Genomic DNA, 44,406 nt, shown 5'->3' on the forward strand with positions numbered 1-44,406 from the left:
GGAGAGTACAAAACTTGTGAGTAGATAGATATTTATATCATCAAAAGCATACTCGTTGAAGTAGGAATGAAACATAGAAGTTTATAACTTTTTATAAGTTTTCAGTAACGGACGCATATATAATGGCAGAGATCATAACCGACGGCTCACAGAAAGAACTGAAGAAACATGGCAGTGATGAATTTCCACTGCTGGTAAGCTATGAGAAACTTTCCGGCTACAAATCCGGCTCCTTTCTCTGGCACTGGCATCCTGAGATAGAAATCACCCTTGTCCTGGATGGACAGATTCTCTATAAAGTAAACCAGTGTACCTACCACATGAAAGCAGGAGATATCCTTCTGGGAAATGCCAATGTACTCCACGCAGGCTTCATGGAAGATATGAAAGACGGCAAATATGTCTCCATCACTTTTCTGCCAAAGATTATCTATGGTTCCTACGGAAGTATCCTGCGCAGGAAATATGTGGAGCCATTTTTACACAATTTCTCCATTCCTGCAGTCTACATTGACTATTCGCAGCCCTGGCATGAAATTTTTTCCGAATATGTGAGAGAAATCATAACTCTGTATGAAGAGAAAAAGGAATTTTACGAACTGGATATCACCGGAACTCTGCAAAAGCTGTGGCGCTGTATGCTGCAGAATCTTCCAGAGAACCTCCCCTATACGGAACACAGCAAACTGGAACGCAACCGTATGCGTGAGATCATGGATTATCTGGAACACAATTACATGAATAAAATCCAGATGAAAGATATCGCAGAGGAAATCCACCTCTGCGAGAGCGAATGCAGCCGGTTATTCAAGAGATACATGAACGTATCCCTGTTTACATTTCTGCAGGAATACCGGGTGGAACGGAGCCTTGAATTTCTCCTCAGCTCCGACGACAGCATCATGGAAGTCGCCCAGAAATCCGGCTTCACAGACTCCAACTATTATGCCAAGGTATTCTCCAGAGTGAAGGGCTGCAGCCCGCAGAAATATAGAAAACAAAACACCAAAAAAGAATAATACAACATACGAAAGGAATTAAATAAATTTCTTCCGGCCGTTCAGCATCAGGCACGTTATGTGAAATTACTTGGGGAATAATCCATCAAAAAAACTGCTATATCAAACATTTCCTGGTATATGTTTCTTTGAATAACAATCCCAATACATCATTCTTGTTTCTATAGCAGTTTTTAGTCAATCCCTGTCTTTATATTCTTTCGGTAACTCTCAAAATATTTTTTATTCTATTACTTTATACACAGCAGTTCCAAATGCAGGAAGTGTACATCTTCCTGTTGCTTCTGTTTTATCATAAAGTGCGATCATTGGTTTCTGAAGTGTATATTCAATCTTTTCAGCCTGATAGTTTAATACAAAAATGTATTTCTCTCCATCCTTCTCACGCATAATCACTTCCGCTGTTTCCGGAGCTTCAATATATTCTTTAAATGGCTCTTTAATCTTCAGATAATCAAACAATGCTTCAGTATTTTCCTTATTGAAAGTTGCCCCCAGATGTAATACCTGTCCTTTGCCAACTGCATGGCAGGTAAGCGCAGGATTTCCTTCATAATAACTGTTTCCATAGATGGCCAGTGTTTTTGTGCCTTCCAGCGGTGTAATAATATCATTAAATACTGGCATTGGAATTTTCTTATCGCTAAACTCTGCAAATACCTCGTCTTCTGCAGGACTTGTAAATGTAAAATCACGTACATCTGTACCGGTAAGTTCTGCCAGCAACCCCGGCTGTGGAAGCATCACACATTTACCATTCATATCTTTATAACCTGAACGGCATCCGATAACCAATGTTCCGCCCTGCTCAACATATTCTTTCAGAAGTTTCACGCGTTCTTCACTGATTAGAACCGGATGTGCATAAAACAGTACCGGATATTTCATCAGATCTGTAAGTTCACTGTCCTCCTGCAGATATACAATGTCATATGGTGTATGTGTCAGCTGAGCAGCTTTAAAGATTCCCTGCTCGCTTGCTCCTGCTACTCTGTTATGCCATGTATCTACAGAAGTATCCCATTCATTATCGTAATCTTTAACGATTGCAAATGCTGCTTTATATTCTGAATTGCATACACCGTCAATTGCTTTTAACTTCTTATAGAAATCCTGAACCTCTCTGTATTTGCGATTCTCGCGATTATCATAATCCAAAATTCCATGCCAGTAGATTTCTGTACCAAATGTACAGGTTCTCCAGCGGAAGAAAGAAATATAATCAGCACCGTGAGCTACACTCTGCATTGCCCAGAGAGTTAACTGTCCCGGACGCGGAGACGGTGCTTCCATTCTGGTTGTCCAGCCATTTCCACCGGACTGCTGTTCCATAATTCCAAAATGAGGGCAAATAGAACGTACCTCTGCGAGATTATGGGACCATTTACGATCATTCAGATCATCACTGTGCAGCGGATTGCGATCCAGACCAAATGCAAAATCCGGATAAGAATCATAGCAATAAACATCAAGAGACTCTTTCTCCATTTTATGATTGTCGAGATTCCAGAATTTACCATTTGTTGTGATATAGTCTCCCGGTTTTACATATTTTTTGATAATCTCTGTCTGCATTTTACAGAAATGACGGGCACTCTCTGAAATAAATCTGATATAATCCAGATGCTGATGAGGATTAATTCCCTGACTTAAAACCGGGCGCAAAACATAAATCTGATCCCATTCCGTATAAGTCTGATTCCAGAAGGTAGTTCCCCATGCTTCATTTAATTTCTCCAGAGTTCCATACTGTTTTCTGAGAAATTCACGAAACACAACAGAATCTGCCTCTGAATAAAACTCATTCACTTCACAGTTGATTTCATTATCAATCTGCCATCCCACGATTGCCGGATGTTTCGCATAATGAGCAGCTTCTCTCTCCACAACCCTTGCACAAAGTCTCTGATAAACCGGTGAGTTATAATTATAATGTCTTCTTCCTCCATGTCTGAGAAGCACACCATCTTTTCGTGCATTTAAGACTTCCGGATATTTCTCTGTCAGCCATGCAGGAGGAGTTGCTGTAGGTGTTCCGAAGATAACTTTCATCTGCTTTTCACTGCACAGATTCAGAAATTCATCAAAGAAATCATAGGTAAAAACACCTTCCTCCGGCTCTACTTTGCTCCATGCAAACTCTGCAATACGGATCACAGAAATTCCGGCCTTCTTCATTCTGTCAAGATCATCTGCCCAGAGTTTCTTATCCCAGTGTTCCGGATAATAACAGGTTCCCATTGTCAGTTCGTTCCATTTGTAGTTCTGTTTTGCATTCATTGTCATGTCCTCCACCAAACATTTATATTTCATTCAGAGTATGATTGCCAGGTACCTGCATTACAGGAATCCTGAAAGTCACCTCTGTTCCTTCTCCCGCTACACTTGTCACATGAAATTCACATGCTTCTCCATATAACAAATTCAGCCTTCGATATACATTACTCAATCCAATACTGCTTTTTTTATTTTTATCACTATAATTCTGAATGACCAGTTTTAACTGCTCTTCATCCATGCCTTTTCCATTATCTGTCAGATTAAACTGAAGATATTTGTTATCACATAGCTGAATATTGATCCACAGGATTCCTTTTTCAATCTGTTCTTCCAGACCATGTACAATACTGTTTTCTATAACCGGCTGAATGATAAAGCTTGGCATATAGAAATTCAGCACTTCATCAGGAATATTATGTCTGATCTCTATTTTGTCTCCAAACCTGTATTTCTGGATAAATAAATAGTTATCTACAACCTCCATTTCCTGTTTTACCATATAATAGTCTTCCCTTTTGATACTTGCCCGGAGAAATTTTCCCAGAGCAACTGCCAGATCCGTTATTTCACTGTTTCCATTTGAAAAACCAAGCCAGCTTATCGTATCCAGGCAGTTATACAGAAAATGAGGGTTGATCTGCATTTTCAGAAATTCAATCTCAGCCTCTCTGTTTGCAATTTCCAGCGTATAATTCTTCTCTATCAGATTCTGTACCTTATCCGCCATCTGGTTATAAACCATACCAATCTGGCTGATCTCATCCTGACTTTCCACCTTGAATCGGGAATCAAAGTTTCCTTCCTGATATGCAGTCATGCTATCTACCAGTTTCTTTGTCGGTTTTACCATAACTCTGGCAGCATATCTCATTATTATCAGAGAAACCAAAAGCACAATTCCAAACGTAATAAGTACACTCACCAGCGCAATTCCTATATTCTTCCACAACTGCCCCACATTGATAGTGGAAACCAGAAGCCACCCATTATTCACATACTGATATGTAAAATAACTATTCTCTCCTGTACTGGGATCCTTGACAATTTTTACATTCTTAAAATCTCTCGTTTCCAGTGGAAAAGAATTTCCACACATATTTTTCTCACTAGATACGATAATGTCCATATCATTATTCAAAAGGTAAAAACGATTTTTATACGTGCTGGGAACAGATTGAAGTTTTTCGCTGAAATATGAATTTTTACACTCAATAATCATATATCCGATAGGTTTAAAATCATCAACACTTAGAATGGCACGATATAACCCAATCATTCCATTTTCTTCATCGTCTGCCCACAGTGCCCCTCCATTTTGGTCATAGATTTTTTCTTTTGTAATATCATCTGCTTTGATTCTTTTGCCAGAGGTTCCTATTACAATTTCCACATTATCCAGAGAAAAAATCCTGGCCGAAACAATTCCCGGGACATTAAAAACACTTCCTCGGATTTCACTGGAAATCGCTGCTTTTTCAGTTTGAAAGGATGTATTTTCCGGATTCACCAGTGTCTGATAATTGATTTCTTTTAAGTTCTTTTGCACACTGTTATTGATCAGAATCGACACAGAAAGCTGATCAATCTGGCTGATTCTTTCTTCCAATCCTGTTTCCGCTGCTACAGTAACATCGTTCATATGTGATCTTGCCTGTGAGTTATAAACACTGGAAAAACGAATTCCGAAAACAACCAGCAGAACAACACATGAGACAAACATTAACAGCATATAGACTTTAAAAATCTTATTCATCAAACTTCCGTTTGCCTTTAAAACACCAGTTTGTTTTGATTTATCGCGCCTTCTCATATCACTTTCCATTTCCTGATTTACTATTCAGTATTTCATAAAGTCCCGGGAAATTTTCACCATTTTCATTTCTATAATTTGACGGCGTACATCCAAATGTTTTCTTAAACATCTGTGAAAAATAATGCTGGTCATTAAACCCTGTTTTTTCACACACATCACTTATCTTTTCACCTGTTTTGATAAGACTGGCTGCACACATCAAGCGAATTCCGTTTAAAATATCTACAAAAGTGTAACCTGTTTCTTTTTTTATCTTACGTGAAATGTAACTCTCTGAAAAATGATATTTCTCAGCAAGGTCTGATAAAGAAATATTCTGTTCATAGTTCTGTGCAATATCTGTCATAATAGATTTAATCGTATTGGATGACTGTACAAAAAGACTGTTTACCTGCGATACCGCATCATGCTTTTCCCCAAATTCATCCTTCTGGCTTAATAACTTCTGTTCAAATCTTTTCTGTTCCAGACGGTGCATAACGTTATGCATTGTTTCCATCAGTTCATTTGGAGAAACCGGTTTAAGCAGATATTCATATACACCATATCGCATTGCCGATCTTGCATATTCAAATTCTGAAAATCCAGATAAAACTACAACAGCCACATCCATAGAGCGTTCTTTCACCATCTGCGCCAGTTCCAGTCCACTGAAACCGGGCATTCTGATATCGAAAATAACCAGATCTATCGATGTGCTCAATAAAAGTTCTTTCGCTTCTACTCCATTTGCAACCGAATACACATCTGTAATTCCTATTGATTTCCAGTCAAGACTCAGCAGTCCCCTGCGAATTACAACCTCATCATCTGCAATCAACAAATTCATAACATTACCACCTTTTTCTGATTCAAAGAATCACTGCCCCATATAAGAAGCAGTGATTTCTTTTTTCTGAATCATATCATCCTTTTACAGCACCTGCAACCATACCTTCCATAATTTGCTTATGTAATAAAATATAAACTACAATGCTAGGAATAATTGTAATAATAACTGCCGCGATCATACCTACATAGTCTGTAGAATACATCGCCTGGAAGTTGGTAAGTCCTACCGGCAGCGTCATTTTTGAACTTTCCGTGAGGAAAATTCTCGGCAACAGAAGATCATTCCACACATTGATAAACTGAACGACTGCAACTGTTACAACTGAAGATTTTGCTATTGGCAGGATAATCTTAAAGAAGCACTGAAATACCGTACATCCGTCAATAATTGCTGCCTCTTCAAGTTCTGTAGGAATACTTCTCATAAATCCGCAGATAATGAAAATGGCCATCGGAAATCCTACAGCAATCTGCGGAATAATAACAGCAAGATGTGTATCCAGAAGCCCCATCCCCTTAAAAATAGAGAACAGAGGAATTACCAGAGCATAAATAGGAATCATCATTCCTAAAAGGAAAATACTATGTGTAAGGTTTGCAAGCTTCCAATGCATTCTGGCAATTGCATAAGATGCCATTGTTGCAAGGATTACAGTAACCAGAACCGCAGAAACAGCAATAATAACTGAGTTTCCAAAGTATCTGAATACACCACCTTTTACAACTGCATTTACATAGTTTGTCATTGACCACTGTTCCGGTAATCCCCATGTATTCGTATACAATTCAGCATTCGTTTTAAATGATGCCAAAAACAGCCATACAAGAGGGTAGATACAAAGAATCGTAAACCCGATCAGCGATATATATTTAATAACGAGCCATATATTTTCTGAGGCACTTCTCTTCATTTCCCAACACCTCCTACACTGTTTCGTCTGTCTTGAATACTCTGTTGGAAATTCCTACAGATAATATACACAGTAACATTAAAACAACACCGATTGCACTGGCATATCCATAATTCAGAATATTAAATGACTGATAATACATATATGTAGACATAACCTCTGTTGCATGGTTTGGTCCACCTGAAGTCATAACAGCAACCAGATCGTAATATTTCAGAGAACCTGTAATAATCAGAACCGCGTCAATTTTCAGGATTGGTTTGATAAGCGGAAATGTGATGTACTTAAACTGCTGCCAGCCTGTAGCACCATCAATCTCAGCAGCCTCATAGAAAGAAGAATCAATATTTCTCATTGCAGCTAGCTGAATTACCATATGATAACCAACATACTGCCACATGATAACAATAATGATACAAAGCATTGCTGTCTCTTTGTTAGCCAGCCACATCTGCTGCAGACCGCCAAGTCCGATTGCCTTTAAGAATCCATTCAAAAGACCATAGTTACCATTGTAAATGAATGTCCATGTAAGACCAACTGCTACACCACAGATTACGCATGGAAGGAAAAATACAGTCTGGAAAAATGATGCACCTTTGATTTTTTTGAAGATTGCATTACCAAAGAACATTGCTAATGGCATATGTGCCACCAAAGATCCGACAACCATCAGAATATTATTTCCAAATGCATGTTTAAATGTTTTATCACTGAAAAGACTCAGATAATTTTTGATTCCTACAAAGTTCATCTTTGACATCAGGTCTGTATCAAATAATGAAAGATACACATTATAAAAGATAGGAGCTAATGCAAAGATTGCATAAATAATAAATGCAGGCAATACAAAAAGTGCTATGGTTTTCTTATTACCCATTACTTTATTCATAGACAACTCTCCCTTTTAACAAGCGGAACCCAATGTAAAATCTCAGGTTCCGCCAGTTTATTTAACAATCTGTTTATTTACTCTTGCTTTCTGCATAAGACTGCAGGGTATCAAATGCTTCCTGCACATCATCACCGTTTGCAATTCCAATTGCTGTATTGTTAAATTCATTTCCAAGATCAGTATCTACACGGTCAAACCATGGCGTCTGTGCCTTTGCATCTCCCAGAAGATTTACGAAATCTGCACACAGCGGTGTTAATTTTGAATCGTCGATATCAATGTTTGTACTTGGGAAACGTCCATAATCATAAAGTAATGAAGAAGTTGATTCTTCGTTTGTCATATATTTTAACAGTGCTACTGCAGCATCTACATTCTTGCAGTTCTTAGTAATCGCATAAGAAGTATCAACAGAGCCAACTTCTACACCTGCATATTCTTCATTTACTGCCGGCATTAAGAAACAACTAATATTTTCTGCTTCTGCAGCATTCTCTTTCTTATCCAGATTGGAGATTTCCCAACATCCGTTGAAGTACATTGCTGTCTGTCCATTTGCAAATTGTAACTGTGCCTCTTCTCTTGATACTCCGGTAAATCCATCTTCAAAATATCCTTTATTAACTTCTTCCTGGAACAGTTTACCAGCTTCAACCATACCTTCATCGTTCCATTTTCCTGTGCCGCCTTTTATAGAGTTGAATAAATCCTCGCCTTTAATTCCATCACTCAGCTGCTGGATATACTGAGATACAAGCCATGCATCATCCGCTGTAGAAGCTAATGCAACAGGTGTAACTCCATTTTCTTTTAATGTGTCGCATACCTGAACATACTCATCATATGTAGTCGGAACTTCAAGACCATATTTATCAAAAATTGCTTTGTTATAATACATGATAGCTGTACTCTGCTGAGTCGGAATCGCATATACTTCACCATCATATGTTAAAGGATCTAAGATACCTCCATTGAAGCTGTTCTTCCACTCCTCGTCTTCATCCAGATATTTCTGAAGGCTGACGATTTTATCACCATTTACAAAGTTTTCAAGATATCCAAGTTCCCATGTAAAGATAATATCTGTTTCAGAGTCAGAAGCCATCATTGTTGTCAGTTTTGTCTTATAGTCAGAGTTGGTTACGTTCTGAATTTCTACCTTTACTCCATACTCGTTGGACTCATTAAATCCATCAATGATCTTACGGTATCCTTCCATATATGCATCTGAATCAGAACCGTTCATCATAATAGTCATTGTTTCTGAACTGCTGTCTGCTTTTGAGTCTGAAGAATCAGAGCTTCCACCATTGCTTCCACAGCCGGTAAGCATACTTGCAGCCATTGCACCGATCAGTAAACACACTGTAAATTTTTTCATCTTATTTCTTTCCTCCCTGTTTGTGATATTTGTATATATCTCTGTGTTTTCTATAAGAACATTTTATCAATTTTTACATTCATTTAAAGAAAGAATTATGTCCTTTTTGTTTGTTATTTTGTCATTCATTTGTTAGTTTTTTGTCTTTTATAGTTTTTGCACAATATAATATCAATATTTAAAGGCAATATAAAACACAGGAATATCTATAAGAAAAATCTCCCTGTGTTTTACATTACCTATATTTTATGCTTCTTCAACAATTTTTATATTCCATGGTGAAACCGTGATGCTTTCTCCATCCTGTACAGATTCTCCTGATAACAACTCTGTACCGTTTTTTCCATAATAAGAAACTTTCTGTTCTTCTGCAGAATAGTTCAGGATATATCTGACACATTTTCCCAGATCGTTGGTTCCTTTTCTTACGATCACCGGCCATCTGTATTCCGGAAGCTCTAACTCAGCGCTCCTAAGTGCTTCTGTGATCACTGCTTTTAAAGTATTGTCATCTGTCATGCAACCAATGTAGATGGCAGTTCCTTTTTCATAATGATTCTTAGTGATTGCTGCATATTCTTTCCAATTATAATGATCATAAGATGCCAGAACTTCTGCTTCCTGTGGCATTAATAATTCCATGAATACTTTAGCTGTTGCAGGCACATCTGTATTTTCTTCAGTCTCAATATTTTCTTTTGTTTCATTTTTCTTATCTGCTTCATCTGCACCACTTTCTCGGATAATACTTCCAGTCAGTCCGACATTCTTCGGGAAGGTAAACTGCTGATAGTTGATTCCGAAGCAGTTACTTAAAATATGCGGCTGAATTTCATGACTTACCTTAATATTCTCATTCGCAAATGCAGTCTTAAATGTTGCCACCAGCGTACCACCATCTGCCACATACTGTTTCAGTCTTTCCAGAAGTTCATCTGGTGCTGCATAGAGTGCCGGGACAAAGATTGCTTTATACTGTTCCAGATTATCAGATTCCGGCCATACGAAGTCACACTCAATATTCATCTGATACAGTGCATCATAAATCCAGCGAACAACATCATTGTATCCAATGCCATTATTTCCTGCCGCAGTTGCTTCGATTCCGAACCACTTGAGAGCCGTTAATGCCTCATTACTTACAAGGATAGCGACATCATTTTTCTTCTTCAGATTCACCAGATGACTTCCGATTTCTGAGAATTCCTTGCCCATAATACATGCTTCGCGATACGGTGCATTCTCCTGCATGTCATGACTGAGAAGTCCCTTCCAGTATGTCTCAAAAGAATTATGAATAGAATGCCAATGCCAGTACATTACGCTGTTAGAACCACTTGCAAGGTGACTATAACCCTGAAGTCTGAGCTGTCCCTTATACGGAGTCCATCCCGGATAACCCTGAGCTTCTGTTTCCAGAACAAGATAGTTATCTCTCTTTAAAGAACGTGTCATATCACCGCCAAATGCAATCTCTGCCCCTGTCAGATCATCCTGTGTCGGATGATAAATATCTGTGCCTGCAATCGTCAGTGCCTTCGCTGCATGGTAATGGTTTACATCAGGCTGTACTCCATAGGAATATCCCCGCCATTCAAAGTCAAAATTATGAGTGATAAACTGATCTTCTCTGCGGTATTCATTTACGATATCTGCCTGCCAGCTTAAGAATTCGTCCACCAGCGTTCTCTGGAACTTCTCAAATTCAGCTCCGAGGCTTCCATTGATCGTTCCTCTCACATCAGGGAAATCTTCCCACGCATTGATGCGGTTGCTCCAGTAATCCAGACCAAATTCATGATTCATAGCATCCAGATCATTATTAAATTTCCTGCGGAGATATTTCACAAATTTCTCCTGCACATTCTTTCCGGCTGTTCCGTAGTATTTGGTTTCATTGTCTACCTGAAAACCAATAACGCATTTTCTGTGTGCGGTACACTCCATTAATTTACGGATCACACGCTCTGCATAGAAACGATACACCGGATGAGTGATGTCCATGATCTGACGGGCTCCGTAAATACCTCTGCCATTTACAGTCTCTGCCATTACATCCGGATGAGACTTCACCATCCATGTAGGAATCGCATAAGTAGGAGTTCCAATGATGACATTGATTCCTGCCTCTTCCATTGCGTCCATTACACGTTCTACATGAGAAAAGTCAAACGTACCCTCCTGCGGCTCACAGGTACTCCATGTAGACTCTGCAATCCTTACTGTATTGATTCCTGCTTTTTTCATCATTGCAACGTCCTGCTGCAGACGGTCATATGGCATATATTCATCATAATATGCCGCTCCGAAAAGAAGTTCCTTCATTATAATCATATCCTCCTGTTAATATCTGTCCAATTAGCTGTTGATTTCTTATGAACCTTATATTAACCAAGCCGTGCGGATTATTCTATCATCTATTTTAGGTGAATATCATTTATTTTTGTTCTTTCCATTTTCCATATTTCTTTCTGTATCTGGCAGGTGTCATTCCTGTCTGCTTACGGAAAATATTCCCGAAATAACTCTGTGAGCAGAAAGAAAGATAATTTGCAATCTCTTTTACTTCATAATCAGAATAACGAAGCATATTTTCCGCAAGGCGTATTTTCTCTTTACGGATATACTGCTGTATAGTAGTCCCCTCAACCTTATGAAAAAGATCCGATAAATAGCTTGTATTTACCCCTATTTTCTGTCCGATCTCTCCTATAACGATATCACTGTGGAGATTCTGATAAATATAATTCTTTGTCCGCTCAACCAGCTCATTTTTGTGCTGGTTCTTATGAATTTCTGCCACACGCTCTGCAAACTCATATTCTGCCTGACGCATCATGGAATCGATTTTTACTGCATTATTCATATCCTCGATCTTCATAATGTAACCATCCACCATGGAAAAAGCCTCTTCCGGAATCATTCCCCCGCTGATGGCTGCACGGGATGCAAGTGCGATAACACAGATGGCAATATTCTTCGCCTGGCGGACTTGATTTTTGGCAAGCTGTCCTACTTCTCCACGATAAGTTTCAGCCAGACTACGGTTAAGCATTTCCACATCTCCATGACGGATACTATCCAATTCACGCACTTCCTGATCATAAGGATTATGCGGAAGCTCCTGCTCCTGATGCTCGAAAATAACACTGGAAATCTGCCCTTTCACCTCTATAATATCTGTTTCCCGGATTCCATTCTTCTGCCAGAGATCATTAATCGTCAGTTCTTTTCCTGTTATCATGTGATAGAGCATCAGAATTCCTGAGCCAAACACTTTAAGCTCACAAAACGACAGACGAAAGCCCGTCTCATCACTGATATGGTGATGCTGCATCAGATAATGTTCTGAATCTTTTGTATACTTTTCAGTGCTGACAGGACCAACCACAATTTTTGCAAAATGCTTTTTTTCATCTAAACGGCTTCCACTTTTCGATTCATTATTTGTCTCGTTTTGAATCTCACCACTTTCTAATGGAATAACAGCATAAAGAATCGTATCCTTCTCATAGAAAAGATCTGGGTAATCTTTTTTTTCACGATTATGAACAGCAGATAGAAATTCCGAATTTGTAAATAAAGGATTGTACTGCGCCGCCATGTCCCCATAACAGGCTTCTATTGCACCTGATTTACTGATACAGGTAATATTGCCATGCAGAATACGCACCATCTGTTCACAAATATATTCAAGATTCATGTTTTTCTCCCTAAAGCGTGCAAATTGCAGAAATGATTTGTCTAACACGCCCTAAACTATAATCGCTTTAGTCTACTAACTTTTTATCTTTTCTGTTGGATATTATAGCATGTATAATCATCTTGAATAAAGACTTATCCTGCTTTTTGTAAAAACATTCGAAAACACTTATCTTCTTGGTGATATATTCAGTAATACACAAAAGAAACCACAAGCAATCAGTGCTCATGGTTTCTTAAATTTATCTGTATTATTTTAATTTTCTTCCATTTCGCGTAAATACCGGAATCTGTGAAAGAGGAGCATCAACTTCTATTACCTGTCCACCTTCATAAATTTCTTCTGTATCAAAATTTGTCCACTGAGAGCCCTCTGGAAGATATATGGTACGTTTTCTCATATCAGCATAAGTAACCGGTGCTACCAGAACATCTGGGCCAAACATATACTGATCTTCTATCTCCCAGCATTTTGAATCTTTTGGAAAATCATAGAACAAAGGTCTCATAACCGGAGTGCCTTTCTCATGCGCTGCCTCCATTAATTCTGTAATATATGGTTTCATACTTTCACGTAATGCCAGATACTTCTTACAGATTTCATATGCCTCTTCACCAAAAGACCATACCTCATTATCAGCTCCGGAAACACAGGCTGCCCCACCTTCCTTTCCCATAGGCTCCTTTAGAGGTTCACGATAGCCATGAAGTCTCATAACCGGACAGAAAGTTCCATATTCAAACCACCTTACCAGAAGTTCCTGAAATTTTGGATCTTTTGGATCACCACCATGGAATCCGCCAATATCTGTAGTCCACCACGGAATTCCGGCAAGACCCATATTTAGTCCTGCTGCTAACTGATTTCTCAGACTTGAAAAACTAGAATGAATGTCTCCGGACCATACCAGTGCTCCATACTTTTGTGAACCAGCCCACGCACATCTCAACAGATTAATAATATTTTCCTGTCCCTCCGCTTTCATTCCGTCAAAAAATGTTTTTGCATATAATGCCGGATAAATATTTCCAACCTGTACATTTGGTCCCATATGATAACGATAATTATCAAAATCATATACACTATATTCTGGTTCTGCTTCATCAAGCCAGAATACTTTTATCCCTTTATCATAATAATTCTTTTTCGCTTTCTGCCATACATATTCTCTTGCGGCTGGATTGGTAGCATCATAATGTACCGTATTTCCCTGGAAATCCATAACAATACGAAAACCTCTATCTGTACGAATCAGATATCCTTTTTCTTTCATCTCCTGGAAATTCTCGCTTCTATAATCTACTGTCGGCCAGATAGATACCATAAGCTCAATTCCCATTTCTTTTAATTCCTGAATCATCGCATCCGGATCTGGCCAATATTTTTCATCAAATTTCCAGTCGCCCTGTAATGGCCAATGAAAATAGTCAATAACAATAACAGAGATAGGAAGGCCTCTTTTCTTGTACTCTCTTGCTACATTAAGAAGTTCATCCTGAGTCTGATAACGAAGTTTGCACTGCCAGAATCCCATAGCATAATCTGGCATCATAGGTACAGTTCCTGTTACCGATGCATATGCCTCTTCAATTTCTGCCGGTGAATCACCTGCTGTAATCCAGTAATCCAGAACTTTTGTAGAATATGCCTCCCAAGTTGTAATATTCTTTCCAAACATTACTCGTCCTACACCAGGATTATTCCATAGAAATCCATATCCCAGAGAAGAAACAGCAAATGGAACACTTGCCTGAGAATTTCTCTGTGCCAATTCCAGATCTGTTCCTTTCAGATTCAGATATGGCTGCTGATATTGACCCATTCCATAAATTTTCTCTTCCGGATTAGATACAAATCTCATAGAAAGATGATAATCTCCACCAAGAATTGGCTTAAACTCTCTTGCTTCAATATCCAAAGCGCTACAATAATCAGCAAACACATCAAGACGATTTCTAAGATATTCATCTAAAAGAATTTCATCTTTTGAATTGTAAATAGTCAATTTTCCATAAGAAGAAATCACGGCTTTTATTTTTCCATTAATAATAGAAGCTCTTTTTTCTTCAATCTGAATCTTCGGAACAATATCCTCTACCGGCATTTCTAATGCCCAGTTTTCCTTTGGCATTTCTGCCAGTTTAGTTGCCCGGATACGGAAGCTGTTCGCTCCCCATGGCTGAATCCAAAGTTCCTCTGCATCATAATGAAATTTCAGGCAATTATTTTCAGTTCTAAACACGTCCATTATTTGTCCTCCTAGATTAATTTATCAACCCTTTACAGATCCGCTTGTCATACCTTCTACAATATGTTTCTGCATAGTCAGGAATATAATACAGCATGGCAGAATCAAGAGTACGCCATAAGCCATAATACTGTTCCATTTAGTTCCATACTGGTTCATGTATGTATAAATTGCTGATGTCATAGGTCTCATTGTATCTTTTGTATTAAATGTCATTGAGTAAACCAAATCATTCCATCCAAATACAAAGCTGAAACATGCTGCCGTAATAACTGTAGGTTTGCTAATCGGAATACATATTCTGAAAAATACTCCAAGAGAGGTACAACCATCAATTTTAGCTGCATCCTCCAGTTCCTTAGGCATACTCAGGAAACCTGGCCTTAACATCAAAACTACAAACGGAATAGAAATAGTAGCTGTAGATAAAATTGGAGCTAAATAAGAATTCAGCAGTCCCAGTTTTGAAAAAATCAAAAACAGTGGTGTCAATACAAGTGATGCAGGAAGCATCTGTGTTACCAGAAAAACAAGTACGAAAAGTTTCATTCCTTTTACTTTATATCTTGCCAGCCCATAAGCTGCAGGTACTGATAATACTAAAGACAGAATCATAGAGCCTAATGCAATGATGACAGAGTTTTTTAATGTAACACTAAGATTTCCAATCAGGTCTTTATATGCCGTAATTGTAAATTTCTTCGGCCAAAGTGTAGGTACACTTGAAAAGATCTCACTGTCAATCTTAAAAGAATTGACTATGATCCAATATAATGGAAACAAAAATATGCATGCAATAATTACAGCCAGAATACTCAGAAGAATATTTTTCTGCTTATCTCTTAAACGTATTTTTCTCATAATGAGCTCCTTTCTTCTGTTTATATAGTTTCGTCTTTTGAAATAGTTTTTAAATATATCAATGCAACAATAAACAGGCAGATAAACAATACATTTGCTGCAGCTGCACCTTCTCCGAAATGGAATGTCTGGAAAGACAGTTTGTAGGAATATGTGGATAATACTTCTGTCGCATCTACCGGTCCGCCTCCAGTCATAACATATACCAAGTCAAATACTTTGAAGGTAAGTACGAATCCCAGAATCAGTACTGACATAATTGTTGGTTTTAAAAGAGGAATCGTGATTTTAAAGAATTTCTGTACTGATGTTGCTCCATCAATTGATGCAGCCTCATAAACATCACCTGGAATATTATTTAATCCAGTTGTAAGGAGCAGCATATTAAACGGAATACCAACCCATGAATTGGCAATGATCAGAACCACCATTGCTGTATTACCTTTTAACAGCCATCCTATCGGACTTTTAATAAGATGAAGGTTCATTAAAATAGTGTTAATAATTCCACTGCTTTCTCCAAACATGAATTTAAACACAAGTGCAGTAACCGTAACCGGAAGCATCCAACTGATAACGATAAACCCTCTTATTGGTTTTGCTAATGTGAATTTTTTTACAAAAAACATTGCCAGCAGGAATCCCAATGAAAACTGGATTACCAGACATCCGATTGTATATACAAATGTATGAAGCACTGATTTACGGAATGTTACATCCGAAAAAATCGCCTTAAAATTATCAAGCCCTACAAAATCTCTTGCCGCACTAGCCAGTGTCGTCGCCGTTACATCCTGTAAACTGATAATCCAGTTATATACAATAGGATATCCTATAAAGATCAGCATATAAATAACTGCAGGAAGAATAAAAAAATAACCTATCCGTCTCTCCCTTTTTTCGCTCTTACTGTTCATCTGGCTCCTCCTTTTTACAATTTTGAGCATAAAAATCCCATCACATCACAATTAATATTGTAAATGCGATGGGATTCTCTGATTTTTTATTAATTTATTTGTTTATTTATCAAGAGCATCAATTTTTGCCTGAGCATCGCTCATAGCTGTATCTACATCTTTCTGACCAGAAAGTACTTCCTGTTCTGCTGAATAGATAGCTTCAGAGATTTCTGGCCATACAGGTGAAGGACCTCTGGATTCTGCAGTAGGAAGAATCTCGGCAAAAGTAGCATTTAATGGATCATCTTTGTACATTTCCTGTACATCTACATCTGCTCTTGGTGAATAACGTCCAATCGCTTCACAGATTTTTGCCGACTCTTCTTTACTGGTAATCCATGTAAGGAATTTCCAGCTTGCTTCTACATTAGCGCCTTTACAGATAGCTACGTTCTCTCCACCAAGTACAGAAGCATAATCTCCATCATCTGCTTTCGGAACTTTAGCCACTCCATATTCCAGATCCGGAGCATCATCAGAAAGTCCTGAGAACTGCCACGGTCCGTTAATCATCATAGCTGCCTGTCCTGATGCAAACTGTTTCTCTGCATCTGCCTGTGTCCAGTTAATACATTCTTTGCTGATATATCCTTTATCCATTAAGTCTTTCAGGTAAGTCATAGATTCTTTGGACTCATCACTTGTAAGATTATCCACGCTTCCACCTGCTGAAAGAAGCCATGGCATATACTGGAAAGTTCCCTCTTCATTTCCAATTGCAGAAATTGCAAGACCTTTACAAGTATCTGTTGTCAGTTTTTCACATGCTGCCTCTAACTCTGACCATGTTGTAGGTACTTCTACTCCTGCCTCTTCCAACATAGATTTATTATAGAAAAGTCCCAGACAGTTATTTCCCCAAGGTAATCCATAAAGTTTATCGTCATAATAACAGGAGTTAATGGATCCTTCCATAAAATCTGCTTCATCCCATGAATTGTACAGATCCGTAATATCCTCAAATACTCCCATGGACGCATAAGAAGCATGATCCGGGTTATCTACCATTCCACAATCTGGAAGTTCTCCGGAAACTACACCTATGGTGTACTGTTTCATCAGTTCTTCTCTTGGAAGATACTGTGCCGTTACATGAACTTCATCCTGAGAATTATTGAATTCCTCAATTGCTTCATTTACGAACTTACCTTCTTTGTCTTCTGACATATAATGCCAGAAAGTAATCTCTGTAGGCTCCGCTGCCGATACCGTTCCTACATTTGTCAGACTGCCTGCCATAAGCGCTGCGATTGCAACTACTGCAATTCTTTTTTTCATTTGTTACCCTCCCTTAAATAATGTTCTGTTCTCTTTGTTTGTAACTGTAGTATAGCAGTCAGAAGCACTAAAAAAAATTCTATTTTTCTAAAAAAAGTGTAATTATTTTACAGTTTTCAATGCAAACTGTTTAGCAGATACCCCTGCATATTCTTTGAATACTTTAGAGAAGTATTTTTGATCCGGGTATCCCACAGCACAGGCAACTTCATATATCTTCATATCGGTACCAGTCAAAAGTTCTTTTGCTTTCTCCATTCTTACCTGTCGCAGATAATTTGAAAAAGTAATTCCGGTTTCTTTTGCAAAAAGATTTCCAAGGTACTCCGGAGTCATATGAAACTTTTCAGCTATGGCATCCAACTGCAGTTTCATTCCATATGACTCTTCTATCACATTAATCATTTCTCTAACAATATCCGAACAGTTTTCTCTGTCCAGTCCCTGTGTTATTTCTTTTTCCTCATTTAATTTGTTCAGCAATTCTTTCACGTCTGAAACAGATGCTGGCTTCAGCAGATAATCCATTACTCCTAATTGGATTCCCTGCTGTGCATACTCAAATTCTGCATAACCACTTAATATTATAAAATCACAGGATGCTCCCATTTCTTTTGCCTGACGTATCATAGATAATCCATCCATTTTCGGCATTTTTATATCTGTAATGACCACCTCAGGCTCCATATCACTGATCATTTTTAATCCTTCAAAACCATTTTCTGCTTCTCCTATGACTTTACATCCCATATCCAGTTTATTAATCAGAGTGGATAAGCCGTTTCTGATACGAAACTCATCTTCTACAATAATTATTTTCTTCATAATTTGCCCTTCTCCTATACTACAATAATCCCCGGATCTTTTCTTGGAATAACAAGAATAAATTCTGTTCCACTTCCAAGTTTACTTTTGACCATAATATCAGCTTCTTCCTGATAGTAAATACGAAGTCTGTGAATTACATTACTAATACCAATACTTTCACTATTAAGTGCTCCATTTTCCCCAATTTCTTTTCGAATCCGTTCTAATGTTAATGTGTCCATCCCGCATCCATTATCTCTGATGTGAATCTCGAGCTTTCCATCCTTTCTGACGCAGGCTTCTATATTAATCATTCCACCTTCTTTTACATTTTCAAATGCGTGAAGAATCGTATTTTCAATTATAGGCTGCAAAAGCATTTTATATACAGGAAACCCCATTGCATCTTCCGTTACATCATAAACACAATCAAAAGAATTCTGAAAACGATCTCTTTGAAGAAATACATATTTTTTAATCCAACTTATTTCTGCCTCCAGACAAACCATACTTTCAATGTTTGACACACTGTATCTTAAAAGACTCCCTAATGTTGCCAGCATATCACTAATTTCTTCTTCATCATTTTCAATGGCACGCCAATTAATAGAATCCAATGTATTAAAAAGAAAATGCGGATTAATCTGTGCTTCTAATGCTTTAATTTCTGCATGTTTTTGACTGATTGCCGCTTCCTGAATCTCTATGTTTTTCTTTTCAAGCGTCTCTACCAGATGGTTAATACGTACTGTCATTTTGTTAAACTGACGTACAATCGTATACAACTCATCTTCTTTATTAACATCTACTTTAAGTTCTTCCGTTTGTTTTCCCTCATAATTTCGCAATCCCTGTGAAATTTTCTGGATATTTCCAATGTACCTTCCAAAAATTCCCCATACGAGTGCACAAACTATTACTACTACGATTACAACAATTATTATTACCGCCCATAAAGTATGATAAATATCTTCCCTGTAAATTGCTCTGTCAATAATATGTACAATTGACCACTGAGTAGACTGAATCGGATATTTCCGTATTTCCAATGTAGAAACATTTTTATAAATCCCCCCCAGATAAGAATCCAGACTTATATTAATAAATTTATCCTTTGTTCCGGCAATAATTTTATTATAATCATCTATAATAACCGTTTCTACCCCTTTTACAGAACTCTCACTTTCACTATTGAACAACAGGCAATTATCATCCAGTGCAATAATCAGAACTCCGCTCTGTTCCTGTGTTCTAAGATCACGTACAGGAAATCCCATAAGAATCGCCTGGTCATCTCTTACTTCTTCAATACCTATATTTACAGTAGCAATAAATGTTAATGCCTGATTTTTATTCACTTCATCATAGATTTCCGTTCTTTTCTTAGATTCTGACCAAATACTGTCATACTGACTTCCATACCATCGAGAATAACTCACATATTTTCCACTGTCAGAAAGAAATACGGCTGCTCTGATCTGGTCATATGTATTAATACCACTACTTAAAATTTTCTTGATTTTCAACTCATCAACGGAATCGCTGATATTATACATTTTAGCAAGATTAATAAATTCTGAATCTGCAACCAGTTCATACATTACATTTTCATAATTCTCCATTCTTTCCTGCACAATGATTTCATGCTGTTGTGCGTTTTCATTCAATATATTATATGCACTGTCCAAAATCCTCTGATAATATACTCCGGTAATTATCAATGCAATCAAAAGCATAGGTATTATTGTCAGTACCAGATAAATTGTTATAATTTTCCTTTGAAAGCTATGAGGATTACCCACAAAACGTTCCAGATAATTTTTCATTATTTGTATCATTCCTTTTAAATATTGTATAACAATCTGTAGATTATAAGTTATCTATGCATCAACATTTATTTATATCAATTTATAAAATTGTCTCTTTCCAAAAGACTAATAAATTATAACATGATTTATACCGAAATAGATATATATAGTTTCATCATAGCACAAAGAAACTTATAGTGTTACTGAGAGCATAGTAAACAGTAACGTTATAGTTTAAATTCCCACAGAAATTTACCTACAACAAAAAAACTGCTAGTAGACTATGTACTAACAGTTTTTTCAGTTACATTACCCACAGGAAAAATCTCATATCCTGAACTATATTCTCTTTCAGTTAAAGCGAATCTCATCCGCTAATTCCTTTGCTTCTTTTACCATAACCTGAATCTGATCAAATTCACCGTTTCTGATCATATCTCCTTTTACCATCCAGCTTCCGCCACAGCACAGAATCTTATCACAGGATAAATAGTCTTTCAAATTTCCGGTATTTATTCCTCCTGTCGGCATAAATTTAAGGTGCTGGTATGGTGCTGCCATTGCCTTTATCATGGCAATTCCGCCAGCCTGTTCTGCCGGAAAAAATTTAACCACTTTCAATCCTCTTTTTACAGCCTGGGCAACCTCTGAGGGGGAAATACATCCAGGAAATACCGGAATGTTTTTTTTCAGACAATAATCCACGATTTCCGGGTCAAACCCTGGACTTACAATAAATTTTGCACCAGATTTCACTGCAAGATCTACCTGTTCTGTAGTCAGTACAGTTCCCGCTCCTACCAGCATATCCGGATATGTTTCTGATATCAGACGAATACTTTCTGCCGCTGCGTCTGTACGGAATGTTACTTCCGCACATGGAAGTCCACCCTCAGACAAAGCCTTTGCTAAAGGAATCGCATCTTTTTTATCTTCCAGAACAACAACCGGCACTACTCCTAATTTCTGAAACTGTTCTTCTATTGTTTTCATAATCTCTGCCCCTTTATCTTTTAATATCAAAATTCATCTGCATCACATGACGGATCAGTGAAACATCATCGGTAATGTTTCCATCTCCATGAAGTGTATGCTTGATTGCACTGCTGGCCACTCCGAAATTTACGGTATCTTCCGGAGTAAATTTCTGCATAAGTGCGTAAATAACTCCACTTACAAACGCATCACCACCGCCAACACGATCCAGAATATTAAATGTCAGTTTTCTGCTCTCATAAGTCTTTCCCTCATACCACAGGTATGCTTTCAGACTGTTTTCACTACAGCTTGGAGAATATCGTACATGTCTGGCAATACATTTCAGATTCGGATATCTTTTAACAAATGCATTGAAGACTACCTCTTGCTGTTCTAAATCTGGCTGAAATGGGATATCATCCTTCACGTCTCCTGCACTGTAATTATTTTCGTCTTTCCATAAGTGATATGGTTCTATTCCCATCAAAACGTCGACATACGGAAGACACGCTGTACAGAATTCTCTTGCCTCTTCCCAGCTCCATAATGTACTTCTGAAATTCCCATCAAAGCTGACGGTGATTCCATTCTTTTTTGCAATTTTCAGACAGTCCATGATCATTTTTCTGCAACGCTCTCCCAAAGCAGGGGTAATCCCACTTAAATGCAGCCAGGTATAGCCATCCAGTAATTTTTCCAGATCGACCTTAGTAAAATCATACTCATCAAAAGCACTGTGTTTTCTGTCATAAATGACCTTACTTGGACGAATCCCATATCCAGTCTCCAGATAATATGTTCCTAATCTATGTGTCGGAGTTTCTTCAGATGTACTGAAAATTACAGGTGTACAGTCAACATCATTACTTTTCATCATTCTTATCGCACTTTTTCCAAGGCTATTATCCGGTACAACCGTAAAGTATGAGCTGTCTATCCCAAGATTTGCCAGAGACAATGCCACATTCGCCTCACTTCCTCCATATCTCGCTTCAAAACAATCTGCCGTCCGGATTTTTTCACAGTCAGGAGGAGTCAGACGCAGCATAATTTCACCCATTGTTATAAATTTTTGTTTTCTATTTTCTTCCTGATACATAATCAATTCCTTTTCTCATATCCCATTTGATCAATATTCCAGATATGCACCCTTCATCGGACTTGCCGCATGCTGGCTGAATAATCTCAAAACCCCTTTTCTATATTTCGGCTCTCTTGGTCTCCAGTTTTTGCGTCTTTCTTTTAGTATCTCATCAATCTCTTCTGCTGTTTTGCGCTCTCCGGCAATTCCAATGATATTCAGTTTTCGCTCCATTACATCAATTTCAATCAGATCGCCTTCTTCTACCAGAGCGATGGGACCGCCATCTACTGCCTCAGGGCTGCAATGTCCGATCACCGGACCTGTTGAAGCTCCTGAGAATCTTCCATCTGTGATCAGAGCGATACTTTTTCCTAATTCTTTATCACTGCTGATTGCCTCAGATGTATAAAACATTTCCGGCATTCCGCTTCCTTTTGGTCCTTCATAACGGATAAAGACAGCATCACCTTTCTGAACTTTATGTTTAAGAACCGCATCCAGACATTCTTCCTCACTGTCAAATGGTCTCGCACGAAGAACCGACTTGAACATTTCTTTCGGACACGCCGTATGTTTGATAACAGCACCTTCAGGCGCAAGATTACCTCTTAATACTGCAATACTTCCATCTGTTCCAATGGCTTTGTCATATGGACGGATAATATCTTCTTTTGAAATTTTAATACCATATCTCTGATTAAATTCCTGCAGCCATTTATCACATTTCTTATAAAATCCGTTCTTTTTCAGATCATCAAGATTTTCACCAAGAGTCTTTCCTGTTACCGTCATTACATCAAGATGCAGATGTTCTTTAATTTCTTCCATGATGGCCGGAACTCCTCCTGCATAATAGAAGCATTCTGCGGGCCATCTTCCAGCTGGACGAACATCTAACAGATATCTTGCATTTCTGTGAAGGCGGTCAAAAGTATCTCCTGTAATTTCCATTCCAAACTCATGTGCGATTGCCGGAATATGGAGAAGACAGTTTGTACTTCCTGAAATTGCTGCGTGAACCAGAATTGCATTTTCAAAACTTTTCATTGTCACAATATCACTTGGACGCATATTCTCTGTCTGCGCCAATTTCACCGCCTGTCTTCCGGCCTCTCTTGCATATGCCAGAAGATCCGGGCTGGCTGCCGGCATTAATGCGCTTCCCGGAAGTGCAAGTCCTAACGCTTCTGCCATAATCTGCATGGTTGATGCAGTTCCGATAAAAGAGCATGCTCCACAGCTTGGACATGCATTACATTTAGCCCAGTCCAGCTTTGCCTCATCAATTTCGCCTCTCTCATATTTCGCGCTGTACATGCCAAGCTGTTCAAGAGTAAGCATCTCTGGTCCGGCATTCATTGTTCCACCAGGAACAACAACGGCTGGAATATTGACTCTTGCCAGCCCAATCAGATTTCCCGGCATTCCTTTATCACAGCTGGAAAGATAGACACCTGCATCAAATGGAGTCGCATTGGCATGAATCTCTATCATATTTGCAATCATTTCTCGGCTTGCCAGACTGTAATTAATTCCATCTGTTCCCTGACTTTCCCCGTCGCAGATATCAGTACAGAAGTAACGCGCTCCAAAGCCTCCGGCTTCTGCAACACCTTTTCTGACTTCTTCTACCAATATATTTAAATGTCCGCTTCCCGGATGACTGTCACCATAAGTGCTTTCAACCATAATCTGCGGTTTCCCAAGATCTTCCTTTTTCCATCCTGTTCCGATTCTTAATGGGTCTAATTCCGGCGCTAATTTACGCATTTCCTGACTTTTTAAATTCATGATTTTTCCTCCTGCTAAGCAATTTAGACGTAAGATTATTCGAGAAATCAACCTGTTTGTACACCAGTACATCATTTTCGAAATAACCAGAGCATTTTTCAAACATGTGCTAAAATATATATGGTAATTTTTTATTATGAAACGATAAACCATACGATCGTTGCTCCAACAATTCCTACTAAACCAACAATCGTTTCCATCACTGTCCATGTTTTCAGATTTGTCTTTTCATCAACTTCAAATAAAGATTTGGAAAGCCAGAAACCGGAGTCATTTACATGGCTGAAGGCTGTTCCTCCTGCTGCAATCGCGATAGTAAGTGTTGCAAGCTGCAACTGTGAAAGACCTGAAACCATAGGCATGGAAGCGATGATACCTGCTGCCATAGTCATAGATACTGTAGCCGATCCAACAGACACTCTGACCGCCGCTGCTACCAGAAATGCCACCACTAGCTGAGCCGGTTTCATAAACGGAATATTATTTCCGGCAAATTTTCCAAACACCGGTCCTGCCAGGATCATTGCCGGGATTCCAATAATAATTCCAAGAATAATAACATAACTAAGTTCTACATTCAGCATCTCTGCCAACAGAACCGGTCCCGGTGTCGGTGGTACAAAAGCATGACCAATCGCAAGGCCCGCCAGTAATGGGATAGAATAACAGAATACTGATTTTCCTGTTTTTCGCGCAATACCAAATGCAACCGGGATCAGAATCAGAAGTCCGGATTCAAAAAATACGGGCATTCCAACGATCAGACCAGTGATTCCAAGTGCCCACGGAGCTTTTTCTCACCAAATACCTTTAACAGTGTGTCCGCAATGACTTCCACACCACCAGATACCTGTAGAATCGCTCCAAACATAAAGCCCAGACCAATCAGAATCGCAATTGTCTGCAGAGTTGTACCAACACCTTCCGCTAATGTATCTGTAATCATGTCGAATGGCATTCCTGCCACCAGACCTATGATCAGCGCAGATGACATGATCGCGATAAAAGGTTGTACTTTACAATACAGCAAATCCCAGAAGCGCACCTGTAATCAGCCTTTCTGGAGAAGCAACAAAGTCACTCATTATAAATTCCTCCTGATGAATATGTGTTGTAACTATTTTTATATTTCCGGCGCCTTGCTTGATCATGGCTACACTATAACAATTGGATTTTCAGCTTTCAATACATATGACGTATGTATATTTTTTTCTGCAAAACGACAAAAACAGGCGGTGATTTTTCCTTGTTCACCGCCTGTTTTTTGTATATTTTTACTATCTTTCATTAAAAAACGTTTTTATAACATTCAATACGTCTGATGTATTTACATTATTATTCTTGTTTGATTGATTAATAGCAGATGTACTTATATATCATCTGGTTCATGATTTTTTCTTACTTTTTTCTTTTTTTCCAGAAATTCCATGATTACCTGCCGGTTATAGGTCAGGTGCATATTCATGGCACATTTTGCCCCTACAGGATCTTTATGTTCAATAGAGTTAACAATTGCCCTGTGTGTTTCCAGAGTTTCCTGCATCAGAGTTCTGTATGTGATATTGGCAAATATCACAACTGATGTATTGATTACAGGGATCAGACGCTCTACTACCATATTTCCACTGAGTTTCGCCAGATAACTATGGAATTCTATATCTTTCTGGATATGATTATACCCTTGCTTGTATAGCCTCTCAACTTCATTACATAATTCACGAAGTTTCGCAATCTGTTCCTTCGTTGCCTTTCTACATGCCCATGTGACAATCTCCGGTTCAATCATCAGACGGACATCAAAAAGATCTAATGCCAGCTGATATCTGTCTTTTATCTGCCCAAATCCCAGAACATCATTCTCCATATAAACTGTACTGATCACATAAGTTCCGTCTCCACGCCGCACTTCCAGAATCCCACGGCTTACCAGCCCCTTCACAGCCTCACGAATTGTACTTCTTCCTACATCAAATATCCCAGCAAGCTCAAATTCATTTGGAATTTTCTCACCAATTGCAATTTGATTATCTAAGATGTACTTCATTAGCTGATCCTCGGTTTGCTGACCAAGAGTCTTTTTTATCTGTACTTTTTTCTGACTCATTGTTTTCTCCTTATGAAAAAGAAGTATTCTGCTCCAGATATTTCTTCAGTGAAGAGACATACAGATTCCCCACCTTACTGAGGATTGAATTCTTTCTGGTAATATAGCCAATCTCCATGTCGCTGTTCTGGTTCTGCTCATCCCCTTCGAAGGGAATTGCCAGATAATCACTGCCATTAAGCTCCTCACAGATAATCCCTGAACACAGGGTATAGCCATTGAGTCCTACCATCAGATTCAGCATAGTCGCCCGGTCTGAAGCCTTAACTGTTCTGGAATATTCATTGGTAGACAGAATCTCCTCTGACAGATAAAAACTGCTCTTATCTCCCTGTTCGAAGGACAGACAAGGGTATTTTGCCAGCTGGCTGTAGCTGATAGATTTCTCATTTGCCAGTGGATGATTTTTCCACAAATATACATATGCCTGACAATCAATCAAATGATGAAACTCCAGATTCGCAGAGTGGAGAAGCTTTAACAGTGCCTTTCTGTTGAAATCACTGAGATAAAGTACTCCCACCTCGCTTTTCATGGTGCTGACGTCACTGATCACATCTGCAGTCTTTGTCTCCCTGATGGCAAATTCATATTCCGACACATCAAACTTCTGCACCATATCCACGAATGCTTTCACTGCAAAAGAATAATGCTGGGTGGAAACGCCAAATTTCTTCTTATAGGAACCACCCTCACTGTATTTCTCAACCACACTTTCATACTGTCCGTATATCTGACGGGCATACATCAGAAATTCTGTCCCGTCATTGGTCAGTGTCACACCACGGCCGCTGCGGTTGAATATAATGATTCCAAGCTCCTTCTCCAGTTCCTTCACTGCATTGGTCAGAGAAGGCTGGGAAATATACAACGCCTCCGCAGCTTTATTCAGTGAACCGGTTTCGGAAATTGTAATGATGTAATTCATCTGTGTTAGTGTCATGTTGTCTCTCCCTTACATATCCTTAGATCTTTTAATCAACTTTTTTCAAAGTATTTTCTCTGGCTGTAATAATTTTACTATATCATCTGAAGTTTCTCAACATTGCAATTTCTGCAAACAAAAATCTCCTGTGCAGACATATCAAATCGATTTCCTATCTGCTTCAGAAGATTTTTTATAAAAAATAATTACAACAGTCTGAATACCTGCTCTGCAGTTGCAGCCATATTTGCCTTTGCAGTGTCCGAATCCATTGCTTCTTCCAGTGTGGAAATTCCGCGCACGATTGGAAAGAAGGCATCTATTCCTACTTCATTGCAGGCAACTGCCTCTTTCGTAACGCTTCCTGCAAATGCAATGGTTTTTGCGCCATATTTCTTACCAAGCTTTGCAACACCGACCGGGGCTTTCCCCATGGCAGTCTGATAATCCAGACAACCTTCACCTGTTACAACCACATCTGCATCCTTCATTTCCTCTTCTATATGGACAGCATCCAGAATAAGCTGTATTCCGGGCGTCAGCTCGCCATCCAGATAATTCAGAAATGCAAATCCAAGTCCGCCTGCCGCACCTGCACCTGCCGCATTCTGGTTATCTTTGTCGGTCACTTTGGCAGTAACCTCTGCATAGTTTTTCATGCCTGCATCCAGAATCGGAAGCATATCGGGGGTAACTCCTTTCTGCGGTCCATAGATATATGTAGCTCCCTGAGAGCCGCAGAGAGGATTGGTCACATCACAGGCAATCCTGAAATTACACTGGGAAAGAAGTTGCTTTTTGTCTGAAATTTCTACAGATACAATCTTTGCAAGTGCCTGTCCGCCTTCTCCGGCATCCTCTCCCTTTTCATCCAGAAATCTGTAGCCAAGTGCTTTCAGCATACCCACTCCACCGTCATTAGTGGCGCTTCCGCCAATACCGATAATGAAGTTGCGGATACCTCTACCGATTGCATGAAGGATCAGTTCTCCCACTCCATAGGTGGTAGCGGTCATAGGCTCCTTCTTATCTGAAAGTGTGATACCTGCTGCTGTTGCCATTTCCATAACTGCGGTATTACTTTCCCTGAGATATCCATAATATGCCTGAACCGGCTCATGATAAGGACCTGTAACTGTCACATCCACACGTTCTCCCTTCAGACCTTCGATCAGCGCATCCGTAGTTCCCTCTCCACCGTCAGCCAGAGGTTTTACGATCACTTCTGCGTCCTTTTTTGCTGCAAGAATACCTGCTTTGACAGCCATTCCTGCTTCCATGGAAGTCATACTTCCCTTAAATGAATCAACTGCAACTACAACCTTCATAGCCAAAACCTCCAACTATTTCTATTATTTAAGACGGGTGATACATATTATGTTCTTTCTCCAGTTCTTTATAAAGCTGCATACAGTTCCAGTTCTGATTATGCTCCGTCAGAACTGCCTTGTAATCCACAGGTGTACCTGCTTTCCGCAAGGTATAGAGCACCTGGTCAAACAGATTCCCCGTGATTCCTGCAAGAATCAGCATTTCCTTCTCCATCTGCTCCTGCGGGATCAGCGCTGATGGAATCTGCACCTGAGAAACCTCTTTCACTCCTGCCAGATATCCGATTGGCTGACTATAGTCCTGGGGTTCTACAGTTTTAATCCGAAGCTTAAAAGGCAGCAACGCCATCTTTAACTTGCGAAGCTTCTGCTGATCCTGAAAATTTATTAATAAAATAGTTGGTTTCATATAAACACTCCTTCTGATACAAATAAATCCCCACCCACTACTTATTGCTCTTTACAATTGAAGCAGGGACTTCCTTGATTTGGTTAAATAATTACAACTATTATACCCTCTTCACCCGCACCTGACAATCATAATAGCCTGCATAGGACTTTTTATGTCACAGGAATATTATAAAATAATTTCCTGCAACGCAGAAAAACAGGCTTCGATATCTGTATCATCGATGCCTGTTTTTCTGCGTTGCAATTTGGAGCGGCATGGCTTTATCAATTACAAACTATTTCGCAGGATGTTCCTTGAGCATTTCGGAAACACTCCCACTCAAATAAGAAAACAGCGGGAAATATTGTAATTCACACATTATTGTGGTAAAGTAGTGTCGTGCTATTTTTCCTGAACCCAGTATCTTATCAAAGCTATAGACCGCAGAATTTTACCAGATTTGCGCATCACTCAATCCGTCTGCCAATATAGTCCTTCGGGTATCAGGAAATAACAATAAAGAGGAGGGAACAAATGAAAAAATTCTATTCGTGGTATAAAAAACATATTACCGCAGCAATCTTTACCGGTCTGATCCTTGGTATCATTACCGGACTGTTTCTGGCAAACCGTTTCGAACCGGTACTTGCCATCACAAGCCTTATCGGAAGCATTTACATGAATGCCCTGAACATGATGATCTTTCCACTGGTCTTCTGTTCCATTATCATGGGTATCTCCAGCATCGGTAATGCCCGCACAACCGGCAAGATCACAGCCGGCGCCATGATCTTTTTCCTGTGCACCACAGCACTTGCCAGCCTGGCAGGACTGATCATCCCGCGGCTGATCCATCTCGGTGAGGGTGTTAAATTCGAGATGGCAACTTCCGACATTCAGGCAACTGAGATGACCAGCATTCTGGACACCATCAAAAACCTGATCCCATCCAATCCGGTTGCAGCTTTCGCAAACGGAAATATGCTTCAGGTACTTGTATTCGCAGTCATCGTAGGCTTCACACTTATCGCCATCGGCGAAAAGGGTACTGCACTTCTGAAAGTCATCGATTCCTGTAACGAAGTCTGTCTGAAAGTCATCAGCACAGTTATGTACTTCACACCTATCGGTGTATTCTGTACTATCGTTCCTGTTGTAGAAGCCAACGGTACAGAAACCATCATTTCACTGGCAACTCAGCTGATCATCCTGTATGTGGCATTTTTCGGATTTGCCCTGGTCATTTACGGCGGCTCCGTGAAATTCATCGGCAAAGAAAGCCCTGTGAAATTCTTCAAAGCAATGCTTCCTGCCGCTCTGAACGCATTCGGAACCTGTTCCAGTTCAGCGACCATTCCGATCAGTAAACAGCGTATGGAAGACGAAATGGGCGTATCCAACAAGATCACAAGTATTGCCATTCCTCTTGGCGCTACTGTAAACATGGATGCCGTATCCATCCTGATGTCATTCATGATCATGTTCTTCGCCAATGCATGCGGAATTAACGTAAGCATTTCCATGATGATCATAATCCTTCTGGCAAACGTACTCCTGTCAGTAGGAACCCCGGGAATCCCTGGCGGTGCCATCGCATCCTTCGCAGCCCTGGCAACCATGGCAGGATTACCGGCAGGAGTTATGGGTGTTTATATCAGTATCAATACACTCTGCGATATGGGCGCAACCTGCGTCAATGTTATCGGTGATATGGCAGGATGTGTGGTTCTTAAGGAGAAGATTAAATTAGAAGATTAAGCAACCCCTAAAGCTGTTGTTTCCAATCGACTTAACGCAAAAAAGCTGCTGTGCATTTCTATAACTGAAACGCACAGCAACTTTTTTATTTACAGCAATTTCTTCATCACGTTACTCTACACCGAATCACTGCTCCGCGGTTTATCGATTAAATTGCTGTCTGTCTCTATTTCTTTAATCCGGTTGTAACCTTGCAGTTAGTTACTTTCAGGCTTCCTTCAGAAGCAAAGAGTGACAGGCTTTCTCCCGGACGTTTATATGCTCTTGCATTTAATGCAACACCGTCTACATAGATTGTAGCAATTGTATCATCTACGATCATTTTGATATTATATTTCTTACCAGGTACCAGCTCCAGCGGTCTCTCCAGTCCGATATTCTGGTTTGCAGGCCATGGCCAGTTTGGTTTTTTCTCAAATACATATCTGTCTTCTGTTACATTAAATACGAACTGGTAAGACTCAGCTTTATCCTCATCTTCATAGAATCTCACACCGAAAGTTCTGGTTCCTTCTGTGAATTCCACATCTGCTTCGAATTTGAAGATATCTCCTGTGTCTTTTGCAACTACTTTTTCTGTACTCTTAGTTGGAGTATCAATTACAAAATCTTCTGTCTTTTCTTCTTTATCAAATGCATTCCATACAGTTTCCGGAATTCTTACACCAAGAGTTCCGTCTTCTCTCTGATAAACCTCATGTGCCATAAATGTTCCTGCCCAGATGAAGTTATTGTCATCATCATCCTGATCCTTGGTAGCAACCCAGCCAAAGAGGATTCTCTGTCCGTTCAGTTCAAAAGTACGTCCTGCATAATAAGCTCTGCCGTCAAATGCATCATCTTTCGGTGCGATCCATGGACCTTCCAGACTCTTGCTCATACGGTATACCATTTTGCTTCTGTCACTGTATTCTGTCACAATGTGATACCACCAGTCACCAATCTTAAATAAGTCTGGCATCTCATGCATAGTATAGAGATCCGGTGCCCAGAAATCTCCTTCAAATTTCCAGTTTTTCAGGTCTTTGGATGTGAATTTAACAGTTCTTCCTGTCTGTCTTGTCTTTGGTCCCTGTAATCTTGCGCCAAGGATCAGCAGGTACTGATCATTTTCCTCATCGCGGATCACCCATGGATCTCTCCAGTCATCCGGGTCATAACCTTCCTGTGGTGTGAAGGTAAGTGCATCCTGAGTTTTGTGCCATGTTACAAGATCATCGCTGTATGCATGCATCAGAACCTGAGATGGTTTTCCAAGTGCCGGATAATCGCGGTTATAGCCTGTATAGAAAATATGATACTGTCCTTCTGCCTCGAAAACACTTCCTGCAAAGATGAACTGATCCTGTTCTTCATCTGTTCCTCTCGGAATTGCCACGCCTTTATCTTCGTAATGTACAAAATCAGAAGTTGTTGCCAGATCCCAGCCAAATGGTTCTCCAAATGGTCCCGGTTTTCTGGTATCTCTCTGATGATATAAATAGAATTTATCTCCATGTCCAAATGGCATGCAATCGCCAAACCATGTTCCCGGGAACTGATAGTATAATTTCTGCATAGTCTTAATCTCCTTTTTTATACTTTATTTCACTTTACAGGCCTGCTTGTACTTTTCCGGCAAGCCTGTTATTTACTCATAAATCAAACTACTGTTATCAGGTAATTCTTGCATATTATCAACCTTTTACTGCACCTGCTGTCATACCTGCCAGCATCTTCTTGCTACTGAAGAAGTAGAAAATAAATACCGGAAGTACTGTTACAGTGATGGCTGCAAATGTACCACCCCAGTCTGTCAGTCCCATGCTTCCTACGAAGTCATTTAAACCAAGTGTAATGGTTTTCATATCTGTAGATCTGGTAAATGTATAAGCATTAATATACTCATTCCAGCAGAATACTGCCTGCATGGTTGCTACTGTGATAATAGAGTTCAGTGACATCGGAACCACCATCTTAAAGAAACATCCTATCGGTGAACATCCATCAATGATCGCTGCTTCCAGCATTTCTTCAGGGAAGAATTTGCTGAATGAATAAAACAGCTGAATGGAATAAGACAGTGAAAAAGCAATCTGTGGCAAAATAATTGCCGGGTATGTATTGATCAGTCCCATCTTATTAAAAATAGTAAACAATGGAATCAGTGCAACCTGCATAGGAAGCATCAATCCAAGAAGGAAATAATTAAGGACAAATTTTCTGCCTTTGAATTTGATTTTGCTTAATGCAAATCCAGCCATCAGTGCAAATAAAAGCAGAGGAATCAGTACACCGATCAAAACAATGATACTGTTTTTAAAATAAGTCAGCATATGGCTTTTTGTAAAAACATTGATAAAGTTTGTCAGCACCCATTTTGACGGGAGTGCATATGCCGGTAACTGTCTGAAATCATCCAGTGACTTAAAGCTTGAAGTAAATACATAGAAGAAAGGATAAACCTGCATCACAACAAGGATTAATGCGATAACCCATTTAATGATGCTCGGAATGGTTGTTTTTTTCTTTTTCATTCGTCATCCCCTCCTCCTGTAAATTTACGGAATAACATTCCAACTACCATACAGATGATTACGATCATGATCGCTACAGAACTTCCGTAACCATATTTCATACTGCTGAACGCCTGTTTATACATATAAGTTGTCATAAGTTCAGAAGCATTTCCCGGTCCTCCATGTGTTAACAGATAAGAGAACTCGAAAGATCTCAGGGAACCATTCAGTACCAGCAGACAGTTTGCAATGATAACCGGTTTAATATAAGGAATTCTTACATAAAGATATTCCTGCCATGTTGATGCTCCATCGATCAGTGCTGCTTCTCCCAGTTCATCCGGAACACCGATCAGTGCTGCATAAAAGATAACCATATACAGTCCCAGGTATTTATATGCTTCTACAAAAGCTGTTACATACAGTGAAATCTGAGGATTGGAAATCCACTCCATCAGTTTCAGAGATGGATCGATGAATGATAATACCTGATTCACAATACCGGTTGGAGTTACTGATAATAACTTTGTAAAAATCTGGCAAATCGCTACAGAAGAGATAACTACCGGAATATAATACAGAGTCTGTAAAGCAACTCTTCCTTTTTTAATACGACTGAGGAGAATCGCAAATAATAAACCTCCAAATACCTGAATTGCCACATTAATTACAGTATAAACAAGAGTATGCCCTATTGTAGCTCTGAAAACTTCATCCTGCGTAACAAGTTCTATATAGTTTTTTAATCCTACAAATACTTTCTCTCCAACACCACCCCAGTCAAAAAAGCTATAATAACCAGCCCATATGATGGAAACAATTACAAATGCTGTATAAATAAGAAATGCTGGAAAGATGAATAAAAGGATGACTGACTTTTTTCCAAATGCTTTCTGCACAGTTCTTCCTCCTCTCTTTCTCTGAAAGAGACTGACAAGGCAGCTGTCAGTCTCTGTTTATTATTATTGAAAAATCACTTACTTTTTACAAAAGAATCACAGGTTTCGATAAATTCATCCGGAGTGGTAATTCCCTGAGCCAGTTTCTGCTGTTCATCTGCAATTTGGGTCAGATTTTCTGAATCAAGCTTATCATCCCATGAGGTCCATGCTGTTTCAGCATTTTCAAATAACGGCTGAAGATCATAGAAAAGCTGTGGAAGTCCTTCTGGAATATCATCGTTAAACGGTGAGAAAATATTTCCTTTGTTGTAACAAGCCTCTGAATAATGTTCACATGCATAATCAAAGAATTCCTGCATAGTGTCGTCATATGTAGCCTTATTATATCCAATACCAAATCCTGCGTGAATTGGAATATTTGTCTCCATATTATCCATTTCTTCTGTGTCAGGCACAGGGAAAAATCCTATCTGACCTGCATCATACATATCCTCAGCAAGATTGATCTGACCTGAACCACTGTAGAAAATTCCACCAGTGCCACCATAGAATAAGTTTGTGGCTGAAGTGTAATCTACACTTGCAAATCCTGGTTCAAAATATCCTTTTGTTCCAAGATCATAAACCAGATTTACACCATATTTGGCAGCTTCATTTTTGGCAAAAGAGTCTGTTCCAGCCTGATATCCAGTGATAAATTCCGGACCTGTTACTCTCCATGGAGAGAATGAAAGATATCTCATAATCTGCCATACATCTGAACCACCGATAATAACCGGAATTTCTCCTATATCCGCAAGTTTCTGACAGTCTTCTTCAAATTCTTTCCATGTTGTCGGAGTTTCTTTAATACCGGCTTTTTCAAAGAGATCCTTCCTATACATAAAGAATTCACAATATAATCCCTGTGGGAAAAGATACAAATTACCATCATCTGCATCTGTAAGGAAATCTCGTACCGCACCATTCATCTTATCCGCATATCCATTTCGATCTAACTCAGCACCTAAATCCACTAATGCATCAATGTCTTTACATGCTTTAGAAAGTGTTCCATTGGGGCATCCGAAGATATCTGGTAATGTATCACTATTGATATACATCTGTAATTTCGTAAAATAATCTTGTTTATCATTAACCATTTCTATTTCATAGTCAATGCCTTTCTCATCACAGAAATTTTTCAACAAATAGTCATAAACCTGATACTGTTCTGTCGATTCTGTTGAGTTTAATAAAGCAGTAATCTTCGTTCTTTTTCCATCATCCGATTTCTTCGCAGAAGCTGTAACTGCTCCCATGCCTGTCAGAAGACTGGCTGTCATAGCTGCCGTCATGGCAAGTGATAACACTTTTTTCATTTTCCTCATTTACTTGTTTCCTCCTTTTAATTTGTGTTTCCTCGTTCTTGATGATTTTATTTTAGTCTTTTTGCCTTTTATAAACAATTGGAAATAAAAGTAAAAATAGGAGATTTGTGCACAAATTTTATACTGTGCACAAATCTCCTGTTCTATCGTCAGGTAGATAAAATCATCCGCCTCGCTACTTGCCTGATTCGATTAAATGACTTACCTGATACAGTTAACCTCGCTGTTTATATATATTTCCTGAATTCATTGGGTGTAATACCGTAACGCTTTTTGAATACTTTTATGTAATATCCAAAGTCTTTGTATCCTACCATTTCTGCGATTTCATATTGTTTATATTTATTATCTGCAATCAGTTTCTCCACCTGTTGGAACCGGACATCTGTCAGATATTCCAGAAAACTCTTTCCGGCATATTTCTTAAGAAGGCGGCTGATATAGGTTCTGCTTACATGGAATTTCTCAGTCAGATCATCCATAGATAAATCTCCTGAATAATTCTTCTCAATGTAAGAAAGAACACTCTGAACCAGTTTCCGGTTCCGTTCATCAGTTCCTTCTGTATTCTGTTTAATCAGCGTTCCAAACAGATTCAGCAGACAATTCAACACCTCTTCTGTGTTCTCGCACTGACAGATTCTTTTTATTCCATCCTGAAGCACAGAAAGATTCCAGTTTTTATTATGAATTTCACTGTCAACTGCACAGATATATGGAAATTTCATACATCCCAAAAGTAAATCCATTGCTGCAAATTTCACCGGAGATACATCTTCCGGTGCGTTTCGAAACATCTGATGAAGTTCATCCTCCGCTTTCTCAAAACTGTCCTGAAACAAAGTCATCATAAAATGTGTTTTTTCACCGGAAGTAATCACAAAGTCTGTCTGTTTTTCATATTGCAGATCTTCGTATCTGAGTATGATATTCGTACCCAGATAAACACATTGCCTGCATGCTGTCTGTGCCTTACGGTACTGTGCATTTGCCTGATATTCGTCCACTTCTACATCGCTCAATCCAAAATTCATATGTGCTTTCAGATACCGTTCTACTTCTACCTGTATCTTACTGCATGCCTGCAATGCTTTTTCCATACATACTGCGTTTTCTTCTTCCTTTTCAAACAAAAGAATAAAATTATATTCTGCAGTTGCTGTATTATAATCGCTCAAAACATGAATTCCAAAATCATTAAAAATTTCCTCAAAAATATTGATGCATGCAAATTCCTCTATCCATTTATCTCCTGTATGGATTTTATTTTCTCCAACAACTTTTCGCCCTACACACACAATATATTTCTCTATTGTCAGATTCAGAGATTCTGCCTGCTCTTTTACAACTCCTTTTCCCTGGATTCTTCCATACAGAAGATTTCCCGCAAATTTGGATCTCAGCTGCGGAACTGACCTGTTGAAATATTTCTTCAGATCCCGGATTTCCTGCTGTTTTTCCTTCCTTGCATGAATTTCCCCTGCAATCCGGGCAGCCATTGCCTTTAACTCATCATAGTCCACCGGTTTGAGAAGATATTCTTCCACACCAATGCTGATTGCTTTCTGAGCGTAGGCAAAACTGTCATATCCTGTCAGTATCACTATAACCGCATTGGGATAAATCTCATGTGCTTTTTCTGCAAAATCCAGTCCATCCATTCCCGGCATCTTCACATCTGTAAGAATCAGATCCGGTTTCGCCTGCTCTAGTTTCTCCAGACCCTCCAATCCGTTCCTTGCAGTTGCGGATATATGGTATCCATAATCGCTCCATGGAAACGAACATAAACCATCCAGAATAATATATTCATCATCTAATATCATTACCTGCAATTCCATTATCTCTCGTCTCCCCTTTTTTTGTTATTTTCATTAACAGGTTCATCACATTTCCTGTAGGTAACTCCGACATTACCGTTCATCGGGATTTCCAGTATTACCTGTGTTCCCTTCCCCGGTTCTGATGTAATGCTCATCCTTGCCTTGTTCTGATATACATAATCCAGTCTCTTTCTCACCGCATACACTCCCAGATGAGTATGTGTCCGCTCTGCTTCATGATCTGGCTCTTCCTCTGTCCCCATCAATTTCTCCAACTGTTCCTGTGACATTCCAACTCCATCATCCTTTACTGTAAATACTGCCATTCCATCTGTAATTTCTCCTGAAACATAAAGGAAACAGTCCCATGTCGCATTTTCCACACCATGAACTACCGCATTTTCCACCAGTGTCTGAATAGTCATCTTCGGAATCTCTAATTCATTTAATCTCTCATCCACTTCAATATAAGATGTAAATTTATCTCCATATCTGGTTTCCTGTATGTAAAGATAATCCTGTACATATTTTATTTCCTCACGAATATAAACCATACTTCTTTTATTGCTGATACTTGCACGCATCAGACTGCTGATAGAAGTAACCATACGACAAATATTATCCTCACCTTTTTTTCGCGCCATCCAGTTGATTGTATCCAGTACATTATAAAGAAAATGCGGATTGATCTGTGCCTGTAAAGCCTGGAATTCAATATCTTTGTTAACTGTTTCCATCTCCACAACCTGTTTTATCAGCTGCTCTATTTTCTCTATCGTCTGGTTGAAAACAGAATTCATGGCTCCAATCTCATCCCTTCTTCCTTCCGGAAGACGGACAGAAAAATCCCCCTCCGCAAACTGCTGCATTGCTTTACTTGTACGCTTGATCGGACCGGCGATTCCCTTTGCCAGAATATCAGCAAGAAAAATACACAACATCAAACTTGCCAGAATAAGCATGATTGTCGTTTTCTGTAATCCTCTGGCTGTTTTCTGTAAGAAACTCATAGGAATCATTCCTACAACTGTAAGTCCTGTGTCAGAACTTCTCTGATATACACAGTCATAACCCTGTCCATCTGCAGTAAACAGAAAATCTCCTGTGTTACCTGATATTTTTTCTATCCAGCTTCTGTCACTGATTGTCGCATCATTCTCTGCGCTCTCTATCAGAACATTTTTGTCACTGTCCAGAAGAAAAATATGTGCAGACAAAGAATCTCTGGCTGTGATCGTCATTTTTTTCAGATAGCTCAGCTTAATAGATGCTCTCAATATTCCCACTGGCTTCATAGTCAGAGAATCTTTGATCTGCTTTGCCATATACATCAGGCCTTCCTCAGAAGCATTATAATAAATACAGCGTCCTTTTGCCTGCTCCGCCAGTTCACAGGATGTCTGAGCGGTATTTTCATTAATCTCATGATTATTTGCCAGCAGATGATTTGCTCCGTTATAACCATACAGCTGGATATCATTCATATAAATACTTGTATATCCCTGCAAAAGCAGCCTTCTGATCTGCCCTGATCTTGAATAATAGGAATACAGCTCTGTGCCATCCGATTTATATGGTTCATCAGACTCCAATTCCTCCTGAACCGTATTGTTATTTGCAATATACTCAAATGAATTCCTCACCATATCAAAATAATGATCCAAATTCACCGACAACTCGTTCACCACTCCCGCAGACTGCTTCCTTGTCTGTTCTGTCACAATTGAAGATGCAGACATATACTGCGAAACACTGGCAGCCAACAGAACAACCAATGCTACCCCTAACGTACAATACAGAATTTTTCTCTGTATCGACAGATTAATATACCACTTCTTTAAATTTTTCATCTCTCTTTTCCCTTTAATGCCCCTTTACTTTTCCCGTTTTTCACTGCTGCGATCTATTCCGGACAGCTAAAAAGCCGACACACTGCTTCCAGTCAATGTATCGGCTTTACTGCTTCATTTTATTATACAGGTATATTCCGTAACTTTTTCTGTTTTACAGATACTGACTGAATTCCACTTTCTCCTTGTTCGGACCTTCAATGGTAAAAAACTTCACACCATTTTCCCAGAATGGCAGGAAATGAATGATATCCTGTGTGGAGTTTAAACCAGCTTCATTAATATACCGGAAAATCTCCTCAATATCTCTTACATCAAGTGCAACATGATCGATCGCTCCATGCTCCATCTTCGCCGCATGATTCTCATAAGTCTCCACTACCAGAGTTCCCAGTTTCAGAAACACAACCTTCTCATTCGCTTCCTCATTTACAGTCTCAAATGCAGTCTCAAAACCAAGTTTATGATAAAACTCCACAGTTTTATCAATGTCATTTGTCGGAATCCCGATATGCTGTACCCCTGTTGAATAATTCTTTAAATCCATGATCTTTACCTCTTTCTGCTCATCTTTGTAGCTTTTACTCATTTATTTTCATAATTTTACTTATCCAAAATATACGCAGAAAATCATTCGATTGTCAAGAGTAACAACTGATTCTTTTCACTTGACCCCTCCGCTCCCACCACCTCATCCATTTTCTCTTACACAGCCAATAGCCAGCGCGAAGCAGCATCTCTCTGCAGGTGAATCTGGAGGGGGCTTAGTAACTCTAAGGTGGGGGAAATCCGCGTTATGAAGAAAAATAGCAACCTGTCTGAGCGGAGTCTGCGACGGAGCGAGTTTTGCATTTTTCTTCATGCTTTTAGCGGATTTCCCCCACCTTAGAGTTACTTAGCCCCCGGAACTGAACCTGCAGAGAGATGCTGCTTCGCGCGTCCCCTCTTGCGCTGTGTACGCCCCACACCAACAAACTTCCCCCAAATACTTACAAAAACCTCTTGACTTTCAAAACAAACAGCGTTAAAATTGCTTTAGCTTTTTAAACAGCTAAACCTATAACGCATAAATTCAACGAAGGGAACCAGTAAAAACAGTCCCCCTGTCCTCAGAGAACTGCAGTCCGGTGAAATGCAGTGACAGACCTGTTTCGAATATCATCCCCGAGAAGGAAAGCCGAACCCTTGAATACAGCCATCACAGATATTGCCGTATTCACAGTAAGCTTCCCCGGCCGCCCCCCGTTACAGGAGCCGCGTATATCGGTACGTTGCAGAATCGTACTTGTTTCAAAGGTGAAACAGGGTGGTTACGGAATATCATATGTCCGTCCCTGCGTGGGGCGGACTTTTTTTATGTTATAGGAAATTACTCCATAATATTCCCATAACATAAAAAAGCCCTGACACACGAGACATACTTTCTTTTCCAGGCTGTCGATCTGAAACCGAAACACTACTTCTGTTTTTCGCAGATAACAGAATTCACCACAGATGAAAAATGTAACTAATTACATATTATAACCATTACATTCCATCTGCCTTGAATCTGCTCCAAATTCCGAAAAACAGCAGCAAATTTTTTGAGAGGAGTAGAGAGCATGAAAATCTACAAAAAAATCATGAACGCACTGGCTGCAGTAGAAAAGATCGTCCTTGTGATCTCCACACTGCTGATCCTGGTGCTGACTGTGGGAAACGTATTTTCCCGTAAAGTCATCCACCGTTCCTGGTCCTTCACAGAAGAACTTGTAGTAGCGGTATTCGTACTCATCACCCTGCTGGCAGCCGCACTTGCCTGCCGCGAAGGAGAACTGGTCAGCCTGACACTGGTCACAGACCGTCTTCCAAAAAAACTGAAGAAACCATCTGTGATCCTGATCACAGTCCTGAGCATCATCTTCAGCGTCATCCTTTTCAAATACGGAATGGACAAGGTAATCACTCAGCTTCAGAATGGAAAAAGAACCTTCGTATTAAACTGGCCTGAATGGATCTTCTGGTCCTTCGTACCCATCGGTGCAGGATGCATGATCCTTCACTTCATTGAATTCTGTCTGGACTTCTGCTGCAAAACCGACAGTGCCAAAAATACCGACAACAGCACAAAAAGTAACATGAACACAATCACAACAGACAAAAAGGAGGCCAAATAAATGATCAGTGCAATCTTATTTATCTCCTTCTTCATATTCCTGATCCTGGGTGTACCCATCGGAATCTGCCTCGGACTTTCCTCCGTATGCGCAATCCTCTACTCCGGTACATCCCTGACGATCGTAGCAACCAACATGTACTCAGGAATCAGCAAATTCCTGCTCCTGGCAATCCCATTCTTCGTACTGTCAGGAAACATCATGGCAAAAGCCGGTATCTCCAAACGACTGATCAAATTCGTTGATACCTGCGTAGGCCACAAAAAAGGCGGTATCGCCATCGTATGTGTTATCGTAGCCTGCTTCTTCGGCGCCATCTCCGGTTCCGGCCCTGCAACTGTTGCAGCTCTTGGCGCCGTACTGATCCCTGCAATGGTAGAACAGGGCGGTTTCTCCGCACCATTCTCCACAGCACTGATGGCAACCTCAAGCTCCATTGCCATTGTCATCCCGCCAAGTATCGCCTTCGTTGTATATGCCTCCATCACAGGCACATCCATCGCAGATATGTTCATGGCAGGTATCGTACCAGGTCTTCTAATGGGCGTGGCACTGATAATCGTAGTAATGCTGGAAGCAAAGAAACACAATATCAAACCATCCAGGGAAAAAGCCTCCGGCAAAGAACGCTGGGACGCTTTCAAAGATGCTTTCTGGGGATTCCTGATGCCGGTCATCATTCTGGGCGGTATCTACGGCGGTATCTTCACACCAACAGAAGCAGCAGCCGTATCCGTTGTATACGGTCTCTTCGTAGGTATGGTCATCTACCGCGAAGTTTCCATCCGCGATATGTTTGACATTCTGGTAGACTCAGCAAAGACAACCGGCGGTATTATGCTCATCGTAGCAAGTGCCTCTCTGTTCTCCTTTGTATGTACCAAATTCGGTATTGCAGATGCAGCCTCCAATTTACTTGGAAGCATCGCACACAATCAGTTTACCTTCCTGCTGATCGTAAATATCATCTTCCTGATCGCAGGATGCTTCATCGATGCAAACTCCGCTATGTACATCTTCATCCCGATCATGCTTCCTGTATGTAAGGCTCTTGGATACGATATAGTAGCATTCGGTGTTATGGCAACTGTAAACCTTGCAATCGGACAGGTAACTCCTCCTGTAGGTGTAAACCTTTTCGTAGCAATCAGCATCAAGATCAAAAAAGGTCTGGAAGTTACTCTGCAGGAGATCTCAAGGGCAGTTGTGCCAATGATCGCAGCCTGCGTTGCAGTTCTTCTGATCGTTACATACATCCCGATCACCTCCACTTTCCTTCCGAAAGCTCTTGCAAAAGAAGGCTCCTACACAGGTGATCAGTCCTCCGCTTCCTCTGACACAGCTTCCAAGGACGCAGGAGACGGCAATAACTCCTTTGACACAATCGCAGATTACAGCGACCTTGACTGGCCGGAAATGACCTGGAACTTCGCATGCTCCACTACTGAGACAAGTACCTGGGCTGATGGCGGACGTAAGTTCGGTGAACTGATGGAAAAAGCTACAGGCGGCAAAGTCAAAGTCAACATTTACGCTGCTGACCAGCTTACAAACGGCAACCAGTCCGAAGGTATTCAGGCTCTGATGAATGGGGACCCGGTTCAGATCTCCATGCACTCCAACCTGATCTACTCTGCATTTGATCCACGTTTCAACGTTGTTTCTCTTCCGTTCGTCTATGATTCTTACGACGATGCAGATGCGAAATTCGATGGCGAAGCAGGTGCAAAGCTGAAAGAAATCCTCAGTGAGTACGGACTCCACTGCATGGGGATTGCAGAGAACGGTTTCCGCGAAATCACAAACAGCAAACATGAGATTAAATCTGTAGACGATATGAAGAACCTGAAGGTTCGTGTAGCAGGCTCCAACCTTCTGATGGAATGCTACAAGAGATGGGGCGCTGATGCCACAAACATGAACTGGTCTGAAACTTACACAGCACTTCAGCAGAACACAGTAGAAGGTCAGGAGAATCCGCTTCCCGCTATCGACGCTGCAAGTGTTCAGGAGGTTCAGCCTTACTGCTCTATGTGGGATGCAATTTATGATTGCCTGTTCTTCTGTATCAACGAAGACATCTACAACAGTCTCACACCACAACAGCAGGAAGTTGTTGACGAGGCAGGACAGAAAGCAGTTGAATATGAGCGTTACATCAACCGCTCCGGAGATGACGAGATCAAAGAACGCTGGGCAAGCCAGAACGGTGTAACAATCACAGAGAAAGAAGACATGGACATCGACTCCTTCAAAAAAGCAGTTGACGGTATCGATGACTGGTTTGTAAACGAACTGAAGAGCCAGGGCTATGACGATGCCCAGGATCTGGTTGACCTTTTCACAAAGGATTCCTTCAATACAGTGGAAGATTACAGTGATCTGGACTGGCCGGAAACAACCTGGAACTTCGCTTGCTCCACTACTGAGACAAGTACCTGGGCTGACGGCGGACGTAAGTTCGGTGAACTGATGGAAAAAGCTACAGGCGGAAAGGTTAAAGTCAATATTTATGCAGCTGACCAGCTTACAAACGGCAACCAGTCCGAAGGTATTCAGGCTCTGATGAATGGGGACCCGGTTCAGATTTCCATGCACTCCAACCTGATCTACTCTGCATTTGATCCACGTTTCAACGTTGTTTCTCTTCC

General features: G+C 39.9%; 33 protein-coding genes and 1 pseudogene. 4 read left to right on the forward strand and 30 right to left on the reverse strand.

The window, feature by feature from the left end; genetic code table 11:
- The first annotated feature begins 122 nt into the window (after positions 1-122).
- Positions 123-1,019, forward strand: a complete 897-nt coding sequence (locus LI074_RS12165) for a helix-turn-helix domain-containing protein (RefSeq protein ID WP_055152983.1) — start codon at positions 123-125, stop codon at positions 1,017-1,019.
- A gap of 222 nt (positions 1,020-1,241) precedes the next feature.
- On the opposite strand, the gene LI074_RS12170 is transcribed toward LI074_RS12165, so the two are convergent.
- The 23 genes and pseudogenes from LI074_RS12170 to LI074_RS12275 form a co-directional block, all read right to left on the reverse strand.
- Positions 1,242-3,299: a beta-galactosidase gene (locus tag LI074_RS12170; RefSeq protein ID WP_227311047.1), complete on the reverse strand. Its 2,058-nt coding sequence runs from the start codon at positions 3,297-3,299 to the stop codon at positions 1,242-1,244.
- 22 nt (positions 3,300-3,321) lie between these two features.
- Entirely contained in the window at positions 3,322-5,052 is a 1,731-nt protein-coding gene (locus LI074_RS12175; RefSeq protein WP_173697289.1) for a sensor histidine kinase, read from the reverse strand.
- Between the two features lie 58 nt (positions 5,053-5,110).
- Entirely contained in the window at positions 5,111-5,941 is an 831-nt protein-coding gene (locus LI074_RS12180) for a response regulator transcription factor (protein ID WP_173697288.1), read from the reverse strand.
- A gap of 76 nt (positions 5,942-6,017) precedes the next feature.
- Complete coding sequence (locus tag LI074_RS12185) at positions 6,018-6,854, reverse strand: carbohydrate ABC transporter permease (protein WP_118411483.1); 837 nt, start codon at positions 6,852-6,854, stop codon at positions 6,018-6,020.
- Positions 6,855-6,867: 13 nt separating this feature from the next.
- Positions 6,868-7,746: a carbohydrate ABC transporter permease gene (locus LI074_RS12190; protein ID WP_117675534.1), complete on the reverse strand. Its 879-nt coding sequence runs from the start codon at positions 7,744-7,746 to the stop codon at positions 6,868-6,870.
- 73 nt (positions 7,747-7,819) lie between these two features.
- Positions 7,820-9,130, reverse strand: a complete 1,311-nt coding sequence (locus LI074_RS12195) for an ABC transporter substrate-binding protein (protein ID WP_118521910.1) — start codon at positions 9,128-9,130, stop codon at positions 7,820-7,822.
- A 246-nt stretch (positions 9,131-9,376) separates the two neighbouring features.
- Complete coding sequence (locus LI074_RS12200; protein ID WP_173697956.1) at positions 9,377-11,455, reverse strand: beta-galactosidase; 2,079 nt, start codon at positions 11,453-11,455, stop codon at positions 9,377-9,379.
- Between the two features lie 112 nt (positions 11,456-11,567).
- Positions 11,568-12,833, reverse strand: coding sequence for a helix-turn-helix domain-containing protein (locus LI074_RS12205; protein WP_161276492.1), 1,266 nt, complete (start codon positions 12,831-12,833; stop codon positions 11,568-11,570).
- 250 nt (positions 12,834-13,083) lie between these two features.
- A complete protein-coding gene (locus tag LI074_RS12210) occupies positions 13,084-15,081 on the reverse strand; it encodes a glycoside hydrolase family 31 protein (protein ID WP_008705225.1) in 1,998 nt (665 codons plus the stop codon).
- 24 nt (positions 15,082-15,105) lie between these two features.
- Positions 15,106-15,942 (reverse strand): carbohydrate ABC transporter permease, encoded by an 837-nt coding sequence (locus LI074_RS12215; RefSeq protein WP_161276493.1) that lies wholly within the window; start codon positions 15,940-15,942, stop codon positions 15,106-15,108.
- 20 nt (positions 15,943-15,962) lie between these two features.
- Positions 15,963-16,859: a carbohydrate ABC transporter permease gene (locus tag LI074_RS12220; protein WP_008705228.1), complete on the reverse strand. Its 897-nt coding sequence runs from the start codon at positions 16,857-16,859 to the stop codon at positions 15,963-15,965.
- Positions 16,860-16,961: 102 nt separating this feature from the next.
- On the reverse strand, positions 16,962-18,179 hold the full coding sequence (locus LI074_RS12225) for an ABC transporter substrate-binding protein (RefSeq protein WP_118609847.1): 1,218 nt from the start codon (positions 18,177-18,179) through the stop codon (positions 16,962-16,964).
- 102 nt (positions 18,180-18,281) lie between these two features.
- Complete coding sequence (locus LI074_RS12230; protein ID WP_173681328.1) at positions 18,282-19,004, reverse strand: response regulator transcription factor; 723 nt, start codon at positions 19,002-19,004, stop codon at positions 18,282-18,284.
- Between the two features lie 14 nt (positions 19,005-19,018).
- Positions 19,019-20,812, reverse strand: coding sequence for a sensor histidine kinase (locus LI074_RS12235; protein ID WP_243148413.1), 1,794 nt, complete (start codon positions 20,810-20,812; stop codon positions 19,019-19,021).
- Positions 20,813-21,145: 333 nt separating this feature from the next.
- Positions 21,146-21,787, reverse strand: a complete 642-nt coding sequence (locus LI074_RS12240) for a bifunctional 4-hydroxy-2-oxoglutarate aldolase/2-dehydro-3-deoxy-phosphogluconate aldolase (RefSeq protein ID WP_173681327.1) — start codon at positions 21,785-21,787, stop codon at positions 21,146-21,148.
- 13 nt (positions 21,788-21,800) lie between these two features.
- The gene (locus tag LI074_RS12245; protein WP_020993210.1) at positions 21,801-22,871 is read right to left on the reverse strand and encodes a sugar kinase; all 1,071 of its coding nucleotides are present in this window, start codon (positions 22,869-22,871) and stop codon (positions 21,801-21,803) included.
- Between the two features lie 30 nt (positions 22,872-22,901).
- The gene (ilvD, locus tag LI074_RS12250; RefSeq protein ID WP_008705235.1) at positions 22,902-24,647 is read right to left on the reverse strand and encodes a dihydroxy-acid dehydratase; all 1,746 of its coding nucleotides are present in this window, start codon (positions 24,645-24,647) and stop codon (positions 22,902-22,904) included.
- A gap of 134 nt (positions 24,648-24,781) precedes the next feature.
- Positions 24,782-25,171 carry a GntT/GntP/DsdX family permease gene (locus LI074_RS18195; RefSeq protein ID WP_420313907.1) on the reverse strand — a complete coding sequence of 130 codons (390 nt, stop codon included), beginning with the start codon at positions 25,169-25,171 and terminating at the stop codon, positions 24,782-24,784.
- A gap of 6 nt (positions 25,172-25,177) precedes the next feature.
- Positions 25,178-25,641 (reverse strand): annotated as a pseudogene (locus tag LI074_RS18200) (GntP family permease); the annotation flags it as partial.
- 375 nt (positions 25,642-26,016) lie between these two features.
- Complete coding sequence (locus LI074_RS12260; protein ID WP_118136205.1) at positions 26,017-26,751, reverse strand: FadR/GntR family transcriptional regulator; 735 nt, start codon at positions 26,749-26,751, stop codon at positions 26,017-26,019.
- Positions 26,752-26,761: 10 nt separating this feature from the next.
- The gene (locus LI074_RS12265) at positions 26,762-27,694 is read right to left on the reverse strand and encodes a LysR family transcriptional regulator (RefSeq protein WP_118136207.1); all 933 of its coding nucleotides are present in this window, start codon (positions 27,692-27,694) and stop codon (positions 26,762-26,764) included.
- Positions 27,695-27,882: 188 nt separating this feature from the next.
- Positions 27,883-29,004, reverse strand: a complete 1,122-nt coding sequence (locus tag LI074_RS12270) for a glycerate kinase family protein (protein WP_173697945.1) — start codon at positions 29,002-29,004, stop codon at positions 27,883-27,885.
- Positions 29,005-29,032: 28 nt separating this feature from the next.
- On the reverse strand, positions 29,033-29,416 hold the full coding sequence (locus LI074_RS12275; RefSeq protein WP_161233711.1) for a DUF3783 domain-containing protein: 384 nt from the start codon (positions 29,414-29,416) through the stop codon (positions 29,033-29,035).
- Positions 29,417-29,932: 516 nt separating this feature from the next.
- On the opposite strand from LI074_RS12275, the gene LI074_RS12280 reads away from it, so the two are divergent.
- Positions 29,933-31,156, forward strand: coding sequence for a dicarboxylate/amino acid:cation symporter (locus LI074_RS12280; protein WP_055200930.1), 1,224 nt, complete (start codon positions 29,933-29,935; stop codon positions 31,154-31,156).
- A 166-nt stretch (positions 31,157-31,322) separates the two neighbouring features.
- Here LI074_RS12280 and LI074_RS12285 read toward each other — a convergent pair whose 3' ends face one another.
- The 7 genes from LI074_RS12285 to LI074_RS12315 form a co-directional block, all read right to left on the reverse strand.
- A complete protein-coding gene (locus LI074_RS12285) occupies positions 31,323-32,714 on the reverse strand; it encodes a GH32 C-terminal domain-containing protein (RefSeq protein ID WP_008705242.1) in 1,392 nt (463 codons plus the stop codon).
- A 118-nt stretch (positions 32,715-32,832) separates the two neighbouring features.
- Positions 32,833-33,672, reverse strand: a complete 840-nt coding sequence (locus tag LI074_RS12290; protein ID WP_025580899.1) for a carbohydrate ABC transporter permease — start codon at positions 33,670-33,672, stop codon at positions 32,833-32,835.
- Positions 33,669-34,553 carry a carbohydrate ABC transporter permease gene (locus LI074_RS12295; RefSeq protein ID WP_025580898.1) on the reverse strand — a complete coding sequence of 295 codons (885 nt, stop codon included), beginning with the start codon at positions 34,551-34,553 and terminating at the stop codon, positions 33,669-33,671. Before LI074_RS12295 ends, LI074_RS12290 begins: the two co-directional genes overlap by 4 nt.
- 74 nt (positions 34,554-34,627) lie before the next feature.
- A complete protein-coding gene (locus LI074_RS12300; RefSeq protein WP_055057832.1) occupies positions 34,628-35,926 on the reverse strand; it encodes an ABC transporter substrate-binding protein in 1,299 nt (432 codons plus the stop codon).
- A 227-nt stretch (positions 35,927-36,153) separates the two neighbouring features.
- Positions 36,154-37,767 (reverse strand): response regulator transcription factor, encoded by a 1,614-nt coding sequence (locus tag LI074_RS12305; RefSeq protein WP_062808178.1) that lies wholly within the window; start codon positions 37,765-37,767, stop codon positions 36,154-36,156.
- The gene (locus LI074_RS12310; RefSeq protein WP_173704866.1) at positions 37,767-39,599 is read right to left on the reverse strand and encodes a cache domain-containing sensor histidine kinase; all 1,833 of its coding nucleotides are present in this window, start codon (positions 39,597-39,599) and stop codon (positions 37,767-37,769) included. The genes LI074_RS12305 and LI074_RS12310 overlap by 1 nt, the downstream gene beginning before the upstream one ends.
- Positions 39,600-39,753: 154 nt before the next feature.
- Positions 39,754-40,146, reverse strand: a complete 393-nt coding sequence (locus LI074_RS12315) for a VOC family protein (protein ID WP_173704869.1) — start codon at positions 40,144-40,146, stop codon at positions 39,754-39,756.
- 1,054 nt (positions 40,147-41,200) lie between these two features.
- Between LI074_RS12315 and LI074_RS12320 the strand changes: the two genes are divergently transcribed.
- A complete protein-coding gene (locus LI074_RS12320) occupies positions 41,201-41,755 on the forward strand; it encodes a TRAP transporter small permease (RefSeq protein ID WP_008705255.1) in 555 nt (184 codons plus the stop codon).
- Positions 41,756-44,406 (forward strand): TRAP transporter large permease subunit (locus tag LI074_RS12325; RefSeq protein ID WP_265107674.1); only part of this gene is annotated, 2,651 nt, incomplete at its 3' end.

It is taken from the genome of Blautia sp. MSK18_10, from assembly GCF_020553185.1.
Lineage (GTDB): Bacteria > Bacillota > Clostridia > Lachnospirales > Lachnospiraceae > Blautia_A > Blautia_A wexlerae.

Bases quoted from the DNA above. Each gene is read 5' to 3' on its own strand.
- LI074_RS12235 (WP_243148413.1), bottom strand. From the start codon at position 20,812: ATGAAAAATTATCTGGAACGTTTTGTGGGTAATCCTCATAGCTTTCAA.
- LI074_RS12320 (WP_008705255.1), top strand. From the start codon at position 41,201: ATGAAAATCTACAAAAAAATCATGAACGCACTGGCTGCAGTAGAAAAG.
- LI074_RS12300 (WP_055057832.1), bottom strand. From the start codon at position 35,926: ATGAGGAAAATGAAAAAAGTGTTATCACTTGCCATGACGGCAGCTATG.
- LI074_RS12210 (WP_008705225.1), bottom strand. From the start codon at position 15,081: ATGGACGTGTTTAGAACTGAAAATAATTGCCTGAAATTTCATTATGAT.
- LI074_RS12280 (WP_055200930.1), top strand. From the start codon at position 29,933: ATGAAAAAATTCTATTCGTGGTATAAAAAACATATTACCGCAGCAATC.
- LI074_RS12195 (WP_118521910.1), bottom strand. From the start codon at position 9,130: ATGAAAAAATTTACAGTGTGTTTACTGATCGGTGCAATGGCTGCAAGT.
- LI074_RS12180 (WP_173697288.1), bottom strand. From the start codon at position 5,941: ATGAATTTGTTGATTGCAGATGATGAGGTTGTAATTCGCAGGGGACTG.
- LI074_RS12265 (WP_118136207.1), bottom strand. From the start codon at position 27,694: ATGACACTAACACAGATGAATTACATCATTACAATTTCCGAAACCGGT.
- LI074_RS12185 (WP_118411483.1), bottom strand. From the start codon at position 6,854: ATGAAGAGAAGTGCCTCAGAAAATATATGGCTCGTTATTAAATATATA.
- LI074_RS12275 (WP_161233711.1), bottom strand. From the start codon at position 29,416: ATGAAACCAACTATTTTATTAATAAATTTTCAGGATCAGCAGAAGCTT.
- LI074_RS12310 (WP_173704866.1), bottom strand. From the start codon at position 39,599: ATGAAAAATTTAAAGAAGTGGTATATTAATCTGTCGATACAGAGAAAA.
- LI074_RS12205 (WP_161276492.1), bottom strand. From the start codon at position 12,833: ATGAATCTTGAATATATTTGTGAACAGATGGTGCGTATTCTGCATGGC.
- LI074_RS12290 (WP_025580899.1), bottom strand. From the start codon at position 33,672: ATGAAAAAGAAAAAAACAACCATTCCGAGCATCATTAAATGGGTTATC.
- LI074_RS12190 (WP_117675534.1), bottom strand. From the start codon at position 7,746: ATGAATAAAGTAATGGGTAATAAGAAAACCATAGCACTTTTTGTATTG.
- LI074_RS12270 (WP_173697945.1), bottom strand. From the start codon at position 29,004: ATGAAGGTTGTAGTTGCAGTTGATTCATTTAAGGGAAGTATGACTTCC.
- LI074_RS12215 (WP_161276493.1), bottom strand. From the start codon at position 15,942: ATGAGAAAAATACGTTTAAGAGATAAGCAGAAAAATATTCTTCTGAGT.
- LI074_RS12170 (WP_227311047.1), bottom strand. From the start codon at position 3,299: ATGAATGCAAAACAGAACTACAAATGGAACGAACTGACAATGGGAACC.
- LI074_RS12260 (WP_118136205.1), bottom strand. From the start codon at position 26,751: ATGAGTCAGAAAAAAGTACAGATAAAAAAGACTCTTGGTCAGCAAACC.
- LI074_RS12315 (WP_173704869.1), bottom strand. From the start codon at position 40,146: ATGGATTTAAAGAATTATTCAACAGGGGTACAGCATATCGGGATTCCG.
- LI074_RS12175 (WP_173697289.1), bottom strand. From the start codon at position 5,052: ATGAATAAGATTTTTAAAGTCTATATGCTGTTAATGTTTGTCTCATGT.
- LI074_RS12220 (WP_008705228.1), bottom strand. From the start codon at position 16,859: ATGAACAGTAAGAGCGAAAAAAGGGAGAGACGGATAGGTTATTTTTTT.
- LI074_RS12230 (WP_173681328.1), bottom strand. From the start codon at position 19,004: ATGAAGAAAATAATTATTGTAGAAGATGAGTTTCGTATCAGAAACGGC.
- LI074_RS12200 (WP_173697956.1), bottom strand. From the start codon at position 11,455: ATGAAGGAACTTCTTTTCGGAGCGGCATATTATGATGAATATATGCCA.
- LI074_RS12285 (WP_008705242.1), bottom strand. From the start codon at position 32,714: ATGCAGAAATTATACTATCAGTTCCCGGGAACATGGTTTGGCGATTGC.
- ilvD (WP_008705235.1), bottom strand. From the start codon at position 24,647: ATGAATTTAAAAAGTCAGGAAATGCGTAAATTAGCGCCGGAATTAGAC.
- LI074_RS12245 (WP_020993210.1), bottom strand. From the start codon at position 22,871: ATGTATCAGGAAGAAAATAGAAAACAAAAATTTATAACAATGGGTGAA.
- LI074_RS12305 (WP_062808178.1), bottom strand. From the start codon at position 37,767: ATGGAATTGCAGGTAATGATATTAGATGATGAATATATTATTCTGGAT.
- LI074_RS18195 (WP_420313907.1), bottom strand. From the start codon at position 25,171: ATGATCCTGGCAGGACCGGTGTTTGGAAAATTTGCCGGAAATAATATT.
- LI074_RS12165 (WP_055152983.1), top strand. From the start codon at position 123: ATGGCAGAGATCATAACCGACGGCTCACAGAAAGAACTGAAGAAACAT.
- LI074_RS12225 (WP_118609847.1), bottom strand. From the start codon at position 18,179: ATGAAAAAAAGAATTGCAGTAGTTGCAATCGCAGCGCTTATGGCAGGC.
- LI074_RS12240 (WP_173681327.1), bottom strand. From the start codon at position 21,787: ATGAAAACAATAGAAGAACAGTTTCAGAAATTAGGAGTAGTGCCGGTT.